Origin of the sequence: Mycolicibacterium hodleri, from assembly GCF_025822245.1 — a bacterium.
Lineage (GTDB): Bacteria > Actinomycetota > Actinomycetes > Mycobacteriales > Mycobacteriaceae > Mycobacterium > Mycobacterium hodleri.
Window position 1 is genome coordinate 1 of sequence record NZ_JACKTL010000018.1, and the last position, 49481, is coordinate 49481.

A 49481-nucleotide genomic window follows, 5' to 3' on the forward strand; every position below is an offset into this window, starting at 1 on the left:
GAAACTCCACGGGCGTCGCCGGCAGGTACACGTCGAGCTTCTTCGCCGCGGTGGCATGGGCGTCGGAGGACGACGCTGCGGCTGCGGGGCGCGGCGCGGCGGGCGCAGCTGCATCGCCTGCGTCGTGTCCTCGGTCCAATCGCGTTGCACCAGAACGTCTTGCGAGATGCGGTCCAGCACCTCCCTGACCTGGGTGCGATCGGGCTGGACGTGCAGCCCGGCGGACTGGGTGAGGCCGCTGGTGAGCCACTCGAGAGTGTCCGCGCGCACCAATTCGACCTCGCGAGCTCCGGCCGGCGTCAGCCAGAACTGATCCTGGGTGCGTTGCGCGAAGCCGGTGAGGGCGAGCCGGTCGAAGGCCGGCTCGAGGATTTCCCGCGGCACGCGGACGTGTTCGGCGATGTCACTCAGCCGGGCCTGGCCGGCGGCCTGCCCAAACCGGTACACCTGCAACAGCGCCCACAACCGGCTGATGTCGAGCTTGCTGCCCGGCCGCTCCGCGATGGCCCGAAGCTGCATGCCGGAACCCTGCTTGATCAACCGGCCGACGGCGTTCTCCAAGAGCTGGTCCGGCGAGTCGGTCGTCGGCATCGCGAAGCCCTCCCCCATGTCGGCGGCGATGCTGACGTCGTTGCTGCGCAACGGAACCTGCTTGAGCATCAGCGCCAATACGAACCCCACGATGGCCACCGGGGCGGCGTAAAGGAACACCTGGTCGAGCGAATCGGCGTAGGCCGACGCGATCGGGGCGGCCATCTCCGGTGACAACGCGTGCAGCGCGTCGGGTGATTGTGCAGCCGCGGCCGGTGCGCCACTCTTGGCCACGGCGTCGGCGAGCGGATCCTTCAGGAAGTTGTTGAACAACGACCCGAACACCGCCGCGCCGAACGAGCTGCCGATGGTCCGGAAGAACGTGACGCCCGACGTCGCGACGCCCAGGTCGGCGAAGTCGACGGTGTTCTGCACGATCAGGACGAGCACCTGCATGCACATGCCGATGCCCGCGCCGAGGACCACCAGGTACAGCGACTGCTCCAGGGTGGAGGTGTCCGGACCCATCGTCGACAACAGCACGAAGCCGACGGCCATCACCGCCGTGCCGAGCACCGGGAAGATCTTGTACTTGCCGGTGCGGCCGACGATCACGCCGCTGCTCATCGACATCGTCAGCAGCCCGAGCACCATCGGCAGGGTGTGCAGCCCCGACGTGGTGGCCGAGACGCCGTCGACGAACTGCATGAACGTGGGCAGGAACGTCAACGCGCCAAGCATCGCGAAGCCGACGACGAACGACAGCGCGCAGCACACCGCGAACACCGGCTCGCGGAACAGCCGCATCGGCAGGATCGGCTCCTTCGCCCGCAACTCGACGGCGATGAAGGCCGCGATCGCGACCACCGACCCGACGAACAGGCCGATGATCATCACCGAGCCCCACGCGTACTCGCTGCCGCCCCAGCTGGTGGCCAGCGTGAGCCCGGTGGCGCCGAGGCCGACCAGCACGATGCCTGCGTAGTCGATGACGGGACGACCCTTGCGGCCGAGGTTCGGGATGGCGATGACGGCGACGATCAGCACGACGACGGCGACGGGCACGTTGATCCAGAACGCCCAGCGCCAGCTGAGGTGGTCGGTGAAGAATCCGCCGAGCAGCGGGCCGATCACCGTCGTGACGCCGAAGACCGCTCCGAGGGCGCCCTGGTACTTTCCGCGTTCGCGGAGCGGGATGACCTCGCCGATGACCGCGGTCGCCGTCACCATGATCGCGCCGCCGCCGATGCCCTGCAGCGCCCGCGCCGCAATGAGAACCTCCAACGACCCGGCCAAGCCGCACAGCACCGACCCGGCCATGAAGAACAGCACCGCAGCGATGAAGACGGGCTTGCGGCCGAACAGGTCGCCCAGCTTGCCCACGATCGCCGTGACCACCGTGGAGGCCAGCAGGTAGCTGGTCACCACCCACGCCTGGTGGCCGGCGCCACCGAGGTCGGCCACCACGGTGGGCAGCGCGGTCGCCACGATCGTCTGGTCAAGCGCCGCCAGCAGCATGCCCAGCAGCACCGCCGTGAAGATCAGATTGCGCCGGGAGGTGTCGACCTCCACCTCACTCGATCGCGGCGGACCGGTCACCGTGTCCGTCATGCAGTGCCTCGCTCCGGGTCGCCATGGATGTCAGCGTTAGTTACGCGACCTAACAATGTACCCGCAGAACGCCTGCTTGAATCCCGTCAGTCCGCGGAACCGAACTCCAACGCCGGTTCCGCCGAGTCCACGTGACCGTTGCTCAGGATCGTCAGGCCGTCGGGCCGCACCTGGTACCTGGCGCCGTCGGCGGGGTTCACGGCGTCGTACCCGGCACCGGTCGGCACTGCGTTGGCGATGCGCACGTTGGCGCCGTCGCGCAGGCGTTCCCCGTGGTAGTAGAAGCTGCCCGGGGACTCCTGACAGATGACCGCCAACGACGACGCCGTCCTGATCGCCGAGACCACGGTGCCCGTGTCGCAGCGCGCGGCCTGACCGACGAAACCCTTCTCGTCGACGTTGGACACGCCGGAGACGCGCGTCGCGGTCGTCGTGGTGGTCGTCGGCGTTTCGCTCTCGGTCGTCGAACTGGGCGGGGCGGCCAACGGGCTCTGCGGCTGGGAGGCGGTGCCGCCGCCGGTGAAGACGATCGCCGCGGCCAAGCCTGCCGCCAGCCCGAATACCGCGACGGTCCCGGCGAGCAGAGCCTTCTGGGTGCGACCGAACCGCGACCGCGTCACGGTGGCCCGTGCCGCGACGGCCGGGTGCGGCACGTACGCCGGGGGCCGCTCGGCGGTGAACTGCCTGGTGTGAGGCGGCGCGGCGGGTCGAGGCGGGGCGTGGACCGCGGCGGCCGCCGCCCTGGCCAGCTCCCCCGCCGTGGCGAACCGCTCGCCGGGGCTCTTCGCCATGCCCTTGGCGATGACGGCGTCGAACGCGGGGTTGAGGCCCGGCCGCACCTCGCTGGGTCGTGGCGGCGGCGCGAACATGTGGGCGCTCATCACCTGGCGGATGTCGGCGGCCTCGAACGGCGCGCGCCCCGTCAGGCACTCGAACAGCAGGCACGTCAGCGAGTAGACGTCCGACGGCGGGCCGCCGGGCTTGCCGCTCAGTCGCTCGCTGGCCATGTAGGCGCACGACCCGATGATCAGGCCGGTCCTCGTGACGGTGGCCTCGCCGCCGCCGTTGGCGATGCCGAAGTCGACCAGGTACGCGAAGTCGTCGGGCGTCAGCAGCACGTTCTCGGGCTTGATGTCGCGGTGTACCAGGCCGTTGGCGTGCGCAGCGTCCAGGGCGGCGGCGACCTGGCTGACGATCGCCACCGTCCGTGGCGGGGGCAGGACGCCCTTTACCCGCAGTTCGTCCTTGACGCTGCCGCCTTCGACCAGGCGCATGTCGATGTAGAGGACCCCGTCGATCTCCCCGAAGTCGTGCACGGGGATGACGTGGGGCTCCTGCAGTCGTGCCGCGATGCGCGACTCGCGGCGGAACCGGTCCCGGTAGCTTTGGTCGGCGGCGACGTCGGCCCGCAGGATCTTCAGGGCCACCATCCGCTCGCGCACCGTGTCATAGGCGCGGTAGACCTCACCCATGCCGCCCATGCCGATGAGTTCCTGCAGTTCGTAGGGTCCGAACCGCGTGCTCGGACGCGGTCCAGCACCCGGGGACGCCATAACGATCCTTCCCTCACTCCGCCTCGGGCCTGCCACGCACCCGCTCGTGGGGGGTGACCTGGCGTGATGCCGAAGCCGAAGCAGCACAAGCCAATTGATTCGTGCCCAGGGTACAGGGCCGCACGGCCGCGCGCCGTTCGCGCCATGATCGCCCGGAGCGTCGCCCCGATCGAGAGGCGTAGTCGTTGATGGCGACGAACTACATCGCCGGCTGCTCGTCCCCGGGGGCGTGCCCACCCGGTCTGGAACTCGTCATCACCGGTGATATCACTTCCCGCAGTGATATCACCGGTGATAGAGACTTCGAGAGCGGGTCCAAGCCAAGAACGGCGACCTAGTCGTCGTCGGCGTCGGGGATGCCTCCCGGCGGCGGCGTCGCGTACGCCGGGTTGGCCGGCGCGACCTCCCCAGGCGTGACGTCGTCGGAGTTGGTGTCGTCCTGATCGGGCTGCGTCATCAACGCTCCTTCGTGTGCGGGCTGGTCATGCACCGACGACTTACCCACTGACCAACCCCCAAAACGGACGACGACCGACCCAACGAAACACCCCGCCAGTATCCGTTGTGGCGCAGCGGCTTTGAACGATCAGCCTGGTAGCCGGCCGTGACACGGGCTAAGCTGGCCTGCACGGTTGAGCCCGCAGCCGACAGCCCGACCGAAAGATCGGCCCCCGTTCGTGCTCACCACCAGCGCCCCGTCTCTCGCAGCACGCGGCCCCGTGACGGAATGCCACGGCGTCCAGCTGCGCGCGCAGGTGCGCAGCGTCGCCGTCCTCGTAGAGGTGACGGGCCGCCTCGGCGCCGCCAACCGCACCCTGGTGATCAACCAGGTGCGACGGTTCGCCCTGGTCGGCGGTGCGCTGGTGCTGGATCTGCGGGAGGCCGGTGGCGTCGACGACGAGTTCGTGCGCGGCCTGAGCCCCGCCGCCGAGCTGACGCTCGTCCTCGACCCGGTGCAACGCGACGGCCTGGTCGTCGACGACTCCGTGGCGGTCGCCGGTTCGTGGGGCGAGGCGATGCGACGCATCACCACACGGCTCACCGCTCGTCGTGCGCTCGTGGAGCTGTCGGTTTAGCCGACGCCAGCACGAACGGTCGGTTGCCATTCGACGACGACCCGGTCACCAGGTCGCACCAGCCGTACGATCGAAGAGTCACCACGACAAGGGAACGGATGTGTCCATGAGCGCAGTGACCACGGCTTGGAATTCGGCCGACGTAGAACCTTTGAGCGACTACACGTTGTCTCAACTCGACGGCTGGTGGCGGGCGGCAAACTATCTGTCGGTCGGCCAGATCTACCTCCTGGACAACCCGCTGCTGCGGACGGCCCTGGCCCGCGATGACGTCAAGCCCCGCCTGCTGGGTCACTGGGGCACGACGCCGGGACTGAACTTCCTCTACGCCCACCTGAACCGGGCCATCAAGGAGCGCTCGCAGTCCACCGTCTACGTCACCGGTCCCGGCCACGGCGGACCCGGTCTGGTCGCCAACGCCTACCTCGACGGCACCTATTCGGAGACCTACTCCGACATCACCTCCGACGCCGAGGGTTTGCGGAGACTGTTTCGCCAGTTCTCCTTCCCCGGCGGCATCCCGTCCCACGTCGCCCCCGAGACGCCCGGTTCGATTCACGAGGGCGGCGAACTCGGGTACGCGCTGTCGCACGCCTACGGCGCCGCCTTCGACAACCCGGACCTGCTGGTCGCCGCCGTGGTCGGCGACGGCGAGGCGGAGACCGGCCCGCTGGCAACCAGCTGGCACTCCAACAAGTTCGTGAACCGCACCCAGGACGGCGTGGTGCTGCCCATCCTGCACCTCAACGGCTACAAGATCGCCAATCCGACTGTGCTGGACCGTATTCCGCAGGACGAACTGCGCAGCCTGATGATCGGATACGGCCACGAGCCGTACTTCTTCGAGGCGACCGAGAGCACCGACCTGGCGCACGCCCACCGCGAGTTCGCCGAGCTGCTCGACACGGTGCTCAACCGGATTGCCGAACTCAAGGCACTCCCCGACGAGGACGTCGAGCGGGTCCGCTGGCCGATGATCGTCTTCCGCACCCCCAAGGGCTGGACCGGTCCTGCCTACATCGACGGGAAGAAGACCACCGGATCGTGGCGCGCACATCAGGTTCCGCTCGCCAACGCCCGCGACACCCCCGAGCACCTGAAGGTGCTCGCCGACTGGCTGGCGTCCTACCGGGCCGACGAACTCTTCGACGCCAACGGCACACTCGATCCGACGATCGCCGAACTCGCCCCGACGGGCGAGCTGCGGATGAGTGCCAACCCGCACACCAACGGTGGTCTGCTGCTGAAGGATCTGCGCCTGCCCGACTTCCGCGACTATGCCGTGGACGTGCCCGCACCGGGTGCGACGATCGCCGAATCCACCCGGGTGCTGGGAAGTTGGCTCACCGACGTGGTGCGGCTCAACCCCGACAACTTCCGCATCTTCGGTCCCGACGAGACGGCGTCCAACCGCCTGCAGGCCGTCTACGACGCCACCGACAAGCAGTGGAACGCCGAGTACGTCGGCCCCGAGGTCGACGAACACCTCGCCCGCGTCGGCCGTGTGATGGAGATGCTCTCGGAGCACCAGTGCCAGGGCTGGCTGGAGGGGTACCTGCTGACCGGGCGCCACGGCCTGTTCAACTGCTACGAGGCGTTCATCCACATCATCGACTCGATGTTCAACCAGCACGCCAAGTGGCTCAAGGTCACCAACCACATTCCGTGGCGCCGGCCCATCGCGAGCCTGAACTACCTTCTGTCCAGCCATGTTTGGCGCCAGGACCACAACGGCTTCAGCCATCAGGACCCCGGCTTCATCGACCACGTGGTGAACAAGCGTGCCGAGGTGGTCCGGGTGTACCTGCCACCGGACGCCAACACGCTGCTGTCGACCTACGACCACTGCCTTCGCTCGCGCCAATACGTCAACGTCGTCGTCGCCGGCAAACAGCCGAGCCCCAACTTCCTCACCATGGAGGAAGCGATCGCGCACTGCACCCGCGGCCTTGGCATCTGGGAGTGGGCGGGCAGCGAGAAACTCGGGGAGGAGCCGGACGTCGTCGTCGCGACGTGCGGTGACGTCCCCACCCTCGAAGGCCTGGCGGCGGTCGACCTGCTGCGAAAGAACGTCCCCGAGTTGAAGATCCGCTTCGTCAACGTGGTAGACCTGATGCGGCTGCAGGACGAGAAGGAACATCCCCACGGGTTGTCCAACCGCGAATTCGACATGCTGTTCACCCGCGACAAGCCGGTGATCTTCGCCTACCACGGTTACCCGTGGCTGATCCACCGCCTGACCTACCGCCGCGCCAACAACGAGAACCTGCACGTCCGCGGCTACAAGGAGGAGGGCACCACCACGACGCCGTTCGACATGGTGATGCTCAACGACCTGGACCGCTACCACCTGGTGATCGACGTGATCGACCGCGTGCCGTCACTGCAGTCCTCGTATGCGACGCTGCGCCAGCAGATGGTCGACAAGCGCCTCGCCGCCCGGGAGTACACCCGCGCTCACGGCGACGACATCCCCGAGGTGCGGGACTGGGTGTGGCCGGCCGCCCACGGCGCCACGTTTGGCGCCGTGGGCGCCACCGAGTCGACGGGCGGCGACAACGAGTGACCGGCTAGCCGGAGAAGACCGGCAGCTCGATTCCGTACGCGGCGTTCTGCTCGACGGACGCCAGCTGGTAGCCGTATTCGGCGCTCTTGGCGACGAATTGGGCGACCTCCTCGGCCGTGGGCGGCTGCAGGTCGGGGGTGACGGGCCTGCCGACCTCCTCGAAGAAGCGTCCTAGCCGCGGCGTGGTGATCACCAGGTCGACCGCCGGCCGGTCGGTCACGTTGCGATGCGCGTGGACGGCGTTGCCGGGCACGCGGATGTAGTCGCCCGCGTTGGCGTCCCGCCATACCATCGTGTCGCCGTCGGCGACCAGTACCTGCTGGCTTCCGGACAGGATCAGGAAGTCCTCGGCGTCGTCGTGGCTGTGGGCCGGCACGACCGACCCCGGCGGGACGATGCCGCGCAGGACCCAGAAGTCAGGTCCCTTGCTGAGGATCTCCATGAAGCCGCCGTAGCAGTCCAGCGTCGGGCCCGGTGCGGTCGTGGCCAATGCGGCCAGAACGGCGCTCATTTCGGTCTCTGCGAACACGTCGACTCAATCTCCTTCGCCATGGCGAGGTCACCTGCTGACCTCCCATTCGAGACTGCTCCGCCGTCGTGGTGCGTGCGTGAAGATTGCGTGGAGATCACCTGGAGAGTGGTCGCATGGCCTAACGCATCGCCCGCCCGGCCGACCCCAGCATCGCAGCGGCCTCGACGACCCGTGCGGCCATGGCGTTCTCGGCCGGCTTGCCCCACGATCTCGGGTCGTACGCCTTCTTGTCGCCGTAGCCGCCGTCGACCTTGAGCACCTGGTCGTATCGGGAGATCATGTGACCGGCGATCGACCGGGTGAACGCGTACTGGGTGTCGGTGTCGACGTTCATCTTGACCACCCCGCTGGCGACGGCCGACGCGATGTCTTCGGCGCTCGAACCCGAGCCACCGTGGAAGACGAGGTCGAAGGGCTTGGCCCGTCCGGTTTCACCGCCGACGACGGTCTGGATCTCCTCGAGGATCTCCGGACGCAGGTGAACCGACTCCGGATGGTAGACACCGTGCACGTTGCCGAAGGTCAACGCGGTCAGATACCGACCGCGCTCCCCTGTGCCCAGTGCCGCGACGGTGGCGCGGGCGTCGTCGACCGTGGAGTAGAGCTGTTCGTTGATTTCGTGGGAGATGCCGTCCTCCTCACCACCGATCACACCGACTTCGATCTCGAGGATGGTGTTCGCCGCCACCGACGCCTCCAGCAATTCCGATGCAATGCGCAGGTTTTCCTCCAGCGGCACCGCGGACCCGTCCCACATGTGCGATTGGTACAGAGGGTCCAGACCGCGGGCGCGGCGTTCCGTCGCATCGGCGATCAGCGGCCGGACCCAGTCGTCGAGGTTCTCGGCGGGGCAGTGGTCGGTGTGCAACGCCACCGTGACCGAGTAGTGCGAGGCGACCTCCTGGGCGTAGAGCGCGAGCGCCTTCGACCCGGCGAAGCGGCTTTGAACCTTGTTGCCGGACAAATAGAGTGCCGTTCCCAACGACACCTGGATGATGCCGTCGCTCTCGGCCTCCGCGAAGCCCTGCAGCGCGGCGTTGAGCGTCTGGGAACTGGTCACGTTGATCGCCGGGTAGGCGAACCCGCCCTCCTTGGCCCGGTCGAGCATGGCGACGTACTGGTCGGGGGTGGCTATCGGCATTGCTTGGTGTCCTGTCGGTGAAGTTACGTGCAACCGCACGAATTGCGATGGTGGAAGGTGGTCGGCACCCGGATGCGTTGCGGTGCATCGTCACTGCCACGGATTCGGCGCAGGAGAAGTTCGACCGCCGTGGCGCCGATCGCGTCCACGTCCTGCGCTGCCGCGGTGAGCCTGGGCTCGAACAGATCCGACCACTCGAAGTCGTCGTAACAGACGAACGCCACGTCGGCCGGGATCGACAGACCGAGACGGCGGACGGCCTTCAGCGACCCGATGGTCATGGAGTTGTTCAACGACACCAGCGCGGTGGGCCGGTCGGCACCGGACAACAGCGCGTACACCTCGCGTTCGGCGACGTCGGTGCTGGAGGCTCCGTCGAGCACCAAGGCGGGGTCGACGGCGAGGCCACGGGCGGCCAGCGCCGCGGAGTACCCGTCGAATCGCTCGGTGGTGGAGGAGATTCCGGCCAAGCCCCGGACGACGCCGATCCGCCGGTGCCCCAGGTCGAGCAGGTGCTCGGTCAGCGACCGGGCCGACTCGACGTTCTCCGGGCCGACCTGGTCGCTGCCGACGTCGACGCCGCGGTCGATGAGGACCAGCGGTGTCTTCGTCTTGGCGATCGTCGGGAGCGTGACGCGCTCCGACCCGGCCGCGGGCGCCACGATCATCCCGTCGACCTGCCGGTCCAACAGCGAACCGGTGACCCGCTTCTCGGAGTCCACGTCGTCGTGGGAATCTCCCACGATCAGCACGTAACCGGCGTCCGAGAGCGCCCGCTCGACGGCGTGCACCAGGCTGCCGAAGTACGGGTTCGTCAACGCGGAGATGGAGAGTCCGACGGTGTGCGTGCGTCCTGCGGCCAGCGACCGGGCCACGACGTTGCGGCGGTACCCGGTCTTCTCGATGGCCGCCTCGACGCGGAGCCGGGTGGCCCCGTCGACTCTGCGCGTGCCGTTGAGCACGTGCGACACCGTGGAGGCGGAGACCCCCGCGAGACGGGCGACGTCGCCCATCGTGGTCACCGTAGACGCACGATCCGGTCGGCCCGGCCCGCGGTCGACTCGATGAGTTGGGCGTTGCGCTCGTCGGGCCCCAGCGCCCAGAACGCCGCGTCCTCCGGTGACTTGCCGTACGCCTCGTGTCGGCGCAGCAGCCGCTGATGGCGAACGTCGGTGTCGGGGGCCAGGAACCACACTTCGTCGATGCCGGACCGGGCCGCCGGCCACGCGTCGACGTCCAACAGGAGGTAGTTGCCCTCGGTGACCACCAGCGGCACCGTGGGTGGGACGGGAATCGACGAACCGATGGACTCCTCGATCTCGCGGAGAAACCGGGGCGCATACACGATCGCGTCGTCGGCGCGCTGCGCCCGCAGGGTCGCGATCAGCCGCGCGTAGCCACCGTCGTCGAACGTGTCGTGCGCACCCTTGCGGTCCCGGCGGCCCAGGTCGAGCAGCACGTCGTTGGCCAGATGGAAGCCGTCCATCGGGACGAGCACGGCGACGTCCGGACCGAGCGCGGTGACGAGTTGCTCGGCGACGGTGGACTTCCCGGCTCCCGGAGCGCCGGTGAGACCGAGGACTCGGCGTTCGCCGTCGACGACGAGCGCCTTGGCCCAGGCGACCAGTTGGTCGAGGGTGGCGTCCTGCACGTCCTGCTCGATGCTCACCGTTCTCACTTTCGAATCTGTTCGTTGGACAGTTCGCCCAACCATGCCCGCGGGCCGACCACCGAACACCGAAGGGCCGCCACCTGGGCGGAGCGCTCGATGCGTTCGGCCACACTGCCGTCGCCGCAGGCCGAGAAGTACGAATACGCACCGTGAAAGGCGTCCCCGGCTCCCAGGGTGTCGACCACCACCACCGGGGGCACCGGCACCGATCCGCACTCGCCGTCCGACCACCACTGGACGGGATCACCGCCGTGGGTGGTGACCACGGTACGCACGCTGCCACCGATCAGTGCCGCGGCGGTGGACTCGGCAGTGTCGGTGCCTGGTACGCGGAAGTCATTGGAGCACACCATGTCCGTGGCATGCCCGGCGAGGTCGCCCATCACCGGTTTCCATCGGCCGGCGTCCACGACCAGCGTGGTCGACCGTTCCCGCGCATGCCGGGCGGCGGCGAGGGCGATCAGGGGATGATGCCCGTCGACCAGCACCACGTCGGCGTCGGCCACCACGTCGCCGAGCCCTTCCGGCGGTGTCGCGTCGGAGTTCACGGCGTCCAGCGAGACGACCGACCGGTCACCGGTCGACTCGACGACCGACACCGCGGAGACGGGCACCGCTCGGGTGGTGCCCGCCGCCGCGTCGACCACGGTCACCCCATGGGCGGCGAGATCGGCCCGGATCAAGTCGGCGATCGGGTCGTCGCCGAGCGCGGTCACCAGGGTCGCGTCGCCACCGAGGGCGGCGAAGGTGACCGCCGCGTTGGCGGCCGGTCCACCCGCGGCGACGAACTGCGCGGCCGAGGTGATCTTCTGGTTCACCGCAGGCGCCTTGGCGATGCGGTGGATCACGTCGAGTGTCGCCAAGCCGACGAAGACCCCAACCGGGGCCTTCTCAGAGACCGGCGCGTTCCTCATCGGTCGGCTCCTCCGCACCCGTCATGAGCGCCACCACCTCGGACATCGAGCGCGTCTTCGGGTCGACGACCCCGGCGCGCTGACCGAGCCGGTGAATGTGAATGCGGTCGGCGACCTCGAACACGTGCGGCATGTCGTGGCTGATGAGCACCACGGGGATGCCACGGTCGCGGATCGACTGGATGAGGTCGATGACCTGTCCGGACTCTCGGACGCCGAGAGCGGCCGTCGGCTCGTCCATGATGATCACGCCCTTGCCGAATGCGGCGGCCCGCGCCACCGCGACGCCCTGACGCTGCCCACCGGACAACGTCTCGACCGCCTGGTTCACCGACTTGATGCCGATCTTTAGGTCGGCGAGGTGCTGGGAGGCCTCCTCGCGCATCCTCGGCATGTCCAGTCGGCGGAACAGGCTGCCTGCCAGACCCCTTCGCCGAACCTCGCGGCCGAGGTACAGGTTCGACGCGATGTCGAGGGCCTGTACGACCGCCAGATCCTGGTACACCGTCTCGATGCCGGCGGCTCGAGCGTCGCGAGTGTTCTTGAACGACACGGGTGTTCCGTTCATCAGCATCTCGCCGGAGTCCGGAACCACCGCGCCGGCCAGGGCCTTGATGAGGCTGGTCTTTCCGGCGCCGTTGTCGCCGATGACCGCGAGCACCTCGCCCGCGCGCAGTTCGAAGTCGGCCCCGTTGATCGCCGTCACGTTGCCGTACTTCTTGACCAGTCCTCGCGCCTCGAGGACCGGCGCACCGCTCGTCGTGGTCGTCATTGTGACCTCCTGCGGGCGAATTGGTCGACGGCCACCGCGACGATCACGAGGACACCGGTCGCGATGTTCTGGTACAGGTTGTCGACGCCGGCCTGGGTGAGACCGTTGCGCAGGACGCCGACGATCAACGTGCCTACCAGCGTCCCGCCGACGCCGCCGCGGCCGCCGAACAGACTCGTTCCACCGATGACCACCGCCGTGATCGACTCGAGGTTCGCGTTCTGGTACGCGTTCGGGTCGGCGTTCGGGATGCGGCCGAGCGCGGCCCACGCGGCGATGGCGGCGATCACACCCGTGGTGAGGTAGACGGAGAACAGCACCCGCTGGGACTTGATGCCCGACAGGTTCGATGCTTGCGGGTTGCCGCCGACGGCGTAAACGTGTTTGCCCCAAGCGGTTTGGGACAGCGCGTACCACATCACCAGGTAGACCAGGAGCATCGTGACCACGCCGTACGTGGTCGAGAACGACCCGACGCGGAAGGACGTGCCCAGGAAGGTGAGCAGTCCCGGTTCCACGCGGTAGGTCTCGGAGCCCGCGAGCAGCCGGGTGGCCGCCTGGATCGCGGTGAACGTTCCCAGCGTGACGATGAACGGCGGCAGTCGCAGTGCCGTGACCAGGCCGCCGTTGACCGCCCCGAACACCACGCACACCAGCAGCGTCGACCCCAGGGCCATGAACGGTCCGCCGGCACCGGCACTTTGGGCCATCACGATTGTCCCGAAGACGGCCACCGCACCGATCGAGAGGTCGATGCCGGAGGTGAGGATGATCAGCGTCTGGCCGACGGCGAGGATGCCGACGACGACCGACTGCTGCAGGATCAGCGAGACGTTCTGCGGGTTGAGGAACGAGTCCGAGACCGCGCTGAAGATGACGATGGCGATGACCAACGCCACCAGCGGACCGAGCAACGGCTCACGCAGGAGGTTGCCTGCGTTGAACCGGCTCGCGACCGACGGCCGTGCCGTAGACGGTGCCGTCTCAGGAGCGCCAGTGGTCATGAACCGGCTTTGCCCCAGCAGTTCTGCTCGCCCCAGGCGGTGTCCTTGGAGTCGAGTCCGGCGACGGGCTTGTCCGTCACCAGCTGTGAACCGGTGTCGTTGAATCCGCTGGGCTTGGTGCCGTCCTTGGCGAACTTCACCACGGCCTGCACGCCGAGCTCGGCCATCTTCGCCGGGAACTGCAACACCGTGGCGCCGATCTTTCCGGCCTTCACGTCGGCGATGCCGGTGCAGCTGCCGTCGATCGAACCGATGGTGATCTGGTTCGCGCGGTTCGCGGCCTGGATCGCCTGGTAGGCGCCGGCGGCCGCCGGCTCGTTGATCGTGTAGAGCGCGTTGATGCCCGGTGCGCGCTGGAGGATGTTCTCCATGGCGGTCTGCGCCTTGGTCTGGTCGCCGTTGGTGTTCTCCTGGCCGACGATCTCCGGCGAGCCGTTCGCGATGCCGAAGCCCTCGAGGAACCCGTCGTGCCGGAAGGTGTCGACGGTGCCGCCGGGGGTTCCGTCCAGCATGACGACCTGCGGGGCCGCGGTGCCGAGCGCGCCCTTCACCCACTTGCCCTGGCTGACACCGGCGGCCTTGTTGTCGGTGGCGAACGTCGCGTCGACCGCGTCCTCGGGATCGGTGGCGGTGTCGAGCGCGATGACGACGACACCGGCGTCGCGCGCCTTCTTGATGGCGTCGAGTACGCCGGTCGAGGAGTTGGGGGTGATCAGGATGCCCTTGACGCCCTGGCCGACCATGTTCTCGATGGCCGCGACCTGGCCTTCGTTGTCACCGTCGAACGCGCCTGCGAGCGCGATCAGCTTGGCGTTGTCCTTGTCGGCCTGCGCCTGGGCCGCCTCACGCAACTTCACGAAGTACGGGTTGGAGTCGGTCTTGGTGATCAGTCCGACCTTGACGCCCTCGGAATTGGACCCGCCGCAGCCGGTCAGTCCGAGGACCAGCGTGCCGGCCACGAGTGCCGCCCCGACCAGTTGCGTACTCGTGTTGCGCTTTCCGAACATGCGGACTCCCTTGTCCCTGATGCGACGGCCGGTCGCGTCGCGCGGTGCTCAGGAGCCTAAGGGGCAGGCAAGCGCTTGCGCATGCGCTTTCGCAAAATCACCGACCCGGGTCGTGGAAGCGGCCGATGATCGGGATGCGGTCGATGATCCGGTCGCGCAGCCGCGGCTGCTGCACCGGCGGCGGCACGTAGACCGGGGCGGGGGGCACGTATGCCGGGGGCGGGGCCGCGACCGGCGGCGGGACGTACTCCGGCGCGGGCGCGGGTGGCAGCGCGACGGTCATCGTCTTCGCGACGGCGTTCGCCATCTCCGCCAAGCCGACGACGGGGCGCGCCGGCGGTGGAGGTGCCGCGACACGCTCGGATTCGCCTGCCGCACTGATGGTTTGAGCCGTCTCGACCGGGTCGCTGCGGGTCAGGTTCAGCCCGATCGCCAGCGACAGCGACACCACGAACGTCACCACCCCGACGGCGAGCACACCCACCAGCAGGCCCGCCCGCGACACCGGTCGAAGGCTCAGCCCACCCAGCCGAGGCCCCGACATGTCGAGCGTCCGGGCGGCGACGAGCGCGGCGCCGCGGGCCAGCGCGAGGTCGGCCTCGGCCGCGGAGAAGACGGCGGCGACGGTGATCGCCTCGATCGCCGCCACGATCACCGCGACGTCGTCCGAGCCGATGACGAAGATCGCCTCCAGCTCCCGGTCGAGGGCGACGATGACGCTGCTGGTCAGCTCGATCGTGTCCGCCCGGTCCGCGGGCCGGTCGATGTGCTCGACCGTGACCGCCCCACCGTCGACCACCGCCACGAAGGCCGAGTCCGGCTCCACGATGCACACCGCGACGTCGTCGTACTCGGTGAGGTCGGCGATGCCTCCGGCCAGGGCGGCGACGGCGGCCGAGTCGGAGACGTGCGCGACGCCGTGGTGACCCCGCGCCGCGAGGGCGGCGACGACGGCGCCGACGGCGGGTTCCGCGTCGGCGGTCGAGGTGACGCCGACGACGCGAATGCGATGCTCGGGGATGACGTCGGGATTCAGCACGGCGCGAATTAGCAGATCGGCGTCGACGTCGTCGATCGCCGGGATGTCGAGCTCACCGCGGTCGACCGGGTCGCCCTCGCCCGTCGTGCCCTCCACGAGTACCCAGCGCAGCGCCGCCGTGGTGAGCGACAGGCCGAGTACGAGGTCCACGGGTTTTACGTTACCGGTGGGGGCAAGCACCTCGACCGGTGTGGCGGGAGACCGGGGTCGGCACACCCGGGCAGATTCGATATCACCCGTGATATCAACTCCCAGAGGGGGTCTGGGCTTGCTCTAGCCCGCCCCGTTGACCACCGGGGTGTCGATCAACCCCTTCTCAACCCCCCACTGCGTCGCGATGGTCCGATACTCGCCCGTCTTCATCAGTTGCTCCAACCCCTGCTTCAGCGACTCCGCCAGCCCGGACCCCTTGGCCACCGGCCAGCCGTACGGCGCGGCGTCGGTCACCTCCCCCGCCGTCTCCAGGACCCCGGCACTGAGCTTCACCGCGAAACCGGTCACCGGCGAATCCGCCGACATCGCGTCGACCTCGCCGGCCACCAACGCCTTGGTCAGGTCGTCCTGCCGGGTGAACACCACCATGTCGATCGGCGACAACCCGGCCGCCACACACTCGTCGCTCTTGGCCGGCACTTCCTTCGACTCCTGCAATCCACCTTGGGCCACACCAACTTTGAGACCGCACGCCGCCGACGGCTCCACCGTCGTCCCCGCGCGCCGGGCCCACAGATTGCCCACCCGGAGGTACGTCACGAAGTCGACGCTCTGCTCCCGGTCGACGGTGTCGGTGAACGACGACGCCCCCACGTCGAAGTTGCCGGCCTGAACCGACGGAATGATGCTGGCGAACGCCGTCTCTCGATAGTCGGCCTCCAGCCCCAACGTCCGGGCGATCGCATTCATCAGGTCGACGTCGAAGCCGATGATCTTCCCCTGCGAATCCTTGAACTCGTTGGGCGCGTAGGGAACGTTGACCCCGATCACCAGACGACCGGACTGCCGGACGTCTGCGGGCACCGTGGCCGCGATCGACGGGACGGCACCCGCCCGCAGGTTGGGGTCCGGTGGCGCCGTGCTGTTCTCGACGGCGGCCTGCCTGGTGTCCTCGTTCTCGGGTCCGCTGCGCCACTGCACGACGCCGAACGTGCCGAACGCCGCGACCAGCACCACCGCCGAGACCACCGTGACGATCTTGCGGGACGGACGCCAGGCGCCGTTCGTGGGCACCCGGCGGGCCGAGTGCCGACCTGAACGGTTGGCGCCACGCACCGGCGCGCTCAGTGCGCGACGGGCGGCCGCGGCCAGTTCGGCACCGGTCTGATATCGCTGCGCCGGCTTCTTGGCCATCCCCTTGGCGATCACGTCGTCGAAGGCCGCCAGCCTCGGGTCGAACGCCGACGGCCGCGGCGGCGCCTGCACCATGTGCCCGGCGATCTGCTGCTCCAGGCTGTCGGCGGGAAAGGGACGCGACCCCGTCAAGCTCTCGTACAGCACGCACGCCAATGCGTAGACGTCCGAGCGTGGGTCGCTCTGCCCCGCGTCGAAGCGCTCGGGAGCCATGTAGGCCAACGTGCCGAGGGTGTTGCCGGCGGTCGTCATGCCCTTCTCGCCCGTGGTGCGGGCCAATCCGAAGTCGATCAGGTAGGCGAACTCGTGCCTGGTCAGCAGGATGTTCGACGGCTTGACGTCCCGGTGGATCAGGTTTGCCTCGTGCGCGGCGTCCAGGGCCGAGGCGACCTGGTCGACGATGGCCACGGCCAGCGCCGGGTCGACCGGACCCTCCCGCTCGGCGAGGATGTCGCCGAGGGTCTTGCCGTCGATGAGCCGCATGTCCAGGTAGAGCCGCCCGTCGATCTCCCCGTACCCGTGGATCGGCACGACGTGGGGGTCGCTCAGGCTGGCCGCGGCCTGCGATTCCTTGCGAAAGCGCTGCTGAAAGACGGTGTCCTCGGCCAGGTGCGGAGGGAGTACCTTGAGCGCGACGACGCGGTCGGTCCTGGTGTCGTAGGCGCGGTATACCTCACCCATTCCACCGCGGCCCAGCAGCTCGCGCAGCTGATAGTGCCCAAATGGCGTCGCGTCCACCGTCTACTCCTTGGCGGCAGCCACCCCCGTGGCTGTCGACCGAAGCTACCGCACGTGCGGATACTCCGGCGAACGGTCTTGAAAAGCGAGGATGTCCGGGTTGACGATGGTGCCCTCGCGGATCTCGATCGCGCGGCGCACCGTTTCGTCGTCGTCCCACTCCGTGGGCCCGGCCAGAATCGTTGGCAGATAGGGAATCAATGCCTCACTGATTTCCCAGGTGGCGGCGTTCCACAGGTAGGACGGGCTGTGGTCGACCGCGTAATAGGTGATGTTGTTGCCGACGATGAACGTCGGATCGTCGAACGACGTCGGCAGCGCCCAGCTGAAACCCATTCCGGCGTCGCAGGATACGTCGATGAAGAGGCTCCCGGACCGGAAGGCCTCGAGGTCGGCCTCGTGCAGGAAGACCAGCGGCGCATTGGGGTCCTGCAGTACGCAGTTCACGACGACGTCGTGCTCGGCCAGGTATTGGGCCAGCCGCACCCGGCCGTCGTCGGTCAGCGCGAAACTCGAGCCTTCCTCGTCGGACTCGAACTGCACGATCTCCGCCGAGTGGATCGGCGACGCCACTTCGGAGACGTTGCGGTTGGTGAGGATGTCGATGTCATGCACACCGATGGCGTTGAGCGCCGTCACCGCCCCGCGGGCAGTCGCGCCGAAGCCGATCACCGCGGCACGCAGCCGCCGCCCGTAGGTACCGGTCGAGCCGATGATCTCCAGTGCGTGCAGGACGGAGCAATACCCGGCCATCTCGTTGTTCTTGTGGAACACGTGCAGTTTGAAGGAGCCGTCCTTGCGCCACAGATTCATCGCCTCGAAGGCGATCAGCGTCAGGTGGCGGTCGATCGCCTGCTGCGTCAACTCCGCGTCCTGCACGCAGTGCGGCCAGCCCCAGAGGATCTGACCGTCGCGAAGTTCGGCGAGGTCGTCGGCGTCCGGCTTGGCCAACAGGATGACGTCACACTCGGCGATCAGTTCCTCGCGCGACCGCAGACCGGCGACCGTACGCGACAGCTTCTTGTCGGAGATCCCGAAGTGTTCGCCGTAGCCGCGCTCGAGGTAGATCTGGCCGATGACGCTCTTGTCGATGCGGTCGAGGTGCTCCGGATGGATCGGCAGCCGGTGCTCGTTCTCCTTGTGCGTCCGTGCGATGACGCCGAGCTTGAGTCCGCTCACTGGCCCTCCCGAAGCTTGGTCATCCCCGAAGTCGGATGCCGACTCGGTAGCTAGACCGTACGCGATCACCGGTCGGCGGTCTGATTTCGCCCACGTGTCAACGAAATTGACACGTCGGCGATATCCGCGTCTACTGGAGTCCTACCAAGAATCCGAGGCGCCGTCGTGACCATGAATTCGATCGTTCTGATCGTCGTGGCGGTTCTCGTCGCCCTTGCCCTCGCCGGCTTGGTGGCCATCTTCTCCCGAAAGTTCCGCGCCGACCGACGCCTGCTCGGCGGCGCCACCGTGCTCGGCGAGATGGCCGCGGATGCGGCGGTCGTCCAACATCGCGACGACCTGCGCGCCCAGCAACACGACGGTCGCCCCGCCACCGACGGCTGACCAGCCCTCAGCGAATCGACACCAGCTGGTCGATCGAGTCCCGTGGCAACTGCCCGTCGACGATCGCGGTGACGTACATCGAGTTCAGCGTGATCGCACCCTTGTGGTTGACCAGGAAGGCCGTGTCGGCGGCGTCACCGCCCGTGGCGATCCGCACCAAACTCTGTCGCGGCGCGAGCAACGTCGCGTCGACGACCCGCCACCGACCCTCGACGAACGCCTCCGCCACCGCGTGGAAGTCCATCGGGTACAGCCCGGGGGCGTAGACGGCGACCACGCGGGCCGGCACGTTGACGGCCCGCAGCAGCGCCACGACCAGATGGGCGAAGTCGCGGCACACACCCGCGCCGGCGAGCAGCGTGTCCACCGCCCCGTCGATCGGATCGCTGGATCCCGGCACGTAGTTCAACCGGCTGCCCACCCACGACGACACCTTCTCCAGCAAGGTGGCCGAATCGAGGTAGCCGCCGAATTCGGTTGCGGCGAAACCGTAGAACTTGTCGGCCTCGGCGTACCGCGTCGGTCGGAGGTACCGCGACAGGTCGTAGTCGGTCACCGGTGCGGGATCGGTCTGGCCGATGACGGTGGCCGAGTAGGCCACCTGCAGATTTCCCCCGGAGACCTGAAGCTGGTGAATCCGGTTGCCGTGCTCGCCACTGATTTCCTTGGCGGGCACGTCGACGCCGTCGAGCGTGAACGCCAAGGCCTCCCACACCTCGGCGTTCGGATGCGGGGCGACGGCGATCTGAAACTCCAGCGTGGTCGGCGCCGTGACGTCCACGTCGAGCCCACAGGCGACCTGCCGCCGCATCGCGGCGGTCGTCATTCGGCGACGGCCGAGAAGCGCTGCGCGTTCTGCAGCGTCGACACCACGGCCAGCGTGGACATCGCACCCTGGTTGCGGTCGACGCCCTCGGTGTCGAGACCGTCGAAGCCGCCGCCGGTCTGCGAATCCCACATCGGTTGCCCGGATTCGTTGGCCCCCTCGAACCAGGCGACGGCCGCGCGGACGGCGTCCGGCCACCGCGGGCTGGCGTCGACGCCCGCCGCGCGCACGCAGGCGTCGGACATCTCGGCGACCGCCGCGGGCTGGCGGTGGACTGCCTCGTCGTCGAGCAGGCGGTTCAACAGGTCCAAGCCCTGCTGGCACAGCTCCGGCCGGTCCAGCGTCGTCCCGGCCGCGATCATCGCCTCGGCGGTGACGGCCGCGCCGGAGGTCGGTGCCGCCGTCTCCGCGTCGGCGTAGGCCACGAGGAGGGCGCGGGCAATCGCGTGGTCGGGCTGCACCGAGAGGATCTCGGCGGCGCCGAGCGCGGCGTACGCCATCGCCAGCGGGTACGGCGACCGCACCTTCGCGGCGCGCTCGAACTGGATGACGGAGATCCGACGGACCAGGCCCACGCTGCTGTGCGCGGCGGCGGTGCCGAGGGCCCACAGGCAGCGACCCCACCAGACGTCCAGCGACGGTTGGTCGACCCAATTGCCCTTGACGTCCATGTGGTTGTGGCACGGGCCCGCGAAGGACTGGGCTTCGTTGAGGTACCGGACCGCGAGACCGGCAAGGCCGTTGACCGGGCCGCCCGGGTCTGGCTGGCGGGTGGCGACGACCAGCAGCCGGGCCATGTCGTCGGTGCGGTAACCGCCACTGCGCTCGGGTTCGGTCAGCAACGCGTGCTCGAAGATGCCCCGCCGGTCCGAGAGGTGCAGGAGATGGTCGAAGACGGGCGGCGGGGTGCTCATACCATCGCCGCACGATCGGCGACGACGCGGCGGGCAAGCGCAAGGTACTCCGCCGACGCGACGGGCCAGCCCATCGACGGCGCCAAACGCCTTGCCTCCGCGGCCATGTCGCCCGTCATCCGCGGGTCGGTCAGCATGCGGCGCAGCGCCAACGCCAGCGCGTCCGGATCGTCGTGGTCGACGACGACGCCGGCTCCGCTGCCCAGGAGTTCGACGGCGTGGGGGAAGGCGGTCGCGACGACGGGCCGGCCCGCGGCCAGCGCGTCGACCAGCACCCCGGAATTCGCCTGGTCGGTGGAGTCATAGGGCAGCACCACCGCGGCGGACGTCTGAATCAGCGCCGACAGTGACGCCGTGCTGCGATAGATGGAGTCGAAGCTCACCGCGCTCGCGACGCCGGCGCTTCGCGCCCGCTCGATGCAGGATTCGCGGTAGGCCTCCCCCTCGGCGGCGAGCACCCTCGGGTGCGTGGCACCGGCGACGAGGTAACGCGGTTGTCCCCGCAGGTCCTTGAGCCCACTCATCGCGTCGATGACCCGCTCGACGCCCTTGCCCGGGCCCATCAGGCCCCACGTCAACAGCGTCGGCCGGCCCGAGCGCTTCAGCGGGGCCACCGTCGGCAGCGTCGCGCCGCGCTGAATCGTGACGACCCGCCCACCGTCGACGGCGTACTCGGCACAGAGTCGGTCGTTGGCGGCCCGGGACATGACGACGATCCGGTCCGCCTTGGCGGCCATCGTCTCCATCAATGAACGTTGTTGCGGCGTCGGATGTTTGAGGATCTGGTGGGCGACGACGATGGTCGGAACCCGCAGCGCCTCGACGACGTCGAGCACCTCGGTGCCGAAGAGGTCGAAATCATGCTGGATGACGGCGACGTCACGCTGGTTGAGTAGTTCGACGCATGCGGTGACCGAGGCCGACGAACCGTTGACGAACTCCCCGATGACCGCCGTGCTCGACGGCTGCGCACCGTCGGCAACTCGAATCACCCCTACGTCGGAGCCCTTGTTGCACAGGCCGTCGGCCAGCCCCGCGCTGAAGGTGGCAAGTCCGCACGGCGTCGGCGGAAAACTCGTCAGCATGCCGATGGTCGGGTTCGCGCGGCGTTCCTGTGCCATGTGGCCCATGAAGGAGGGAAAACGGGTTGGGACGTTCAAGGTGCTCCCGGCAGGCGGATGTCACCGAAGTGCCCGGCGTGAGCGGTTGCTCGGTGAGAACAGCGGCGGACAGCTGTCTCGATCCCGGACTGGTTGGGGTCCCAACGACCCCGACTTTACCACCTCGGACGTGCTCCGACCTGCCCAACGACGACCATTCGTACTGCTAGAAGGGCTGCTGAGCGATCTCAGGGCGTCTTGTTTCGCGCTTGCGCACGCCGTACCGCTTCGTCGACGACGAGCGTGGCGACGTCGGCGAGTTTGCGGTGTTGGCCCTGGCTCATCCCCTGCAACTGGACGAACGCGTCCTCGGCGGTGCGGCCGGTGCGCGCGCGGATGATGCCGATGGCTTGGTCGATGACCGGCCGGGAGGACAGCGCTCGCTGCAGCTGGGCGTTGAGCACGAGGGCGTCGGTGAGCACCTGGGCGTTGTGAACGGCCGCCGCCGCCGGGTGCGCGAACAGCTCGCCCAGCTCCTCGGCGTGGTCGTCGAAGACGTCCTTGGCGTAGGCGTAGACGGTGATCGCCCCGACCACGCGGTCGGGCAGGAGAAGCGGTAACGCCAGCACGCTGTGCACGCCCATCCGGCCGACGCGCGGACCGAACCGTGGCCACTTCTTCTCTCCACCCAGGGAGCCCGAACGCACCGGTCGCCGACCGCGTGCGGCGGTGATGCCGGGCCCCTCGCCGAGGGTGACGTATTGAATCTCGTCGATCGCGGCGACGAACGGTGCACTCGCCGCCAGCGCGGCCACGGTGGTGTCGAACTGCAGCAGAGTCACCGCGGCCCCGTCCGCACCGGGTATCGCCCGGCACGTGAACGCCGCCACCTGCGCCAGCAGTTCGGGCAGGGCCAGGCTGCCCGCCAGCAGGCCCGCCAGCGCGTCGATGCCAGCCCGGAGGTCGGCGACGTCGGCATCGGATGCCGTGACTTCCGTCATGCCCTACCTGCCAGCCGTGGAGTGCCGCGAACGCAGCAGAACGCCCTCCAGACTATGCCCGCGACGGCCTCACCGACGCACCACCTGGCCCACCGGCAAAACCCATTGCCGCAGAACGATTCTCGGTGCCGCCACCGTGGCCGGACGCGGTGCGCGCGTATGGTCGTGGGACCGGGACCACTCAGGCCCCCAATGCAAGGGGCCAAAGATGTCTGACAAGTCTCCCAGATCAGCGATGTCCAAGAAGGCCGGCAAGTCGTTGAAGGAGAAGCGCGCCGACAAGCGCACCAAGGCCGACACGACCTCGGCGACCGAAGACGCGATCCGCAAGAAGCGCTGACCCACGCGCCTCCAACTCGATGTTCAAACGACGCCAGTTGGTGATTGACGGCGTCGTAGCTGACAGCTAAGTTTGTCCCAAGTTTGGGACGGTTTTGCTATCGGGGGAGTACGCATGGGGCGCTGGATCGTCGAGACTTTCACAGCCCGCCGGACCGTGGTGGCAAATCCGGACGAGGGTTGTTCGGTATGCGACCACCCGTTCGGGCACCTGACCCACGCGTGCATCAGCTCGATCGGGCCGGTTGCGCCGATCCGCGTTGCGCTGCCCATCCGTCTGCCCGAGGCCGTCGTCGCCTAACCGACTTCTCGCGAAATACGGTCAGCGGTAATAGATTTCGTCGCCGGTGGGGTATCCCCCGCCGAACGTCGTGAGGTGGACGTGGTCGAAGTGGCCGGCGCCGGAGTTCTGCGGACCACTGGGCGTGTAGTACACACCGCGCCAGATCGCATCCTGTAGTCCGAATCGCGCCGCGTTCTCCAGCGCGTACGCCACGATCTTGTTGCCGAGCGCAATGCCCGCCGGCGAACTCGGGTTCGACACCATGACGTCCAGGGCCAAACCGTTCGGATGCCACCGGAGCGCGTCGGCCCGAACGCCGCCGATGCTGTGAATCTCGGGGAACACCACACTGATACTGCGCGCGAGGAAGATCGTCTTCACCTGTAGGCCGGCCTCGGGAGCCACGCCCTGAGGCAAGATCCGATGAAGGTCGATGACCCGCCACCGCGACGCGGCGACCGGAGCGGCCACGGTGCGGGCCGGCGCGGCCGACGAGAACAACGCCATGCTGACCGGGAGCGCCGAATGGACGGCGTCCGACGCGGTGACGACCTGCAGACAGCACGCCGCGGCGGGCAACGGAACGGACTGGGCCACCTCGTCGACGACCACCGGGTGAGGGCTCGCGCCCGAGGTCGCCAGCACGGCGAGGGAGGCCACGACGCCAGCCAGCAGCAACGGCGGTTTACGCCGACGCCTGACCATCCGATGCCTGCCCACAAGAGCACTTTACGAGGTCTCGACGCCTAAACAGTAATCTTTCCGATATTCAATCGTGATCTGCACATTCGAATGCAGATAAAGAATGCGTCGTGAATCGCCCGCCGAAAGACATCCGTTGCGGTGTACGGTCCCGTATCGTACTGTCAACCTAGCTAATCTAACGACCGCGTGACCGGCACCTCCTACTACCGTCCGCATGTCCCCGCTCGCCGAAAGGGCCACGCTTGCACGGGATTTCGATCGGAAGGCGCCTGGGCCGACGGTGGATGCCACTGGTCGCCATCCTCGTCGTCGCGGTGGCGGGCTTCACGGTGTGGCGCCTGCAGGCCGTATTCGCCTCCCAGGACGTGGTCTCGACGCCGAGCGCAGGCGCCAACGAAATCGTCCCCTTCAACCCGAAGCACGTGGTCCTCGAGGTGTTCGGCCCACCTGGCACGGTCGCGACCATCACCTATCTGGACGTGAACGCCCAACCGCAGCGCGCCGACGACGTCCCGCTGCCATGGGCCTACGACGCGACGACCACCCAACCGTCGGTGTTCGTCAACGTCTCCGCGCAGGGTGACAGCAGCTCGCTCGGGTGCCGCATCAAGATCGACGACGTGGTGAAGGACGAGAGAACGGTGAACACGCTGAACGCTTACACCTACTGCCTGGACAAGTCCGGATGAGCACCCACCAGGCCGAGCGCAGCACCCGAACCGACCGATTTGGCCACGGGATCCGGCGGTACTCGGCGCTGATCGTGCTGTTCTGGCTGGCACTGGCCGTGGTCACGAACGTCTTCGTGCCGCAGCTGGAGAAGGTCGCCGAAGCCCACAACGTGTCGCTGAGCCCCCAGGACGCGCCGTCACTGCAGGCCAGCAAGGAGATCGGGAAGAAGTTTCAGCAGTACGACTCCGACAGTGCCGCGATGATCGTGCTGGAGGGCCAGCAGCCCCTCGGCGCCGACGCACACCACTACTACGACGACCTGGTGAAGAAGCTGACCCAGGACACCACCCACGTCGAGCACGTACAGGACTTCTGGGGTGATCCGCTGACCGCGGCCGGCTCCCAGAGTTCCGACGGCAAGGCCGCGCTGCTTCAGGTCAACCTCGCCGGCAACCAGGGCGAGTCGCTGTCCAACCAATCCGTCGACTCCATCCGAAACATCGTGAACAGCTCGACGCCACCGCCCGGGGTGAAGGTCTACGTCACCGGCGCCGCTCCCCTGGTCACCGATCAGTTCGAGGTCGGCCGGCAGGGCACCCTGAAGACCACCCTGATCACCCTCGGCGTGATCGCCCTGATGCTCTTCTTCATCTATCGCCGGCTCACCACGGTGTTCGTCGTGATCTTCACCGTAATGATCGAGCTGACCGCCTCCCGCGGCGTCGTTGCCGTGCTGGCCAACGCGGGCATCATCGAGCTCTCCACGTACTCGACCAATCTGTTGACGCTGTTGGTCATCGCCGCGGGCACCGACTACGCGATCTTCATCCTCGGTCGCTATCACGAAGCGCGCCAGATCGGCGAGGACCGCGTGACGGCCTACGGGACGATGTACCGCGGCACCTCGCACATCATCCTGGGGTCGGGCCTGACCATCGCCGGCGCCGTGTTCTGCCTGACCTTCACCCGACTCCCCTACTTCCAGAGCCTCGGCGTGCCCGCCGCGGCCGGCGTCCTCGTCGCCGTGATCGCCGCGCTCACGCTGGCGCCCGCCCTGTTGTCCATCGGGCGGCACTTCGGCTTGTTCGAACCGGCCCGCCCACTGCGCACCCGCGGCTGGCGACGCATCGGAACGGCCATCGTGCGGTGGCCGGGACCGATCCTCGTGGCCACGATCGCCATCGCCCTCATCGGCCTCCTCGCCCTGCCCGCATACAAGACCAGTTACGACGCCCGGCCGTACATCCCCGCCACCGCCCCGGCCAACGTCGGCTACGCCGCGGCCGAACGGCACTTCTCCCAGGCCCGCCTCAACCCCGAACTTCTGATGGTCGAGGCCGACCACGACCTGCGCAACCCAACCGACATGATCCTGCTCGAGCGGGTCGCCAAGGCCGTCTTCCACACCGACGGCATCGCCCAGGTGCAGTCGATCACGCGCCCGTTGGGCACCCCGCTGGACCATACGTCGATCCCGTTCCAGATCAGCGCGGGCAACTCCGCACAGATCAACAATCTGCCGTTCCAGCAGGCCCGCACCGCCGATCTGCTCAAGCAGGTCGCCACCATCGACGACGGCGTGCGGGTGCTCCGCGAGCAGTACGCCCTGCAGCAACAGTCCGCCGAGGTCACCGACGAGCAGGCCAAGGCGTTCCAGCAGACCGTCGCCACGGCCCAGGACCTACGCGACAAGATCGCCAACTTCGACGACTTCTTCCGGCCGCTGCGCAGCTATTTCTATTGGGAGCCACACTGTTTCGACATTCCGGTGTGCGCGGCCCTGCGGTCGATCTTCGACGCGCTCGACGGCATCGACGCACTGACCGATCAGCTGGGTGACGTGGCGGGCAGCATCGCCAAGCTCGACGCGCTGCAACCGAAACTGCTTGCGCTCTTCCCTCCTCAGCTGGCCAACCAGCAGACCAACCGCGACCTGACGATGACGAACTACGCCACCAATCAGGGCATCCAGGACCAGAGCGCGGCGTCGCTGCAGAACTCCACGGCCTTGGGCCAGGCCTACGACGCCTCGAAGACCGACGACTCCTTCTATCTGCCGCCGGAGGCGTTCACCAACCCCGAGTTCCTGCGGGGGCTGAAGCTGTTCCTCTCCCCGGACGGCAAGGCCGCGCAGATGATCATCACCCATGAGGGCGATCCCGCCACCCCAGAGGGCATTTCACACATCGACGGCATCCGGCACGCCGCGCAGGAGGCCGTCAAGGGCACGCCGTTGGCGGGATCCAAGCTCTACCTCGCCGGAACGGCGGCCACCTACAAGGACATTCAGGACGGCGCCAAGTACGACCTGATGATCGCCGCCATCGCCGCAATGAGCCTGATCCTGCTGATCATGATGTTCATCACCCGCTCGTTGGTGGCGGCGTTCGTCATCGTGGGCACCGTCGCGCTGTCGTTGGGCGCCTCGTTCGGGCTGTCCGTGCTGATCTGGCAGGACCTGCTGGGCATCGACCTGTACTGGATCGTGTTGGCGCTGGCCATCATTCTGCTGTTGGCCGTGGGATCGGACTACAACCTGTTGTTGATCTCCCGGTTCAAGGAGGAGATCCACGCCGGGTTGAACACGGGCATCATCCGGGCGATGGCCGGCTCGGGTTCGGTGGTGACCGCCGCCGGTCTGGTGTTCGCCGCGACGATGGCCTCGTTCGTATTCGCCGACCTGCGGATCCTCGGTCAGATCGGGACGACGATCGCGCTGGGCCTGTTGTTCGACACCCTCATCGTGCGGTCGTTCATGACGCCGTCGATTGCCGCCCTCCTGGGACGGTGGTTCTGGTGGCCGCAGGTGGTGCGCCCCCGACCCGCCCGGTACTGGCCGCAGGCCGACGACTCACGCCACTCGGGTCGTCAACTGCCGCTGTGGGAGGACGAGGACCCCGAGGTCGGTTCGGTCAGGCGCTGACGCGTTCCGGGGCCACCTCGGCCAGCCGGCGCTTCAACCGCGCGACCTTGCGCAGCTGCACGGCGATGTTCATCGACGACAGCATGGGGATGCCGCCGACGAAGGTGCGGAAGGACGGGTTGCCGCCGTAGACGTGGAGCTCGTACAGGCAGCCCACCACGTAGAAGAAGCCGCAGCAGAAGAGGGTGGCGGGGATCGCCAGGGCGAGAGGTGAGCGGGCGTCGTCGACGAGCTCGGTGGCGTACTCGATCTCGTCCTGCGACATCGGCTCGCCCTTGCGCAACTTGGCCAGGATCGCCTTGTGCGCGCCGACCTCCTCACCCAGGGGGGCCGGCGAGCGGTTCTCCAGCCGTCGCAGGTAGACGAAGACACACGCGGCGAACGTCAGCCCGGCCAGGCCGGCCAGGATCGTCAGCAGTCCCCACTCCATGGCCGCTCCCCTTTCGATGACTACGTAGTACCTCTAATAACGCTACCTCAACCCCGTTGCGTCCCACTTTCTGCCAACGATCTCGTCGAGAACGCCCGGTTCCGGTCTCAACTCCCCTCCGCGAGTTTCTTACGTTTCGCGTCACAAAGTTTGCCGCGACCGTCCGCGGGCAAATCCCCGGCCCGACAGCAACGACGCGCACATTCGGCGCCGAAGGGAAGAACACATGAAGGCCAAGAACATTCAGCGGATCGCAGGTGTAGTCGTCAGTGCCACAGCACTGTTCGGAACCTGTGCCGTCGCCCCCGCCTCGGCGATCAACAACATCAAGGGCTTCGGCGTCCAAGAAACGCTGAAGGACTTCTACAACCTCGGCGACTTCAGCAGCGAAATCGGCTACACCGTCAAGGACCTCAAGCCCAGTCGTGACGTGGTGCCGTATCCGGTGGCCGGTCGACTCTACGAGGCAAACGCCACCACGACCGCAGTCGTCGGTACGGTCACCCCTCAGATCGTCAACTTCATCGCGCGCAGCCCGGGCGGCACCGACTATCGCGTGCTCCCCACGGTGTCCACCCTGAGCGGTGCACCCCTGAACCAGGGAGCCAGCGCATCCGGGAAGCTGTACTTCGACGTGGTGGGCGAAAACCCCGACAGCGTCGTCTACAACGCCGACTTCCAGGACCAGCTTGGCTGGGTGGGCCTGCAGCCCGTCGAGCCGGCCGCGGTCGTACCCGGAACCGACAGCAGCGGTGGCACGTCGTCCGGAGGGACCTCCGGCGGTGACGGCGGCACCGGCGTGCAGGGCTCGACCGGTCCGATGCAGGCCACGCCGCCGGTCGTCGGCGACGGCGCCCAGAACGGTCCCTACGGACCGTCGGGCAGCACGCCGCCGGTGGGCAACTGACTTTGGTTGCCGCCGTAACGGATTGACACAAGGACCGTCCCGCACTCCCGGTACCGGGGGTGCGGGACGGCCCGTCTTCACGCCGGCGTCAGCGGGCCGATTCAAGCAGCGGCGGGACGCGTCGGCCGTGTCCCGTGGCCTCCTCGAAGGCGGCCGCGACGGCCAACAGCCGCGCCTCGGTGCGGGCCCGCGTGACCACCTGCAGACCGACCGGCAGGCCCTGCGGGGTGAAGCCCGCCGGCACCGACATGGCGGGGACTCCCAGCGGGGTGATGAGGTAGCACGACGCCATCCAGTCCAGATAGGTCGTCATTACGGTGCCGGCCACCTCGGCGGGCCAGGTCCAGGTGGCGTCGAAGGGCGGGAGCTGGGCGACCGGCGCCAGCAGCACGTCGTAGTCGTCGAAGAACGCGTCGGCGGCGCGTTGCAGGCGGGTCAACTCGGCCACGGCCCTGGTGACTTCGCGCCCGCTCAACCCTCGGCCCCGCTCGACGTTCCAGGCAATGTCGGCCTTCACCGCATCGGGTTGCCGTTCGACCAATTCACCCCAGGCAAAGTCGAACTCGGCGGCCCGCAGTGTGCGGAAGACGAAGTCGGCGCCGTCGAGATCGGGGCACGCGTGAGCGACGTGGGCACCCGCCGCCTCGAACACCGACACCGCGTCGTCCAACACCGACAGCACCTCCGCCTGCACCGGTACCCGCCCGCTCAGCGTGGGCGCCCAGGCCACCCGAAGACCACGCAGCTCGGCGGGGGCGACGTCGGCGAAGCCGCTGGGATCCTCCGACAGCGTCATCGGATCCGAGGCGTGCGCGCCGGCGATCACCGACAGCATCAGGCCCACGTCCCCGACGGTGCGGGCCATCGGACCCGCCACCGACAGCGGAAAGAGGGGCAGCTCGTCGGTGGGGTCGGGTACCCGGCCGGGTGTGGGCCGAAGCCCGACGACGTTGCAGAAGGACGCGGGATTGCGCAGCGAGCCACCCATGTCGCTGCCGTCGGCCAGCGACTGGAAGCCCATGGCCAGAGCCGCGGCCGCGCCACCGCTGCTTCCGCCGGCCGACCGGCTGAGGTCATACGGGTTGAGGGTGGTGCCGAAGACGGGGTTGAAGGTGTGCGACCCGGCCGCGAATTCGGGGACGTTGGTCTTGCCGAGGATGACGACTCCCGCCGCGCGCAGGCGACGGACGATCTCGTCGTCGGAGGTGGGCACGTTGTCGGCGAACAGCTTCGAGCCGAACGTGGTGCGCAGCCCCGCGGTGGCGTGGGTGTCCTTGATCGACATGGGCAGCCCCGCCAACGGCCCGCACTCAGACCCGGCGGCACGAGCCGCGTCGACCTGCGCGGCGGCGTCGGCCGCCCGGTCCACGTCCAGCGAGACGACGGCGTTCACCGTGGGGTTGAACCGCTCGAGTCGTTCGACGTGGGCCGCCAACAGCTCCCGTGCCGAGTATTCGCGGGCCGCCAGCCCCCGCAGCTGCTCGCGGGCGCTGCGCATCACCAGGGAATCGGTCATCGACCGATCATCTCCCATGCTCGACCGTGTCGTGTCGGCGTCTCCGCCGCCGAACGGTCGACGGGGCTCAGTCGTGCTCGGCGTCGCTCAACGCCGCGTCGAATCTCGTGAGGGTCTCGTCGACGTCGGCATGGGTGTGTGCCGCCGACACGTACCAGATGCCGCGGTAGGCCACCCAGATCCCGGCGGCGATCAGCTTGGTCGCGAAACGGCCGTAACGCTCGCCGTCCAAGGCCTGCACCTGGGCATAGCGGGTGACGGGTTCGGTGCCGGTGTCGAAGCGGGCGTGGAAGGCCATCGGCAAGCCCTGCAGTTTGATCGGCACGTCGTGGTGCTCCAACAGGGCGGTGAGTCCGTCGACCAAGGCGGTACCCACCGATTCGACGTGGCGGTAGACGCTTCGGTCTTCGAGTTCGTCGAGTGACGCGAGTACCGCGGCGGTGGCGATGGTGTTGCCGTTGAAGGTGCCCGCGTGCGTCAGTGCGCCGACGGCCACGTCGGAGAAGAGCTCCGCCCGGCCGACCAACGCCGCACACGGCCACCCGGCGGCCATGGCCTTGCCGTAGACCGCCAGGTCCGGCGTGACACCAAACCGTTCGGCCGCGCCGCCGAGTGCCACCCGGAAGCCGGAGATGGTCTCGTCGAATATGAGCACGATGCCGAGTCGGGTGCACGCCTCGCGCACCTGCTGCAGGTAGCCGTCGGCCGGCACGATGGCGCCGGCGTTGAGCATCATGGGCTCCATCACGACGGCGGCGATCGTGTCGCCGTGATCCCGCAGCGCCGCGGCGAACGCCTCGGGGTCGTTCCACTCGACGGTCAGCATCGGATCGAGCGCCTCGGGGACCTGCCCAAGGCTGCCCGGAAGGACCCGGTCTCCCTCCGAGCGGATCTGGACGTTGTCGAACCAGCCGTGGTAATGCCCGTGGAACCTGAGGATGTTGCGTCGTCCCGTCGCGTTGCGTGCAATTCGCAAGGCGGCCTGAATCATCTCGCTGCTGGAACTGCCGAAGCGCAACTGATCCGCCCAGGGCAGGATGCCCAAGATTCGTTCGGCGGCCTCGATCTCGCGACGATGGGTGGCCGCGTAGATGATGCCGTCGTGTTGGGCGGCCACGATCTTCTCCACCACGCGCGGCGGACCGTAGCCCAAGAAGTTGGGCCCCTGGCCCAGGAGGTAGTCGAGATACTCGGTGCCGTCGACGTCCCACAGCCGGCAGCCGCTGGCACGTTCGACGATGAGATGCGGGTTGAGCAGCCGGGTGTTGCTGCTGACGCCGCCGGGCAACACGCGCTTCGCGCGTTCCCGAAGATCCTGCTGCATCGTGGTGACGCCGTTCATGAGTGCACTTCCCCCAAGCTGATACGGGACGGTCGGTAGACGTTCAAAGCGTTGTCGTACATGATCTTTCGCCGATCGCCGTCGTCGAGCGCCGAGAGCGACTCCACGGCGGCGGCCACCACCTGGTCGTACGGTGCGGCCAGCTCGCACACGGGCCAGTCCGACCCGAAGAGCGCACGCGAGACGCCGAACGCCCCGAGCAGGTGGTCGACGTAGGGCTGAAGGTCGGCAGTCCTCCACTCACTCCACGACGCCTCGGTGACCAGACCCGAGAGCTTGCACCACACGTTCGGGCTCTCCGCGAGGGTGCAGACGCCGTCGGCCCAACGTTGCGACCAGCCCTCGGCGACGGGAGGTTTGGCCCCGTGGTCGAGGACGAAGCGCACGTCGGCGTGCCGGCGCACCAACGTAGTGGCGGCGGGAAGCTCACGCGAGGTGATCTCCAGGTCGAAGGTCAGGCCGCTGGCGGCCACCTCCCGCATCGCCGCGTCGACGTCCTCGCGAAGGAGCCAGGACGGGTCGGATTCGTCGGCCACGGCGTGCCGCAGGCCGACGAGGTGCTCACCGCCGATCCCACCGCGCAGACGGTCGACCTGCCCGGCCACGTCCGTCGAGGTCAGGTCGACCCAACCGACGACGCCGACGACTTCCGGTGTGCACGAGGCAAGTTCGAGCAGGTCGACGGTCTCGGCCAGATCGGCGCGCACCTGCACCACGATGGTCGCCGCCACGCCGTTGGCCACGAGGTGGGGCAGCAGATCCGTGACGTCGTAACGCCGGCGTAGTGGTTCGAAGTCACCCGTCATCCACGGATACTCGCCGATCTCCGGATCCCACAAATGATGATGTGCGTCAACCACTCTCACCGTGGATCACCCACGGGAGCACTCTCGTCGAGCAACCCCTTCGACATCAGATCGCGCCACAGCTCGTCGGGGATCGGGCGGTCGAAGAGCTCGACGTTCTCGACGATCTCGGCGCGACTGCGGGCGCCGGTCAGCACCGCCGTGACCGCCGGATGGGCCAGGGGAAACTGCAGCGCGGCAGCCTTGAGGGGCACGTCATGACGGCGACACACCTCGAAGAGCCGGTGGGCGCGCGCCACCGTCTCGGGCGGGGCAGGGTCGTAGTCGTACCGCGCGTTCGGCCCGGGGTCGGCCAGGAGACCGCTGTTGAACACGCCGCCGGCGACCACGGCGATCCCGCGTTCGGTGCACAGCGGCAGGAACGACTGCAGCGCAGTCTGTTCCAACAGCGTGTAGCGGCCCGCCAGCAGGAACATGTCGGGATCGCTCTCGCGGGCGAAGCGTTCCAGTGCGGCCGTCTGGTTCATTCCGGCGCCGATCGCCGACACCACCTTCTGGTCGCGCAACTCGATCAAGGTGGGGAACGCCGTCGCCAACGCGTCGTCGACGTAGTCGTCGGGGTCGTGCACCAGGGCCACGTCGAGACGGTCGGTGCCGAGCCGGACGAGGCTCTCCTCGATCGAACGCAGCACCCCGTCGCGCGAGTAGTCGTACACCGTGGCGACATCGGGTGCACCGGCGTCGTACGGGCGACCCGTCGAGTCGAAGTCGTCGGGATGCGGGTCGGCGTCGGCGCGCAGCAGGCGGCCGACCTTGCTGGACAGCACGTAGTCGTCGCGCCGATACCGGGCCAGCCCACGGCCCAGCCGAGTCTCACCGTTGCCGCGGCCGTACTGCGGGGCGGCGTCGAAGTAGCGCAGCCCGGCCGCCCACGCGGCGGCAACGGTCTCGTCCGCGTCGTGGTCGCTGACTTCGGTGTACATGCCACCGATGGCGGTCGCGCCAAATCCCAGCGCCGTCACCGTAAGTGGGGTCCGACCAAGTCGAACGGCGGTGTCGTGGACGACGCGTGACGTCGCGCCGGCTTGCTTCGCGCTCATCTATCGCACCGTTCCGTCGGGTTGCAGCTCGGTGACCTCGTCGACGCCGTCGTAGACCACGGCGACGACCTCGGTCGACTCGGTTTCGTCGGGCCCCAGCAGGCGGGCCCGCCCCGCGGCGACGGCCTCGTCGAGCGGGCTGGGATAACCGGTCCACGGTTCGACGAGCGCCTGGTGATAGCCCCGCCATCCCCCGTAGACGAGGCAGAACCACACCACGGGAAACAGCTCGTGGTCGAAGCAGAGCCCGAAGCCGCGACGGTCGGCGACGTCGGTCGCGGCGACCCACCCCGCGGTCAATCCGGTCAGATAGTGCAACGCGAAGGCTCCGACGTCGACGTCGTCGGCGCGCCGCAGGTCGTACCCGCGCAGCATCGGCCAGTCGTATTCGTCGCCCGGCCTGCCGAGTACGTCGCCACCGGCCTCGTCGACGAGGCCCCTGGTCGCCGGGATGTCGAAGCGCATACCGGATCTCAGCGCGAGACTTGGATGCACTCCCCAGTTGTAGTCGAACGGCATCGTGCCGATGTTGCGCAGCGTGTAGCCCAGGGTGAAGCGCTGCTCGTCGGCACGCAGGGTGATCGTGCGCGTCAGCTCGGCCGGTGTGATCGGCGTCCGCACCGTGGTGGTGAGCACCACTTCGTCTGCATTGGAATGAATTTCGTAGTTCGCACGTGCCGTCCACACCTCGCCCATGTAGGGAAGCAGGTCGCCGTAGCGGTTGCGGCACGCCCGTCCCCCGGGGAAGGCGTCGTCCCAGCCACCCGCCCAGTGATCGTCGAAGTCGGCGTGCACCGCCGCCACGTGGGGGGCGACGCGAGGCGACTTCCACAGCAGGTCGAGGTCGCGCTTCTTGTCCACCACCCGGAAGATGTTGGCCCCGCGCTCGGGCAGCACGTCGAGAGCCAGGTGCTCGTTCTGCATCCGCACCACCCGCATGCCGTGGTAGGTCCAGTCGTCGTCGACGTTCACATGCGTTGTCCCCCGGGTCATGACTTGGCAGCCTCGGGGGTCTCTCCGTGAAAGCCGCCGGTGACCCGCGGCGCTCCGGCGGACGTCGGGCGGTGCAGATGCTCTTCGACTTCCTCGACCGCGACGGCCAGGTACCCCGCCTCCGCGGTGAGTCCCTCGTCGCGGCTCAGTGACTCGGCGATCCGTCGCGTGGTCTTGGGGGCGGCGAAGATGACCACGATGATGGCGATCACCCAGGCTGCCGCGATGACGATGTTGGCCCGTCCGGACCCGGTAGTCGGCCAGGGTGAGACGTTGCGAAACATGGTGTAGCCGATCACGGCAATGGCCAGCAGCGGTACCACGTAGTCGAGGACAGCCGCCTCGTGACCCAGGCGCGGCGCCCGGATGCAGAGGTAGTACCACGCACCGACGGAGAACAATGCGTAGGCCACCAGGAGCACCAGTGTGCCAACCGTTCCCGACCAGGCGAAGAGGTCGAAGGCGGTGTCGGTGACGAACACCCGCATCAGCACGATGATGGCCGCAGCCAGCCCGCAGACGAACAGCGTCGCACTGATCGGCGTGCCGGACTTGGCCGAGACCTTGGTGAATCCGCGGCGTTCGAACGCCCCCCGGTTGAGGGCGAACAGCAGCCGCGACGCCGCGACCGCGGTGGCCAGCGCGCAACCCATCGCGGAGATGGCGGTGCCCAACGTCACCAGGTCGCCGACCACGGGGCTCACGTACTGCTCGCCCAAGGTGCCGAACAACGAGGCCGACTTCGAGAACGCCTCGACGCCTGCGTCGTCGGTGCCGAAGCCCAGCATCTCCACGCTGGTGCCGACGATGTAGAACAGGCCGCCGAACAGCGCCACCCCGAAGATGGCAATGGGGATGGCCCGCTTGGGATTGGTCGTCTCCTCGCCCAGGCTGGCCGCGGCCTCGAAGCCGGCGAACGACAGGAAGCCGAAGACGATGCCGAGGAACAGAGTGCTGGTCGAGATCCCTGGCGGCACGCTGAACATGTCGAGATTGAACCGCTGTCCACCGGGGGCGCTGCCGCCGGCGACGCGGACGACGACGACCACCGCGATGACGACGATCACCGCGGTCGTGCAGATCTCCACCCACAGCAGGGTGGCCATCGACTTCTTGACCGGGGAGATGGCCAGCAGTGTGGCGATGCCCACGGAGACCAGCGCGATGATCCAGGGGACGATGTCCGGTGTCGTCTCGTAAAGACCCAAGCCACGCAGGAATTCGGCCCCGAAGATGCCGGCCGTCATCGACGTGGTGAGCATGAAGCTCAGGTAGGCCCCCAGCAGGGACCACCCGGCCACCACACCGGCCCGCGGCCCGATCGTCACGCCGGTCAGGCCGAACACCGAGCCGGCGTGGCTGAGTCGACTGCAGATCCTGGCGAATCCGTAGGCGACCAGCAGCACCCCGATGGTGGCCAAGACGAAGGTCAGTGGCACGGCGCGGCCGACGGTCGCGCCCGCACCCTGAGGGTTGATGTTGACCGCCAGGCTGGCGCCCATCGCGGCCACGGACAGCGAGATGGCCGCCCACGTCGCCAACGATCGCCGCAGCTTGGGTTGTGTTCCCGATGAATCTTCTGGTGAGGTCATGCTTCCCATTTCTCGTGCGGCGACCCTCGGGCCGAAGTGCCGCTGCATCTAGTAGCGGCCGGGGACGTGCTGACACCTACCGGGTGACGTCACGTCGAACACCACGTTGCGACGAGACCACCGATCGGAGTGGATCGACCGTATGACCGCGATCGGCCCGACACAATGACGAACCTGGCGGTTCATTGTTCGGCCGATCCGAATGATGCTCACGGGATGGCAAGCCGGTTGGCTGCCTTGAGTTGTTCGGCGATCGCGCTGAACCCCGTGGCGATGGCGACGAGATCGGCGACCTTGGCGGTGTGTTCGGGCCACCACGCCAACGCCACCACGCACGGCGGAATGTCACGGATCCGGCGGAACGCCACCCCGGGTCGTGAGTAGAACCGTTGCGCACCAGCGGAAGTCACGCTGATGCCGACCCCGCGGGCGACGAGGTGCAGCTCGGCGTCCCGGGTACTGGCCTCGTCGACGACCAGGGCGGGCGTGGTGCGGTACTCACTGAGAAGCCAATAGTCGCGCCACGGCCCAGGTGCCTTCGGCGCAGCGATGATGGGTTCCTTGAGCAGATCGGCGACGCACACGCTGTCCTGACTCGCCAGCGGGTGCCCGTCCGGAAGGCACACCACCCGGTCCTCGCTGACCAGGTCCAAGGTGGTGAGGCCCGCCAACCCGGTGGGCGGCCGGATGATGGCGGCGTGGACCGACGAGTCCCGTAGCCCGGCCGTGGGGTCGGCGAAGTCGTACTCCACCGACCGCAGCAGTCGCTGCGGGTATTCGGCGGCGAACGTCCTCAGCAACCAGGGGATGACCTCCAGACCCGCCCCGATCGTGTACCCCAACGTCAACGCCGAACCGTCCCGGTCGGCGGTCCGCTGCGCGGACTTGATGGCGGCGTCGAGGTCGTCGAGGATCCGCGCGACGAGGTGGGAGAAGACGGCCCCGGCGTCGGTCAGTTCGACCGATCGGGTGGTGCGGACGAACAGCTGCACCTTGAGCTGACGTTCCAGGTCCTTGATGGTTTCGCTCAACCAGGGGTTGGACACCAGCAGCTGCTCGGCCGCGCGCGAGAAGTTGCGGTGCTCGGCGACCGTCAGAAACGCGCGCAACTGGCGGAGGCTGACATTGGGCTGGGTCATGCGGCGAAAGACTACTCGGCCGGAGGCTCCACTGTTCGCCATCGACGAATAATCGTCGGCGGTGTTCGTCATTGTTCGACGAGGCTTCGGTACCTAGTGTCGGTGACGCTGCAGAACCATGCAGCCCAACGGTTTTGGAAAGAGGACGAGTGGTTTCCGCATTGTGGGCGTCGTCGCAGGCGAACATCAGCCTGTTGTTCGGCGAGGTGCCCTTCGAACGTCGGGCCGCCGCCGCGGCCGCGGCGGGGTTCGACGCGATCGAGTGCTGGTGGCCCTTCGCCGTCGCGTCACCACCGTCGGCCGAGGTCGACGCCTTCGTCGCGTCGGTCGAAGACGCCGGGGTGGCGCTGCGCGGCCTGAACTTCTTCGCCGGCGACATGCCCGGTGGTGACCGGGGTGTCGCCTCCAACCCCTCCCGCAGAAGTGAATTCGACGCCAGCGTGGCCGTCGCGGTGGACATCGGTGCTCGCCTGGGCGTCACGGCGTTCAACGCGCTCTACGGCAACCGGCTGCCCGGGGTGAGCGCCGGCCAGCAGGACGAGGCGGCCCTCGACGCCCTCGCCGCCGCCACGGAGCAGGCCGACTCGATCGGGGCGACCGTCCTCGTCGAACCGGTCAGCGGAGTGGCGGCCTACCCCCTCAAGCTGGCCGTCGACGCGTTCGCCGTGATCACCGGGGTCCGCGAACGGACTCAGGTCGGCAGGATCGCGTTGTTGGCGGACCTGTATCACCTGACCGTCAACGGCGACGACGTGCGCCGCGTGGTGACCGACCACGTCGACCGCATCGGACACGTCCAGATCGCGGATGCCCCCGGTCGTCACGAGCCGGGCACCGGAACCGCCGACCTCGTCGCGCTGGTCGACCTCCTCGAGCAGTCCGGTTACACCGGAGGCCTCGGGCTGGAGTACGTCCCGGCCGGTGACACGGTCGCCGGCCTCGCCTGGCTGTACGAATTGGTCCCGAGCCTGGTCGACGACGTCGATTCCGTTGCCAACGAGGTGGTTCGATGACCACTCCCGAGCACCCCACCGTTGCGTTCATCGGACTCGGCATCATGGGCTCGCCGATGGCGGCGAATCTGTGCGGCGCCGGCCTGGACGTCGTCGGCTTCAGTCGCACCCGAGCCAAGGTCGACGCGCTGGTGGCCAAGGGCATGCGGGCCGCCGACGACGTCGCGGGCGCCGTCCGCGGCGCAGACGTGATCATCACGATGCTGCCCGACTCCCCCGACGTCGAGGCCGTGGCACTCGGCGCCGAGGGCATCCTCGAATCGGCCGCCCCCGGAACGTTGTTCGTCGACGCGAGCACCATCCGGCCCGACGCCGCCCGTGCCATCGGCGAGGCGGCGGAGAAACGTGGGCTGCGCTTCCTCGACGCCCCGGTCAGCGGCGGCGAACAGGCCGCCGTCGACGGCACGCTGTCGATCATGGTCGGCGGGTCCGAGGAGTCGGTCGCCGACGCCACCACGGTGCTCCGACACGTGGGCAAGACCATCGTCCACGTGGGCCCGGTGGGAGCCGGGCAAACCGTCAAGGCCGCCAACCAACTGATCGTGGCGGGCAACATCGAACTCCTGGCCGAGGCCCTGGTGTTCCTCGAAGCTCAGCAGGTCGACACTGAGAAGGCCATCTCGGTCCTCGAGGCCGGCCTGGCCGGCAGCACGGTCATGACGCGCAAGGCGCGGACCATGGTCGCCCGCCAGTTCGCCCCCGGTTTTCGGATCGCGTTGCACGACAAGGATCTCGGCATCTTCACCGCCGCGGCCAGGTCGTCGCGGACCGCCACCCCGCTCGGTGCCGTCGTCGCCCAATTGATGTCGAGCGCCCACGCCCAAGGCGACGGCGACCTCGACCACTCGGCCCTGTTCCGGCTCGTCGAGCGGCTCTCCGGCCACTCGACACCGTGACGCCGTTGACACGTAAGGGAATTCACATGACCGATCTCGCCACCACCGTCGCGGTGGACGCCGACACCATTGCCGTCAACACGATCCGGACTTTGGTCATCGACGCCATCGCGCAAGCGAAGTCCGGTCACCCGGGAGCGGCGATGGCGTTGGCGCCGGTGGGCTACACCCTGTGGAACCGGACGCTGACCTATGACGTCGACGATCCACGGTGGGTCAACCGCGACCGCTTCGTGCTGTCGGCGGGGCACGCCTCCATGCTGCTCTACGCCTTGCTGCACCTGGCGGGCGTCCGCTGCGCCGACCAGGACCGTCTGGCCATCGAACTGGACGACATCCGTCGCTTCCGCCAACTCGGAAGCCCGTGCGCGGGACACCCCGAACACGAACTGGCCGACGGAGTCGAATGCACGACCGGGCCGTTGGGCACCGGCGTCGCCACCAGTGTCGGCATGGCCATGGCCGGCAAATGGCAAGCAGCGCACTTCAACCGACCGGGCTTCGACGTGTTCGACTACCGCGTCTACGCCCTCGCGGGCGACGGCGACATGATGGAGGGCATCGGCCAAGAGGCGGCGTCGCTCGCCGGACACCTCAAGCTGGACAACCTCTGCTGGATCTACGACAGCAACGCAATCACGATCGAGGGCGAGACGTCGCTGGCGTTCACCGAGGACGTGGCCACCAGGTTCCGCGCCTACGGCTGGGCCGTCACCTACGTCGCCGACGCCAACGACCTCGGTGCATTGCACCGGGCCTTCACCCAATTCACCGCGCACACCGGCTCTCCGATGCTCATCATCGTCCGCAGCATCATCGGTTACGGCGCACCGACCAAGCAGGGCACCGCATCCGCGCACAGTGAACCGCTCGGCGCGGACGAGGCTCGCGCGGCCAAACGCTTCTACCAATGGCCGGTGGACGCCCAGTTCCTGGTTCCCGACGTCGCCTACGAGCAGTTCGCCCGCGGCGTCGCCGAAAGAGGCACCCGGCGGCGCGGCGACTGGAACGCCATGTTGGCCGGGTACCAGGACGCCCACCCGGCGCTGGCCGACGGGCTGGCGTCGATGGTCACCCGAACGTTGCCCGACGGCTGGGACGACGACCTGCCCGAGTTCACCCCCGCCGACGGCCCCATGGCCGGGCGAATCGCCAATCACCAGGTACTCAACGCGGTCGCGGCGGCGGTGCCCTGGCTGCTGGGTGGCGCCGCCGACCTGGCGCCGTCGACCAAGACGGCGCTCGGCGGTGCGAGCGGGCACTTCGGCCCCGCCGACTTCGGCGGACGGAACCTGCACTTCGGCGTCCGCGAGGCAGCCGCCGCGGCGGCCGCCAACGGCCTCGCGCTCAGCGGTCTTCGCCCCTTCCAAGCCGGCTTCCTGGTCTTCTCCGACTTCCAGCGCGGGCCGCTACGGCTCGGCGCCCTGATGGGCCAACCGGTGATTCACGTCTACACCCACGACTCCATCGGCATGGGCGAGGACGGCCCCACCCACCAGCCCGTCGAACAGCTCGCCTCGCTGCGGGCGATGCCCAACCTGATCGACCTCCGCCCCGCCGACGCGAACGAGGTGCGCGAAGCCTGGCGGGTGATCATGTCCGTCGATGACAGACCCGTCGCGCTGGTGCTGTCCAAGCAGGACGTGCCCGTCTTCGACAGAACGAACCTCGGGTCGGCCGCCGGTGTCGCCCGCGGCGCGTACGTCCTGGCCGACCCGGCCGACGGCACCGATCCGGTCGCGCTGATCATCGCCACCGGAAGTGAGGTCGCACTGGCGATGCAGGCACGCGAGCGTCTTGCGCAGTCCGGCATGGAGGTTCGCGTGGTCAGCATGCCGTCGTGGGCCCTGTTCGACGAGCAGGATCCGGACTACCGCGACGCGGTCCTCCCGCCGAGCCTGACCGCGCGAGTGTCCGTCGAAGCCGCGTCCGCGTTCGGCTGGGAACGCCATGTCGGGCCACTGGGGCGGATCGTCGCGGTCACCGGCTTCGGTGCCTCCGGCCCCGCCGCAGACCTGCACCGCCACTTCGGTTTCACCGCCGACGACGTCGCGCGGGCCGTTCGAGAGGTCGTCGGCGTCCCGTAGGGCGTGCGTGCGTCACTCGGGTCGGGTGGCACCGAGCGCGGTCAACATGCCCCCGGCCGCCCGCGGCCAGGTGAACTGTTCGGCCCGGTCGCGGGCATCGCGCCGACGTTGACGCTCGGGTCGACCGATGATCGCCGCGACCGCGGCGGCGACGGCGACCGGGTCGTTGTCGGCGGCCAGCCCACTGCCCGCGGTCAAGATCTCCCGCAATGCCGAGGTCCGCGAGACCACCGCCGGTGTCCCACACGCCAACGCCTCCAACGCGGCCAGGCCAAACGTCTCGTGCGGGCCCGGGGCGAGCGCCACGTCGGCCGAGGCAAGGATGCCCGCCACGGTGACGCGGTCGCCGACGAAGCCGGTGAAGTCGACCGGCAGCCGCGCCGCCTGGCGCTGAAGACGCGACCGCAGTGGGCCGTCTCCCACCACCACCAACCGGACGTCCCGACCGGCGTCACGCAGCGCCGCCACCGCGGCGATGCTGCGCTCGGGAGACTTCTCGACCGACAGCCGACCGCAGTGCACCAGCAAGGTCTGCCCGGGATCGGCCCACCGCCGTCGCATCGACGCCGAACGCCGATCGGGATGGAACACCTCGAGGTCGACACCCAGGGGTACCGTCACCGCGTTCTCGGCGCCGATTCGGTCGAACTCCTTGCGCGCGAACGCCGTCGTGCACACCACGGCGTCGTACTGAGATGCCGTGCGGCGGTTGGCGACATCGGCGACGGCCCGTGCCAGAGGCCGCGGAAGAACCTGCCCCACGAGTCGATCGAGGCGCTCGTGGGAGATCGTCACCGTGGCGACGCCACGAGCGCGTCCCCACGCACCCAACGACCGCAACGTCAACCGGTCCGAGACCTCCAACGCGTCGGGGGCGAGGTCCCCGAGGAGCGCGGTGACCGGCTTCGGGCGCACGGCCCGGTAGCCGCCCGTCAAGGGGATGACGGGCGCCGGGATCGAGATGCGCACCACCCCGGAATCGAGGCGCTGATGGCCGGCCGTGCGCCCCGGGACGACCAGGAATACCTCGTGCCCCGCCGCGCAGTACTCGGCACCGAGCCGGTCCACCGCGGTACGCAACCCACCCGAGCGCGGACCGTAGAAGTTGGCGACCTGGACGACCCGCATGTCACGAATCAGAACCGGCCGGCACGAGCGCGCGACGAAATCACGTGTTCACGTGGCTGAACAGCCCGTGAACACCGCGACGGCCGTTCTCCTGCCGTTGCCCTTCTTGAAGTGGAACCGCCAGCGGCCGGTTCACGATCGAGCGCCCCAACGCAGCCAGGCCCCCTCGAAAGGGGGCCTGACAAGTGTGGCAGGCACAGGATTCGAACCTGTGTAGGCGTAAGCCGACGGATTTACAGTCCGTAGGTCGCGGTTTCCGCAGGTCTGTAAGTGCCCTGACTGTCGCTGATGTGCAGCGATGATGTCAGCAGGTGCCCGCGCACCTCGCGACGTTTCGCACCTCTTGTGACAACCTTGTGACAAGCGCACGGCTCATCGGGCACCGCCCCCGGCAAACCCACGTTGGATGTGACAGCGGTGTCACACGACATACCTGGCAGATTTCAGGTCCTCGGCGCGATTATCGAACTTGTCAGGCATAGCCCATACGCTCTGCTCATGGGGACATTTGCCGCACTAGCGAGGAACCTCGACCAGGACAGCAATAGCCGCAGGGGCAAGCAGTTTGAACGGATTTGTCAGTGGTTTCTTACCCATGATCCCGTGTATGCCGCGCAGCTTCGGCGGGTGTGGCTGTGGGATGAGTGGCCGGGCCGGTGGGGCATCGACGCCGGGATCGACTTGGTCGCTGAGGACCACGATGGGCATCTGTGGGCAATCCAGGCCAAGGCTTACGACCCTGCCTATCGGGTCACGAAGAGGGATGTGAACAAGTTCCTGGCCGAGGCTGGCCGGCCGATCTTCGGCTTTCGGCTGTTGATCGCCACGACGAACCTGATCGACAAGATCGCGGAGCGCACCATCCAGGGGCAGGGCACGGCCAGTTTTGTGAATCTCTCGGCCCTGGAGGCCGCGGAGGTGGACTGGCCATCCTCCCCGTCACGGTTGACCGTCGCCAAGCCGGCAAAACGGAAGAGGCCCCGCCCGCATCAGCGGGTCGCGATCAGGGACGTATTGAAGGGATTCCAGGGAGCCGATTGCGGTCAATTGATCATGGCTTGCGGGACGGGCAAGACGCTGGCAGCGCTGTTCATTAAGGAGAAGCTGGATGCCGAGCGGACGCTGGTCCTGCTGCCGTCGCTGTCGCTGCTGAAACAGACGCTGCGGGAGTGGACCGCTAACGAAACGACCGGCTTCGAGTTCCAGGCGGTGTGTTCTGACGATACCGTTGTAGGCGATGATGTCGCGATCGCACACACAAGTGACCTAGGTGTGCCGGTCACGACGGACCCGGTGAAGATCGCTGGGTTTCTGCGGCGTCGCTCGGGCCGGCGGGTGGTGTTCGCCACCTACCAGTCCTCTCCGCAGGTCGCCGAAGCCTTTGAGCTGGGCCGTGTTCCAGGGTTCGACCTGGTAGTGGCTGACGAGGCGCACAGGTGCGCCGGCCCGGTGTCGTCGGACTTCGCCACTGTTCTCGACGTAGGGAAGATTCGGGCAAAGCGGCGGTTGTTCATGACGGCGACGCCGCGTTACTTTACCGGGCGGCTGGTTCGGGAAGCCAAGGAAGCCGAGTACGAGATCGCCTCCATGGACAACGACGAGGTCTTCGGGCCAGTCTTTCATCGATTGCCGTTCGGGGAAGCGATCGGACTCAAGCTGCTCACCGACTACCAGGTGGTGATCGTCGGTGTGGATGACGCCACCTACCGGGAGTGGGCAGAGCGGGGTGAGTTGGTCGTCCTCGACGGCGACACCCCGAGGAAGACGGATGCCCGGACGCTCGCCGGTCAGATCGGGTTGGCGAAGGCCATGCGCAAATACAACTTGCACCGGGTGATCTCTTTTCATTCGCGGGTCAAGCGAGCGCGGGATTTTGCCCGGTCGATGCCGGAGGTGATCGCCTGGATGCCGGCGCGGCAGCGGCCGAAAGGCCGGTTGTGGGCCGACTACGCGTCGGGCGAGATGACCGCCGGTGACCGTGAGGTTCGCCTGTACCACCTCGCCAGACTCGATGACGATGAGCGCGGCCTGCTCGCGAACGCGCGCTGCCTCGCTGAGGGTATCGATGTGCCAACCCTCGACGGGGTGGCGTTCGTAGACCCCCGCCGTTCCGAAGTGGACATCATTCAGGCGGTCGGCCGGGCGATCCGCAAGTCCGACGACAAGACGGTCGGGACCATCGTCATCCCTGTCTTCATCGATACTGATGAAGATCCTGAAGTCGCCCTGGAGGATTCGGCGTTCAAACCGGTTTGGGACGTCATCAAGGCGCTGCGCTCCCACGACGAGGAGCTGGGTGAGCAGCTTGATGAGTTGCGCCGTGCGCTCGGCCGGCGCGGGGCGAGGGTGAAGCTGCCCAGCAAGATCCATGTGGATGTTCCGGCCAAAGTCGGCGCGGACTTCGCCGCGGCGTTCGACGTGCGCCTCGTCGAGCGGACCACGGTGTCGTGGGAGTTCTGGTTCGGTTTGCTTGAGCAGTTCGTCAACGAGACGGGTCATGCGCGAGTGCGCGCGGACGACGACATCGATGGCTACCGCCTCGGCGCTTGGGTCGCGAATCAACGCACGCAGTATGCGAAGGGCGTGCTGAAGCCGCAACGGCAGGACGCGCTTGAGGCTGTCCCAGGCTGGACCTGGGATCCGATCACTGACTACTGGGTTGATCAGTGGGCGGAGCAGTGGGAGGAAGGCTTCCGCCAGCTCCTGGGCTATGTCGAGCGCGAAGGTGACGCGCTCGTTCCGACGGGCTTGGTTACCCTGGCCGGGTATCGGCTTGGGTGGTGGGTGACGTGGCAGCGTCAGCTGCACGGCGACAGCGAGTTGGATGCGGATCGGGAGCGCCGTCTTTCCGAATTGCCAGGTTGGACCTGGGATGCGCGGGCGGAGCAATGGGAGGAAGGCTTCAGCAATCTCGTCGAGTACGTGAAGCAACATGGCGATGCTCGCGTTGTCATGACGTGCAACTTCGACGGGTTCAAATTGGGCAGCTGGGTCAAGGTCCAACGCAGAGAGTTCGCGAAAGGTTCGCTCGCGACTGACCGACAAAACCGCCTGGAGGCGCTGCCCGGCTGGTCGTGGGACCCGTTCACCGACCAATGGGAGGAAGGCTTCCGGCGGGTCGCAGACTATGTCGCCAACAACGGGGATGCCCGCGTGCCGCGGTCATACGTAGCAGACGGTTTCAACCTCGGCAGTTGGGTGAAGAAGCAGCGCGGCGCGTTCGGCCGCGGATTGCTCGACGCTGATCGGCGACGACGCTTGGAGGCATTCCCCGGCTGGTCGTGGGACCCGTTCAACGATCGGTGGGAGGAGGGCTTTGGGCGGCTCAGCGACTATGTGAAGCAGCGCGGTGACGCCCTCGTTCCCAGGAACTACGTGCTCGATGGGTTCAACCTAGGATCCTGGGTGCACGTACAACGCCAAAAGTACTCGCGGGGGAATCTCGACGCCGATCGTCAACGACGGCTACAGGGGCTATCCGGTTGGAAGTGGGAGGCCCTCGGCGACAAGTGGGAGGACGGTTTCCGGCACCTGCTGGCTTACGTGACCGAGCACGGTGATGCCCGAGTTCCGCGGTGGACTTCGACCGAAGATGGCTATCGACTTGGTGCGTGGATCAACACTCAGCGCAACAGCTATAAAGCAGGGACGCTAACCGTTGATCGGCAAGAGCGCCTTCTGAAACTGCCCGGGTGGACGTTTGACGCCCGAGGAGACCAGTGGGACGACGCTTACCAACGGCTATTGAAGTATGTCGAGGAAACGGGTTCGGCAGACGTGCCAAGTTCCTCCAGTATTGGCGGCTTCCACTTAGGCGCGTGGGTGGGAAACCAACGCGTGGCTCATACCAAAGGCGCCCTTCCGAAGGAACGCGAGGATCTGCTGACAGCGTTGCCGGGTTGGACGTGGAACTCACGGGCGGGCAAGTGGGATCAGCACTACTCGTTGTTGCTGCGGTATGTGAAGAACCATGGAAATCCCCGGGTTCCATCCTCATTCGAGATGGACGGTCACAAGCTCGGCATCTGGGTTGTTGGTCAGCGAGCCAAGTTCAAACAGCACGCCTTGAACGCTGAACGCGTTCAGCGTCTAAACGAAGTTCCCGGCTGGTCCTGGGATCCGTTCGCCGATCAATGGGAGCAGGGTTTCTCAATCCTGGTCGACTATGTGAGGTGCAACGGCGACGCTCGCGTGCCACGGTCACATGTTGTCGACGGATTTGCCCTTGGCGCCTGGGTCCAGAAGCAACGCTCGGTTTTCAATCGAGGTGGCGGAGACCCTGAGCGGCGCCAACGCTTAGACGAACTGCCCGGCTGGATATGGACGGCAGCTTAGAGTCGAACTCGCTGTTGGCGTGCTCTCCTGGCCAGAGGGTCCCTCGGCTGCTGAGTCATCGCGTCGCGGTGAACGCCGGTGGACTGGCTGGGCGGAAACGTGATGCGTGTTGTCGAGCCCACGACCAACGGATTCGCGATCAGCCCGTCTTGGAAGGCCGAGAGATCGCGATTAAGTATTGCTGCACAATGGATTTCGTCGTTTGAGCGTTACCAACGCCACCGGGTCATTCTCGCCGTTTCTCGGACATATCCGCCGAATAAACGTCGACTGCCTAAGACCGTCTGTCGCTCCCTGGATCGTCCGTAGACGCGAGGGCGCCAGCCCAGTGTCCGGCCCGTCGACCGCTTTCATCGATCATCGATCTCACCTAGCGCCCCTGGCCCCCGTACGCCACCCCCAGCTGCCGTTCGGCCGTCAGCGACTCGACCGCCAACCCAGGTATGCAACCCCAAAGTCAGAACGACTGCCCCGCCGTCACTTTCGGCCACGCCCCACACGCAACCACCACCAGTATCGCACCCTGTGCAAATGTGCCACTGCAGTTTCTTGGGGTGTCGGGAATAGTACGTGGAGAAGTGGATGGGCTTGTGTATGAGATGTTTTGGGTGAATCGGAGAGAGTTGTGGTGGAACGACTAAAGACGGAAATGGGCTAGCGGGCTGGCGGTAGGAAAGATCTGTGTTGCGACCGATGCCGGCTGGCGATGTGACCCCTCAGGCGATCCGCTCGATCGCACCCAATTTGGTCGCCAGCTTCTCGCGGGCGATCTCGGCGTCATAGTGCGCCTGCATGTTGACGAAGAACATGTCCGTCAGCCCGAGCGCACGCGACAGTCGCAGCGCCGTGTCGGCGGTGATTCCCCGCTTGCCATGCACGATCTCGTTGATCCGGCGAGCAGGGACGTCGATTGCCTTCGCAATTCGATACTGCGTAATCCCCATCGGCTCGAGGAACTCGGTCATGAGTATCTCGCCGGGGTGGGTCGGTGCGAAGTCGGCCATTGGGATTCCCTTCCTAGTGGTAGTCCACGAGTTCTACATTCGATGCGCCGCCGGCGCTCCAGCTGAAGCAGAGACGCCACTGGTCATTCACTCGGACGCTGTACTGACCGGCGCGATCACCGGACAACTTCTCCAGCCGGTTGCCTGGAGGCACACGCAGGTCGTTGATGCTCTCGGCAGCGTTGATGAGGGCCAATTTGTTGTAAGTGAGCTTGGCAAGCTCCGGGCTGAGCTTCTTGACGTAGCGGCGGTGCCAGATTGCCTCTGCGCCCTTTCCCCGGAACGAGCGGATCACCCGGTGATAGTAACGCTTCCCAATACTAACGACTAGCGTTACCATCACCGAACGAGGGCGAAGATTGTGCAGAACTCGTCAGACGGCGGAATTACAGTTACGAGACACCACAAGACACAAGGTGATCGCATGACCCATTTCACCCTTCGAGGTACCCATGACTGGACACGACTCCCCTGACGCCAGGCCGACGACGGTGAGCCGGCTTCTCACCGTCGTAGAAGCCGCATATGCGCTGAGGATTTCACGCTCGTCTGTCTACCGACTGTTCGATGCGGGGCAGCTCGCCTGGGTCCAGATCGGTACATCCCGCAGAGTCGCGGCCGCCGAGATCGACCGTTTCATCACTGCGCACACCGAAGACGCGGCGTCGTGAGCACTGCGCAGCGCTGCCGGTAGCACCTGATGACCGAACGTCGACAACTTCCCCCACAGATCAAAAGGGTGGAACTAGCTCAGCGCGATGGCGGCCGGCCCGTCATTCGCTATCAGCTCACCGTTGACGTAGGAGACGTCGATGGCAAGCGCAAGCAGTTGCGGAAGCGCTACCCCACCGAGAAGCAAGCGCGAACAGCGCTGGACGAAATCCGCGGCGAGGTAAGTCGCGGCACGTATGTGCACCCGACAAAGATCACACTCGCCGAGGCGTGCGAGGGCTGGCTGGCCGCCAAGCACGGACTCAAGCCGTCGACGTTGCACGGCCACAGAGTCAACCTCACTGCTGCCATCGCCGAGGTCGGTCACATAGAGGTTCAGAAGCTGACCAAACGACATCTCGACGACCTGGTGACCAAGTTGCGGGCTGGCGGGCTGTCCTCACCGACAGGAAAGACCCGCAAACCGTGGTCTCCCCGATCGATCAATTACATGCTCGGGTTGCTCACCGCGGTTCTCAAAGATCAGATGCGCCAAGGCAATGCCGTGCGCAACGTCGCCGAACTCGTCGACCGCATACCCGCTGATGCGAAGCCTGCGTTTCGTCAAGTGATTTGGCCCCACCGTCGTCATGAATTTTGGCCCCACCTGGCCTAGGTGGCGCGCTTGGTTCGGGTAGTGGTTTTGCTGGTGC

General features: G+C 67.5%; 44 protein-coding genes and 1 tRNA gene. 14 read left to right on the forward strand and 31 right to left on the reverse strand.

The window, feature by feature from the left end; translation table 11 throughout:
- The 3 genes from H7J06_RS05245 to H7J06_RS05255 all read right to left on the reverse strand — a co-directional run.
- On the reverse strand, window positions 1-2142 hold a 2142-nt coding region (locus tag H7J06_RS05245), incomplete at its 3' end, for an MDR family MFS transporter (protein ID WP_264037582.1).
- Window positions 2143-2228: 86 nt separating this feature from the next.
- On the reverse strand, window positions 2229-3695 hold the full coding sequence (locus H7J06_RS05250; protein WP_264037584.1) for a serine/threonine-protein kinase: 1467 nt from the start codon (window positions 3693-3695) through the stop codon (window positions 2229-2231).
- A gap of 334 nt (window positions 3696-4029) precedes the next feature.
- The gene (locus H7J06_RS05255; RefSeq protein ID WP_264037585.1) at window positions 4030-4152 is read right to left on the reverse strand and encodes a hypothetical protein; all 123 of its coding nucleotides are present in this window, start codon (window positions 4150-4152) and stop codon (window positions 4030-4032) included.
- Between the two features lie 262 nt (window positions 4153-4414).
- Between H7J06_RS05255 and H7J06_RS05260 the strand changes: the two genes are divergently transcribed.
- Both H7J06_RS05260 and H7J06_RS05265 read left to right on the forward strand, forming a co-directional pair.
- Window positions 4415-4771 (forward strand): hypothetical protein, encoded by a 357-nt coding sequence (locus H7J06_RS05260; protein WP_264037586.1) that lies wholly within the window; start codon window positions 4415-4417, stop codon window positions 4769-4771.
- Window positions 4772-4877: 106 nt separating this feature from the next.
- Window positions 4878-7337 (forward strand): phosphoketolase family protein, encoded by a 2460-nt coding sequence (locus H7J06_RS05265; RefSeq protein WP_264037587.1) that lies wholly within the window; start codon window positions 4878-4880, stop codon window positions 7335-7337.
- A 4-nt stretch (window positions 7338-7341) separates the two neighbouring features.
- Here H7J06_RS05265 and H7J06_RS05270 read toward each other — a convergent pair whose 3' ends face one another.
- The 11 genes from H7J06_RS05270 to H7J06_RS05320 all read right to left on the reverse strand — a co-directional run bounded on the left by H7J06_RS05270 (window position 7342) and on the right by H7J06_RS05320 (window position 18682).
- On the reverse strand, window positions 7342-7866 hold the full coding sequence (locus H7J06_RS05270) for a cupin domain-containing protein (protein ID WP_264037588.1): 525 nt from the start codon (window positions 7864-7866) through the stop codon (window positions 7342-7344).
- 121 nt (window positions 7867-7987) lie between these two features.
- Window positions 7988-9010 (reverse strand): class II fructose-bisphosphate aldolase, encoded by a 1023-nt coding sequence (gene fbaA, locus H7J06_RS05275; RefSeq protein ID WP_264037589.1) that lies wholly within the window; start codon window positions 9008-9010, stop codon window positions 7988-7990.
- 23 nt (window positions 9011-9033) lie between these two features.
- Window positions 9034-10023, reverse strand: a complete 990-nt coding sequence (locus H7J06_RS05280) for a LacI family DNA-binding transcriptional regulator (RefSeq protein ID WP_264037591.1) — start codon at window positions 10021-10023, stop codon at window positions 9034-9036.
- 5 nt (window positions 10024-10028) lie between these two features.
- Entirely contained in the window at window positions 10029-10679 is a 651-nt protein-coding gene (locus tag H7J06_RS05285; protein ID WP_264037592.1) for a nucleoside/nucleotide kinase family protein, read from the reverse strand.
- A 5-nt stretch (window positions 10680-10684) separates the two neighbouring features.
- Window positions 10685-11596 carry a PfkB family carbohydrate kinase gene (locus H7J06_RS05290; protein ID WP_264037593.1) on the reverse strand — a complete coding sequence of 304 codons (912 nt, stop codon included), beginning with the start codon at window positions 11594-11596 and terminating at the stop codon, window positions 10685-10687.
- A complete protein-coding gene (locus H7J06_RS05295) occupies window positions 11574-12368 on the reverse strand; it encodes an ATP-binding cassette domain-containing protein (RefSeq protein WP_264037594.1) in 795 nt (264 codons plus the stop codon). Before H7J06_RS05295 ends, H7J06_RS05290 begins: the two co-directional genes overlap by 23 nt.
- On the reverse strand, window positions 12365-13372 hold the full coding sequence (locus tag H7J06_RS05300) for an ABC transporter permease (protein ID WP_264037595.1): 1008 nt from the start codon (window positions 13370-13372) through the stop codon (window positions 12365-12367). Before H7J06_RS05300 ends, H7J06_RS05295 begins: the two co-directional genes overlap by 4 nt.
- On the reverse strand, window positions 13369-14379 hold the full coding sequence (locus tag H7J06_RS05305; protein WP_264037596.1) for a substrate-binding domain-containing protein: 1011 nt from the start codon (window positions 14377-14379) through the stop codon (window positions 13369-13371). Before H7J06_RS05305 ends, H7J06_RS05300 begins: the two co-directional genes overlap by 4 nt.
- A gap of 97 nt (window positions 14380-14476) precedes the next feature.
- Window positions 14477-15568 (reverse strand): DUF7159 family protein, encoded by a 1092-nt coding sequence (locus tag H7J06_RS05310; RefSeq protein WP_264037597.1) that lies wholly within the window; start codon window positions 15566-15568, stop codon window positions 14477-14479.
- 123 nt (window positions 15569-15691) lie between these two features.
- Complete coding sequence (gene stpK7, locus H7J06_RS05315) at window positions 15692-17503, reverse strand: serine/threonine protein kinase StpK7 (RefSeq protein ID WP_264037598.1); 1812 nt, start codon at window positions 17501-17503, stop codon at window positions 15692-15694.
- A 45-nt stretch (window positions 17504-17548) separates the two neighbouring features.
- The gene (locus H7J06_RS05320) at window positions 17549-18682 is read right to left on the reverse strand and encodes a N(5)-(carboxyethyl)ornithine synthase (RefSeq protein WP_264037600.1); all 1134 of its coding nucleotides are present in this window, start codon (window positions 18680-18682) and stop codon (window positions 17549-17551) included.
- A 171-nt stretch (window positions 18683-18853) separates the two neighbouring features.
- Here H7J06_RS05320 and H7J06_RS05325 point away from each other — a divergent pair, with 171 nt between their 5' ends.
- Complete coding sequence (locus tag H7J06_RS05325; RefSeq protein ID WP_264037601.1) at window positions 18854-19066, forward strand: hypothetical protein; 213 nt, start codon at window positions 18854-18856, stop codon at window positions 19064-19066.
- Between the two features lie 7 nt (window positions 19067-19073).
- Here H7J06_RS05325 and H7J06_RS05330 read toward each other — a convergent pair whose 3' ends face one another.
- The 4 genes from H7J06_RS05330 to H7J06_RS05345 form a co-directional block, all read right to left on the reverse strand.
- Window positions 19074-19877 (reverse strand): transglutaminase-like domain-containing protein, encoded by an 804-nt coding sequence (locus H7J06_RS05330; RefSeq protein ID WP_264037631.1) that lies wholly within the window; start codon window positions 19875-19877, stop codon window positions 19074-19076.
- Window positions 19878-19888: 11 nt separating this feature from the next.
- On the reverse strand, window positions 19889-20806 hold the full coding sequence (locus tag H7J06_RS05335; RefSeq protein ID WP_264037602.1) for a glycosyltransferase: 918 nt from the start codon (window positions 20804-20806) through the stop codon (window positions 19889-19891).
- Window positions 20803-21927, reverse strand: coding sequence for a glycosyltransferase (locus H7J06_RS05340; protein ID WP_264037603.1), 1125 nt, complete (start codon window positions 21925-21927; stop codon window positions 20803-20805). The genes H7J06_RS05335 and H7J06_RS05340 overlap by 4 nt, the downstream gene beginning before the upstream one ends.
- Before the next feature lie 227 nt (window positions 21928-22154).
- Entirely contained in the window at window positions 22155-22907 is a 753-nt protein-coding gene (locus H7J06_RS05345; protein ID WP_264037604.1) for a GAF and ANTAR domain-containing protein, read from the reverse strand.
- A 208-nt stretch (window positions 22908-23115) separates the two neighbouring features.
- Between H7J06_RS05345 and H7J06_RS05350 the strand changes: the two genes are divergently transcribed.
- Window positions 23116-23247 (forward strand): hypothetical protein, encoded by a 132-nt coding sequence (locus tag H7J06_RS05350; RefSeq protein WP_255354829.1) that lies wholly within the window; start codon window positions 23116-23118, stop codon window positions 23245-23247.
- A gap of 114 nt (window positions 23248-23361) precedes the next feature.
- Window positions 23362-23547, forward strand: coding sequence for a hypothetical protein (locus H7J06_RS05355; protein ID WP_264037606.1), 186 nt, complete (start codon window positions 23362-23364; stop codon window positions 23545-23547).
- A 21-nt stretch (window positions 23548-23568) separates the two neighbouring features.
- Here the strand turns inward: H7J06_RS05355 and H7J06_RS05360 are convergent, their stop codons facing one another.
- Complete coding sequence (locus tag H7J06_RS05360) at window positions 23569-24249, reverse strand: VldE C-terminal domain-containing protein (RefSeq protein WP_264037607.1); 681 nt, start codon at window positions 24247-24249, stop codon at window positions 23569-23571.
- A gap of 269 nt (window positions 24250-24518) precedes the next feature.
- On the opposite strand from H7J06_RS05360, the gene H7J06_RS05365 reads away from it, so the two are divergent.
- Both H7J06_RS05365 and H7J06_RS05370 read left to right on the forward strand, forming a co-directional pair.
- Window positions 24519-24923 carry an MmpS family transport accessory protein gene (locus H7J06_RS05365; protein ID WP_372515241.1) on the forward strand — a complete coding sequence of 135 codons (405 nt, stop codon included), beginning with the start codon at window positions 24519-24521 and terminating at the stop codon, window positions 24921-24923.
- A complete protein-coding gene (locus H7J06_RS05370) occupies window positions 24920-27829 on the forward strand; it encodes an MMPL/RND family transporter (protein WP_264037609.1) in 2910 nt (969 codons plus the stop codon). The genes H7J06_RS05365 and H7J06_RS05370 overlap by 4 nt, the downstream gene beginning before the upstream one ends.
- On the opposite strand, the gene H7J06_RS05375 is transcribed toward H7J06_RS05370, so the two are convergent.
- Window positions 27819-28259 carry a hypothetical protein gene (locus H7J06_RS05375; protein ID WP_264037610.1) on the reverse strand — a complete coding sequence of 147 codons (441 nt, stop codon included), beginning with the start codon at window positions 28257-28259 and terminating at the stop codon, window positions 27819-27821. The genes H7J06_RS05370 and H7J06_RS05375 overlap by 11 nt on opposite strands.
- Window positions 28260-28485: 226 nt before the next feature.
- Here H7J06_RS05375 and H7J06_RS05380 point away from each other — a divergent pair, with 226 nt between their 5' ends.
- Window positions 28486-29166 (forward strand): DUF1942 domain-containing protein, encoded by a 681-nt coding sequence (locus H7J06_RS05380; protein WP_264037612.1) that lies wholly within the window; start codon window positions 28486-28488, stop codon window positions 29164-29166.
- Between the two features lie 88 nt (window positions 29167-29254).
- On the opposite strand, the gene H7J06_RS05385 is transcribed toward H7J06_RS05380, so the two are convergent.
- The 7 genes from H7J06_RS05385 to H7J06_RS05415 all read right to left on the reverse strand — a co-directional run bounded on the left by H7J06_RS05385 (window position 29255) and on the right by H7J06_RS05415 (window position 37654).
- Entirely contained in the window at window positions 29255-30682 is a 1428-nt protein-coding gene (locus tag H7J06_RS05385; RefSeq protein WP_264037613.1) for an amidase, read from the reverse strand.
- Between the two features lie 67 nt (window positions 30683-30749).
- Window positions 30750-32024, reverse strand: coding sequence for an aspartate aminotransferase family protein (locus H7J06_RS05390; protein WP_264037614.1), 1275 nt, complete (start codon window positions 32022-32024; stop codon window positions 30750-30752).
- Window positions 32021-32890, reverse strand: a complete 870-nt coding sequence (locus H7J06_RS05395) for an amidohydrolase family protein (protein WP_264037615.1) — start codon at window positions 32888-32890, stop codon at window positions 32021-32023. The genes H7J06_RS05390 and H7J06_RS05395 overlap by 4 nt, the downstream gene beginning before the upstream one ends.
- Window positions 32887-33930 carry an aldo/keto reductase gene (locus tag H7J06_RS05400; protein ID WP_264037616.1) on the reverse strand — a complete coding sequence of 348 codons (1044 nt, stop codon included), beginning with the start codon at window positions 33928-33930 and terminating at the stop codon, window positions 32887-32889. The genes H7J06_RS05395 and H7J06_RS05400 overlap by 4 nt, the downstream gene beginning before the upstream one ends.
- On the reverse strand, window positions 33931-34923 hold the full coding sequence (locus tag H7J06_RS05405) for an aldose epimerase family protein (RefSeq protein ID WP_264037617.1): 993 nt from the start codon (window positions 34921-34923) through the stop codon (window positions 33931-33933). It abuts the gene before it with no gap.
- Window positions 34920-36515 (reverse strand): APC family permease, encoded by a 1596-nt coding sequence (locus H7J06_RS05410; protein WP_264037618.1) that lies wholly within the window; start codon window positions 36513-36515, stop codon window positions 34920-34922. The genes H7J06_RS05405 and H7J06_RS05410 overlap by 4 nt, the downstream gene beginning before the upstream one ends.
- A 209-nt stretch (window positions 36516-36724) precedes the next feature.
- A complete protein-coding gene (locus H7J06_RS05415; protein WP_264037621.1) occupies window positions 36725-37654 on the reverse strand; it encodes a LysR family transcriptional regulator in 930 nt (309 codons plus the stop codon).
- A 149-nt stretch (window positions 37655-37803) separates the two neighbouring features.
- Here H7J06_RS05415 and H7J06_RS05420 point away from each other — a divergent pair, with 149 nt between their 5' ends.
- The 3 genes from H7J06_RS05420 to tkt are packed head-to-tail and all read left to right on the forward strand — an operon-like array spanning window position 37804 to window position 41650.
- Window positions 37804-38667, forward strand: a complete 864-nt coding sequence (locus H7J06_RS05420) for a hydroxypyruvate isomerase family protein (RefSeq protein ID WP_264037622.1) — start codon at window positions 37804-37806, stop codon at window positions 38665-38667.
- Complete coding sequence (locus H7J06_RS05425; RefSeq protein ID WP_264037623.1) at window positions 38664-39563, forward strand: 2-hydroxy-3-oxopropionate reductase; 900 nt, start codon at window positions 38664-38666, stop codon at window positions 39561-39563. The genes H7J06_RS05420 and H7J06_RS05425 overlap by 4 nt, the downstream gene beginning before the upstream one ends.
- 26 nt (window positions 39564-39589) lie before the next feature.
- Complete coding sequence (gene tkt, locus H7J06_RS05430) at window positions 39590-41650, forward strand: transketolase (RefSeq protein WP_264037624.1); 2061 nt, start codon at window positions 39590-39592, stop codon at window positions 41648-41650.
- Between the two features lie 12 nt (window positions 41651-41662).
- Here tkt and H7J06_RS05435 read toward each other — a convergent pair whose 3' ends face one another.
- The gene (locus tag H7J06_RS05435; RefSeq protein WP_264037625.1) at window positions 41663-42778 is read right to left on the reverse strand and encodes a glycosyltransferase; all 1116 of its coding nucleotides are present in this window, start codon (window positions 42776-42778) and stop codon (window positions 41663-41665) included.
- A 188-nt stretch (window positions 42779-42966) separates the two neighbouring features.
- Window positions 42967-43062: transfer RNA gene (locus H7J06_RS05440), tRNA-Tyr, on the reverse strand.
- Between the two features lie 214 nt (window positions 43063-43276).
- On the opposite strand from H7J06_RS05440, the gene H7J06_RS05445 reads away from it, so the two are divergent.
- Complete coding sequence (locus tag H7J06_RS05445; protein ID WP_264037626.1) at window positions 43277-47113, forward strand: DEAD/DEAH box helicase; 3837 nt, start codon at window positions 43277-43279, stop codon at window positions 47111-47113.
- A gap of 716 nt (window positions 47114-47829) precedes the next feature.
- On the opposite strand, the gene H7J06_RS05450 is transcribed toward H7J06_RS05445, so the two are convergent.
- On the reverse strand, window positions 47830-48117 hold the full coding sequence (locus H7J06_RS05450) for a HigA family addiction module antitoxin (RefSeq protein ID WP_264037628.1): 288 nt from the start codon (window positions 48115-48117) through the stop codon (window positions 47830-47832).
- Window positions 48118-48130: 13 nt separating this feature from the next.
- Window positions 48131-48412, reverse strand: coding sequence for a type II toxin-antitoxin system RelE/ParE family toxin (locus H7J06_RS05455; RefSeq protein ID WP_264037629.1), 282 nt, complete (start codon window positions 48410-48412; stop codon window positions 48131-48133).
- A 157-nt stretch (window positions 48413-48569) separates the two neighbouring features.
- Between H7J06_RS05455 and H7J06_RS32580 the strand changes: the two genes are divergently transcribed.
- Both H7J06_RS32580 and H7J06_RS05460 read left to right on the forward strand, forming a co-directional pair.
- The gene (locus tag H7J06_RS32580) at window positions 48570-48788 is read left to right on the forward strand and encodes a helix-turn-helix domain-containing protein (RefSeq protein ID WP_372515242.1); all 219 of its coding nucleotides are present in this window, start codon (window positions 48570-48572) and stop codon (window positions 48786-48788) included.
- A gap of 29 nt (window positions 48789-48817) precedes the next feature.
- Window positions 48818-49444 (forward strand): Arm DNA-binding domain-containing protein, encoded by a 627-nt coding sequence (locus tag H7J06_RS05460; RefSeq protein ID WP_264037630.1) that lies wholly within the window; start codon window positions 48818-48820, stop codon window positions 49442-49444.
- The last annotated feature ends 37 nt before the right edge of the window (window positions 49445-49481 follow it).

Bases quoted from the DNA above. Each gene is read 5' to 3' on its own strand.
- H7J06_RS05295 (WP_264037594.1), bottom strand. From the start codon at position 12,368: ATGACGACCACGACGAGCGGTGCGCCGGTCCTCGAGGCGCGAGGACTG.
- tkt (WP_264037624.1), top strand. From the start codon at position 39,590: ATGACCGATCTCGCCACCACCGTCGCGGTGGACGCCGACACCATTGCC.
- H7J06_RS05450 (WP_264037628.1), bottom strand. From the start codon at position 48,117: ATGGCCGACTTCGCACCGACCCACCCCGGCGAGATACTCATGACCGAG.
- H7J06_RS05350 (WP_255354829.1), top strand. From the start codon at position 23,116: ATGTCTGACAAGTCTCCCAGATCAGCGATGTCCAAGAAGGCCGGCAAG.
- H7J06_RS05390 (WP_264037614.1), bottom strand. From the start codon at position 32,024: ATGAACGGCGTCACCACGATGCAGCAGGATCTTCGGGAACGCGCGAAG.
- H7J06_RS05355 (WP_264037606.1), top strand. From the start codon at position 23,362: ATGGGGCGCTGGATCGTCGAGACTTTCACAGCCCGCCGGACCGTGGTG.
- H7J06_RS05340 (WP_264037603.1), bottom strand. From the start codon at position 21,927: ATGGCACAGGAACGCCGCGCGAACCCGACCATCGGCATGCTGACGAGT.
- H7J06_RS05370 (WP_264037609.1), top strand. From the start codon at position 24,920: ATGAGCACCCACCAGGCCGAGCGCAGCACCCGAACCGACCGATTTGGC.
- H7J06_RS05425 (WP_264037623.1), top strand. From the start codon at position 38,664: ATGACCACTCCCGAGCACCCCACCGTTGCGTTCATCGGACTCGGCATC.
- H7J06_RS05345 (WP_264037604.1), bottom strand. From the start codon at position 22,907: ATGACGGAAGTCACGGCATCCGATGCCGACGTCGCCGACCTCCGGGCT.
- H7J06_RS05290 (WP_264037593.1), bottom strand. From the start codon at position 11,596: ATGAGGAACGCGCCGGTCTCTGAGAAGGCCCCGGTTGGGGTCTTCGTC.
- H7J06_RS05250 (WP_264037584.1), bottom strand. From the start codon at position 3,695: ATGGCGTCCCCGGGTGCTGGACCGCGTCCGAGCACGCGGTTCGGACCC.
- H7J06_RS05445 (WP_264037626.1), top strand. From the start codon at position 43,277: ATGGGGACATTTGCCGCACTAGCGAGGAACCTCGACCAGGACAGCAAT.
- H7J06_RS05375 (WP_264037610.1), bottom strand. From the start codon at position 28,259: ATGGAGTGGGGACTGCTGACGATCCTGGCCGGCCTGGCCGGGCTGACG.
- H7J06_RS05365 (WP_372515241.1), top strand. From the start codon at position 24,519: ATGCCACTGGTCGCCATCCTCGTCGTCGCGGTGGCGGGCTTCACGGTG.
- H7J06_RS05300 (WP_264037595.1), bottom strand. From the start codon at position 13,372: ATGACCACTGGCGCTCCTGAGACGGCACCGTCTACGGCACGGCCGTCG.
- H7J06_RS05410 (WP_264037618.1), bottom strand. From the start codon at position 36,515: ATGACCTCACCAGAAGATTCATCGGGAACACAACCCAAGCTGCGGCGA.
- H7J06_RS05385 (WP_264037613.1), bottom strand. From the start codon at position 30,682: ATGACCGATTCCCTGGTGATGCGCAGCGCCCGCGAGCAGCTGCGGGGG.
- H7J06_RS05330 (WP_264037631.1), bottom strand. From the start codon at position 19,877: ATGCGGCGGCAGGTCGCCTGTGGGCTCGACGTGGACGTCACGGCGCCG.
- H7J06_RS32580 (WP_372515242.1), top strand. From the start codon at position 48,570: ATGACTGGACACGACTCCCCTGACGCCAGGCCGACGACGGTGAGCCGG.
- fbaA (WP_264037589.1), bottom strand. From the start codon at position 9,010: ATGCCGATAGCCACCCCCGACCAGTACGTCGCCATGCTCGACCGGGCC.
- H7J06_RS05405 (WP_264037617.1), bottom strand. From the start codon at position 34,923: ATGACCCGGGGGACAACGCATGTGAACGTCGACGACGACTGGACCTAC.
- H7J06_RS05415 (WP_264037621.1), bottom strand. From the start codon at position 37,654: ATGACCCAGCCCAATGTCAGCCTCCGCCAGTTGCGCGCGTTTCTGACG.
- H7J06_RS05265 (WP_264037587.1), top strand. From the start codon at position 4,878: ATGAGCGCAGTGACCACGGCTTGGAATTCGGCCGACGTAGAACCTTTG.
- H7J06_RS05305 (WP_264037596.1), bottom strand. From the start codon at position 14,379: ATGTTCGGAAAGCGCAACACGAGTACGCAACTGGTCGGGGCGGCACTC.
- H7J06_RS05325 (WP_264037601.1), top strand. From the start codon at position 18,854: ATGAATTCGATCGTTCTGATCGTCGTGGCGGTTCTCGTCGCCCTTGCC.
- H7J06_RS05335 (WP_264037602.1), bottom strand. From the start codon at position 20,806: ATGAGCACCCCGCCGCCCGTCTTCGACCATCTCCTGCACCTCTCGGAC.
- H7J06_RS05435 (WP_264037625.1), bottom strand. From the start codon at position 42,778: ATGCGGGTCGTCCAGGTCGCCAACTTCTACGGTCCGCGCTCGGGTGGG.
- H7J06_RS05255 (WP_264037585.1), bottom strand. From the start codon at position 4,152: ATGACGCAGCCCGATCAGGACGACACCAACTCCGACGACGTCACGCCT.
- H7J06_RS05400 (WP_264037616.1), bottom strand. From the start codon at position 33,930: ATGAGCGCGAAGCAAGCCGGCGCGACGTCACGCGTCGTCCACGACACC.
- H7J06_RS05460 (WP_264037630.1), top strand. From the start codon at position 48,818: ATGACCGAACGTCGACAACTTCCCCCACAGATCAAAAGGGTGGAACTA.
- H7J06_RS05380 (WP_264037612.1), top strand. From the start codon at position 28,486: ATGAAGGCCAAGAACATTCAGCGGATCGCAGGTGTAGTCGTCAGTGCC.
- H7J06_RS05280 (WP_264037591.1), bottom strand. From the start codon at position 10,023: ATGGGCGACGTCGCCCGTCTCGCGGGGGTCTCCGCCTCCACGGTGTCG.